Source organism: Amycolatopsis sp. NPDC104863 (assembly GCF_055582965.1).
Window position 1 is genome coordinate 867,539 of the sequence record NZ_JBVJOW010000003.1, and the last position, 57,671, is coordinate 925,209.

At 74.8% G+C, this 57,671-nt stretch carries 9 protein-coding genes (2 of these 9 running past the window's edge); 8 read left to right on the plus strand and 1 reads right to left on the minus strand.

Features of this window, described 5'->3' with window-relative positions; all coding sequences use genetic code 11:
* The 5 genes in view from ACZ63J_RS20750 to ACZ63J_RS20770 are tightly spaced (at most 34 nt apart) and all read left to right on the plus strand, a layout consistent with a single transcriptional unit that may run on beyond the window.
* On the plus strand, positions 1 to 197 hold the 3' portion of the coding sequence (locus ACZ63J_RS20750; RefSeq protein ID WP_465311394.1) for a PTS lactose transporter subunit IIB. 112 nt of this gene lie to the left of the window's left edge; the window shows 197 of its 309 coding nt (coding positions 113–309); the start codon falls outside the window, past its left edge; its stop codon occupies positions 195 to 197.
* The gene (locus ACZ63J_RS20755; protein WP_465311395.1) at positions 187 to 642 is read left to right on the plus strand and encodes a PTS mannitol transporter subunit IIA; all 456 of its coding nucleotides are present in this window, start codon (positions 187 to 189) and stop codon (positions 640 to 642) included. The genes ACZ63J_RS20750 and ACZ63J_RS20755 overlap by 11 nt, the downstream gene beginning before the upstream one ends.
* A complete protein-coding gene (locus tag ACZ63J_RS20760) occupies positions 639 to 1,694 on the plus strand; it encodes a zinc-dependent dehydrogenase (protein WP_465311396.1) in 1,056 nt (351 codons plus the stop codon). Before ACZ63J_RS20755 ends, ACZ63J_RS20760 begins: the two co-directional genes overlap by 4 nt.
* 34 nt (positions 1,695 to 1,728) lie before the next feature.
* Entirely contained in the window at positions 1,729 to 3,396 is a 1,668-nt protein-coding gene (gene ptsP, locus ACZ63J_RS20765) for a phosphoenolpyruvate--protein phosphotransferase (RefSeq protein WP_465402415.1), read from the plus strand.
* Positions 3,397 to 3,421: 25 nt separating this feature from the next.
* Positions 3,422 to 3,706, plus strand: coding sequence for an HPr family phosphocarrier protein (locus tag ACZ63J_RS20770; RefSeq protein WP_465337491.1), 285 nt, complete (start codon positions 3,422 to 3,424; stop codon positions 3,704 to 3,706).
* A gap of 170 nt (positions 3,707 to 3,876) precedes the next feature.
* Here ACZ63J_RS20770 and ACZ63J_RS20775 read toward each other — a convergent pair whose 3' ends face one another.
* Positions 3,877 to 4,932 carry a DegT/DnrJ/EryC1/StrS family aminotransferase gene (locus ACZ63J_RS20775; RefSeq protein ID WP_465402414.1) on the minus strand — a complete coding sequence of 352 codons (1,056 nt, stop codon included), beginning with the start codon at positions 4,930 to 4,932 and terminating at the stop codon, positions 3,877 to 3,879.
* Positions 4,933 to 5,126: 194 nt separating this feature from the next.
* On the opposite strand from ACZ63J_RS20775, the gene ACZ63J_RS20780 reads away from it, so the two are divergent.
* The 3 genes from ACZ63J_RS20780 to ACZ63J_RS20790 all read left to right on the plus strand — a co-directional run.
* Positions 5,127 to 6,158 carry a GDP-mannose 4,6-dehydratase gene (locus ACZ63J_RS20780; RefSeq protein ID WP_465342363.1) on the plus strand — a complete coding sequence of 344 codons (1,032 nt, stop codon included), beginning with the start codon at positions 5,127 to 5,129 and terminating at the stop codon, positions 6,156 to 6,158.
* 136 nt (positions 6,159 to 6,294) lie between these two features.
* Positions 6,295 to 33,393, plus strand: coding sequence for a type I polyketide synthase (locus ACZ63J_RS20785; RefSeq protein ID WP_465402412.1), 27,099 nt, complete (start codon positions 6,295 to 6,297; stop codon positions 33,391 to 33,393).
* A gap of 27 nt (positions 33,394 to 33,420) precedes the next feature.
* Positions 33,421 to 57,671, plus strand: the 5' portion of a protein-coding gene (locus tag ACZ63J_RS20790; protein ID WP_465402410.1) for a type I polyketide synthase. It continues 787 nt past the right edge of the window; the window shows 24,251 of its 25,038 coding nt (coding positions 1–24,251); it begins with the start codon at positions 33,421 to 33,423; its stop codon lies off the right edge, out of view.

The following is a 57,671-nucleotide window of genomic DNA, read 5'->3' on the forward strand; positions in this document are numbered from 1 at the left end:
CGGTCAAGGTCGAGCACACGCCGGTCAACGAGATCCCCGGCGACGCGCAGGTCGTGCTGTGCCAGTCCACTTTGGTCAGCCGGGCGCGCAAGGCGAACACCACCGCCGTCATCCTGGGGTTCCAGAGCTTCCTCGGCGACCCGGTGTTCGACCGCGTCGAACAGGCGATCCGGGACGGCGGTTCCCTTGCCGACTGACGCCGTCATCCTCGGGCCGGAGTCCGTGCTCATCGGCCGCACCGCCCCCGACCAGGCCGACGCGATCGCCCAGGTCGGCCGGAAGCTCCTGGAGCTGGGGGCGGTGGAGCCGGAGTACGTCGACGCCATGCACGAGCGCGAAAAGTCCGTCTCGACCTACCTCGGCGAGGGGGTCGCGATCCCGCACGGCACCGACGAGTCCCGCAAGTTCGTCAAGCGGACCGCCCTGGCGATCCTCCAGTTCCCCGACGGGGTCGACTGGGACGGCAACGACGTCCGGCTCTGCGTCGGCATCGCGGCGAAGGGTTCGGAGCAGGTCGGGATCCTGTCCTCGCTGGCCCGGATCCTGATGGACGCCGACCAGGTCAAGGAACTGCGCGAAGCGCCGGACGCCGAAACGATCCTGCGACTGTTGAACGAAGTGGACGAGGAGTTTTCCCGATGAAGGTGGCACGTTTCTACGCGCCGGGCGACCTGCGGGTCGAAGACGCGGACGAACCGAACCCCGGCCCGGACGAGATCAAGATCCGGGTGCACAACACGTCGACGTGCGGTACGGACCTGAAGATCTTCCGGCACGGGCACCACCACATCGACCCGCCGCGCGTGATCGGCCACGAGATCGCCGGCGAGGTCGTGGAGACCGGCTCGAACACCTCGGGCTGGGCGCCCGGTGACCGTGTGCAGGTCATCGCGGCCATCCCGTGCGGCGAGTGCAAGCAGTGCCGCAAGGGGCTGCAGCAGGTCTGCCCGAACCAGCTGTCGATGGGTTACCACTTCGACGGCGGTTTCGCCGAGTACATGATCGTGCCGAAGCAGGTCCTCAAGGTCGACGGCGTCAACCGGATCCCCGAGGGCGTCAGCTACGCCGAGGCGTCGGTGGCCGAGCCGCTCGCGTGTGTCCTCAACGGACAGAACTTCGCGCAGGTCGGCGAGGGTGACGTCGTGGTGGTCGTCGGCGCGGGCCCGATCGGCTGCCTGCACGTGCGGCTGGCCAGGGCCAAGGGCGCGGCCGCGGTGTACCTGGTCGAGCTCAACCGCCACCGGCTGGACCTCGCGGCCGACCTCGTCAAGCCGGACGTCGCGATCTGCGGCAGCGAGGTCGACGTGGTCGAGAAGGTCCTCGAGCTCACCGGGGGCGACGGCGCCGACGTGGTCATCACGGCCGCGGCGGCGGGCAAGGCCCAGGAGGACGCGCTGAAGATGACCGCGCGCCGCGGCCGGATCAGCTTCTTCGGCGGCCTGCCGAAGGACAACCCGGTCATCGCGTGCGACTCGAACCTGGTGCACTACCGCGAGCTGACCATCTACGGCGCCAACGGGTCCAGCCCGGACCACAACCGCCAGGCGCTCGAGCTGATCTCCTCGGGCAAGGTCCCGGTCGACGACCTGATCACCCACCACCTGCCGCTGTCGGACGTGCTGAAGGCGATCGACGTCGTCAGCAGCGGCGAGGCGATCAAGGTGACGATCGAGCCGGGCGCCGTCCCCGCGTGAGCGGGCGGTGCGGACCCTGAGGAGGCGACCCACGGTGGTTGACCAACTGCGCGGCAACCCGGCCAGCCCGGGTGCGGCCGCCGGCCCGGTGGTGCGGCTGACGCCGCCCCCGGTGCTGCCCGAGCACTGGGACGCGCCGTCGGCTCCCGAAGCGGAGCTGGCGGCGGCGGGCGAAGCGCTCGACACCGCGGTGGCGGACCTGGAGAAGCGCGCGGCTTCGGTGTCGGGCGAGTCGAAGTCCATCATGGACACCCAGATCATGATGGCGCAGGACCCGTCCCTGCGGACCGGCATCGCGGACGCGGTGACCAACGGCCGGCCGGCCGCCTGGGCGATCCGGGACGCGTTCGGCAAGCACGTCGCCGCGCTCGAGGCCATCGGTGGTTACCTCGGCGAGCGCGCAGCGGACCTGATCGACATCCGCGACCGCGCGATCGCCGCCGCGCTGGGCCTGGCCCAGCCGGGCATCCCGGCCGTCGAGGGCGCGTTCGTGCTGGTGGGCCAGGACATCGCGCCCGCCGACACGGTGCTGCTCGACCCGGCGAAGGTGCTCGGCATCGTCACCGAGAAGGGCGGGCCGACCAGCCACACGGCGATCGTCGCCCGGGCGCTGGGCATCCCCGCGGTGGTCGGCTGCGCCGGCGCCGCGGGGCTGGCGGACGGGACGCGGATCGCGGTCGACGGCACCCGCGGCACCGTCGCGGTCGACCCGGACGACGACCACGTCCGCCGGATCGAGGCGGAAGCGTTGTCCCTGAAGGAAAAGCTCGCGGCGCACAGCGGTCCCGGCGCCACCGCGGACGGCCACCCGGTCAAGCTCCTGCTCAACGTCGGCAGTGCCGGCGGCGCGGGGTCGGACGCGGCGGCCGACTCGGAAGGCGTCGGGCTGTTCCGCACCGAGTTCCTGTTCCTGGACCGCACGGAAGCCCCGACGGTCGAGGAGCAGCGGGCGGCCTACGGCGAGGTGCTGCGCGGGTTCGGCGGCCGTCCGGTCGTCCTGCGCACGCTCGACGCCGGGGCCGACAAGTACATCCCGTTCGCCAACACCGAAGATGAGCCGAACCCGGCTCTGGGAGTGCGCGGGTACCGCGTCGGCGTCCGCAACCCGGGTCTGCTCACCGCGCAGCTGAAGGCGATCAGCCTGGCGGCGGCCGACCACGACGCGGACGTGCGGGTGATGGCGCCGATGATCGCCACCCCGGCGGAGGCGGCGGCGTTCCGTGAGCTGGCGCGGGAGCACGGGATCGGCAAGATCGGCGTGATGATCGAGGTGCCGGCCGCGGCCATCCGGGCGCGGGACATCCTGGCGGAGGTCGACTTCGTCAGCATCGGCACCAACGACCTGTCGCAGTACACCTACGCCGCCGACCGCATGCTCGGCGAGCTGGGGGAGCTGCTGGACCCGTGGCAGCCGGCGCTGCTGGCGCTGGTGGCCACCGTCGCGGCGGCGGCGAAGGCGGCCGGCAAGCCCGCCGGCATCTGCGGGGAAGCGGCGAGCGACCCCGGGCTGGCGCCGGTGTTCGCGGGGCTGGGGATCACCAGCCTCTCGATGTCGGTGTCCGCGGTCCCGGCGGTGCGGGCCGCGTTGAAGGACTACACGCTCGAGCAGTGCGAAATCCTGGCCGGCGAGGTGCTGGGGGCCCCGGACGTGCCGTCGGCGCGCAAGGTGGTCGAAGAGTTCTCGGCCCGATCGGTCGACTGAGCGTTCACGAGATGGGAAGTTCCTGATGTCCAGTAGGAAAGTGGTGATCGGCTCGCCCGTCGGGCTGCACGCGCGACCGGTGAAGCTGCTCGTCGAGCTGGCCGGGCGCCAGCCGGTCCCGGTCAAGATCGGCCGGGACGAGAGCAAGCTGGTCGACGCGTCGAGCATCCTCGGGGTGATGGCGCTGGGTGTCCGCGGCGGCGAAGAGGTGCTGCTGACGGCGGACGGCGAGGGCGCTGAGGAAGCGCTTTCGGCGGTGGCGGACCTGCTGGCCCGCGACCTCGACTCGGCGGAGCAGCCGGCGAGCTGAGCAGCCTGCCGCGGCCTGTCGTGAGTGGTAATTGGGGTTCTAACCCTAATTACCACTCACGACATCTTCTCCAGACTTCCGGCGGGCTGTCCTGGTCACTGCGCGGACGGCCCGCCGGATCCCCACCCACGAGAACCGCCCACCGGAATCCCGGTGGGCGGTTCTTCGCGTCAGCGCACCCCGTAGAACTCCCGGACGCGGTCGGCGATGTAGTCCTGGTCCGCTTCGGACAGTCCCGTGTGCGTCGGCAGGCACAGGCCCTCGGCGGCGAACCGGGCGGCCTTCAGGTCCGTCCAGGACTCGCGGAAGTACATCGGCTGACGGCTCATCGGCGGGAAGAACGGCCGGGTGTCCACCCCTGCCGACGTCAGGTGGGCGCGCAGCTCCTCACGGTCGTCGGCCAGCAGGTCGTACATCCACAGCACGTCCCGGCCCGGCATCCGCGTGACACCGGGGAAGTCGAGGCGCTCGTCGTAGCGCTTCTCGATCTGGGCGCGCAGCTCGAGGATCTCGTCGAAGCGCTCCACCTGGGCCAGCGCCACCCCGGCCTGCAGGTTGGTCATCCGGAAGTTGTACGCGAGCTGCTTGTGGACGAAGTCGTGGGCCTTGCCGGCCGCCATGCCGCGCAGGTGCGCCATCTGGGCGGCCAGCCGCGGGTCGTTCGTCAGGCAGATGCCGCCCTCGCCGGAGGACACGATCTTGTTGGCGTACAACGAGAAACACGCGACGTCGCCGACCGGGCGGACGCCGTGCGCCTCGGCGGTGTCCTCGACGACGCGCAGGTTGTACTGGAACGCCAGGTCCATCACCGCGTCCATGTCGCAGCGGCGGCCGTGCACGTGGACCGGCATGATCGCCTTGGTGCGCGGGGTGATCGCGGCCTCGGCGAGCGCCGGGTCGAGCGTGAGGTCGCTCAGGCAGTCGACGAACACCGGGGTCGCGCCGGTGTAGGTGACCGCCCACGCCGAGGCCACGTAGGTGAACTCGGGCACCAGCACCTCGTCGCCCGGGCCGATGCCGAGCGCGCGCAGGGCGAGCGTCAGCGCCGCCGTGCCCGACGAGCAGGCGACGCCGTGCGCCTGGTCGTTCCACGCGGCGAACGCCTCCTCGAACCGGCGGACGAACGGCCCCTGCGCGGAGATCCAGCCGGTCTCGACCGCTTCGGTGACGTAGTCGATCTCCCGGCCCGTGAGGTACGGCTGGGAGACGGGGTAACGGATGGCCATCGGGTCCTCGCAAGCCTTCGGGGATACCGGAAAGCTGCAGGATGGGCCGGAACGGCAAGGGAAATCACCAGTGATCGCCGCGGAACCCGGGCATTGTCGAGTGTTTTCCCGAGTCGGCGGGGCGTCCAATGATGGCGATCAACGGCAGTCTCGGGTAGCCGTGGGCGTGGCCGGCCGGTGGACGTGGGAGAACCATGACAAAACGAGCATTGATCACGGGCATCACGGGGCAGGACGGCTCCTACCTCGCCGAGCACCTGCTCGGCCTGGGGTACCAGGTCTGGGGCCTGGTGCGCGGCCAGGCCAACCCCCGCAAGTCGCGCGTGAGCCGGCTGGCCGCGGAGCTGAACTTCGTGCACGGCGATCTGCTCGACCAGGCGAGCCTCGTCGCGGCGGTGGACCTCGTCCAGCCGGACGAGGTGTACAACCTGGGCGCGATCTCGTTCGTCCCGATGTCCTGGCAGCAGGCGGAGCTCACCACCGACGTCAACGGCATGGGCGTGCTGCGGGTGCTCGAGGCGATCCGGATGGTCTGCGGGCTCGACAAGTCGCGGGCCGCGCCGGGCGGGCAGATCCGCTTCTACCAGGCCTCGTCGTCGGAGATGTTCGGCAAGGCGGCCGAGACGCCGCAGAACGAGCTGACGATCCTGCACCCGCGCAGCCCGTACGGCGTCGCGAAGTGCTACGGCCACTACATCACCCGCAACTACCGCGAGTCGTACGGGATGTACGGCGTCTCCGGCATCCTGTTCAACCACGAGTCCCCCCGCCGTGGCATGGAGTTCGTCACCCGCAAGATCTCCAACGCCGTCGCGCGGATCAAGCTGGGTGTGCAGGACGAGCTGCGGCTGGGCAACCTCGACGCGGTCCGCGACTGGGGTTTCGCCGGCGACTACGTGCGCGCCATGCACCTGATGCTGCAGCAGGACGAAGCCGTCGACTACGTGATCGGCACCGGCCGGATGCACACGGTCCGCCAGGCGGCCGAGCTCGCCTTCGCCGCGGCCGGGCTCGACTGGCGCGACCACGTCGTCGTCGACCCGGGCCTGGTGCGCCCGGCCGAGGTCGAGGTGCTCTGCGCCGACGCGACCCGCGCCTACGCCGGGCTGGGCTGGCGGCCGACCGTGTCGTTCGAAGAGCTGATGCGGATGATGGTCGAGTCCGACCTCACCCAGACCAGCCGTGAGCTGGACCTGGGCGAGGCGCTGACGGCCGCCGTCTGGTAGGCACGCGCTTTTTCCCGAGAGGGACACCAAAGACATTCGCGCCCCGGGCGGCAGGCCGCCGGGCGCCGGGTTGGGCGGAGCAGCAGCCGTCCCGGGGCGCACCGCTCGCCGTCGTGTCGGGATGGGTTGCTGATTCATGGACAACGAACAGAAGCTCCGGAGCTACCTCAAGCGGGCGAGCGCGGACCTCGTGCGCACCCAGCAGAAGCTGGAGGAGCTGGAGAGCCGCGCGGCCGAGCCGGTCGCGATCGTCGGGGTCGGCTGCCGCTACCCCGGCGGGGTCGCCGGGCCCGAGGACTTCTGGGAGCTGCTGAGCTCCGGGCGCGACGGCGTCACCGGGCTCCCGGCCGACCGAGGCTGGGACCTCGGCGCGCTCGCCGCGGACGGCGGCGAGGCGGCGATGTCCGGCGGCTTCCTGCTCGACGCGGCCGAGTTCGACGCGGGCTTCTTCGGCATCTCGCCGCGGGAAGCGGCCGAAATGGACCCGCAGCAGCGGATCCTGCTCGAGACCGCGTGGGAGGCGGTCGAACGCGCCGGGATCGTGCCCGCGACGCTGAAGGGCACCCGGACCGGCGTGTTCGTCGGGGCGATGGCCCAGGAGTACCTGACCGGCGCGGCGGGCCCGTCCGAAGGCTTCCTGCTGACCGGCAACACGAACAGCGTGCTGTCCGGCCGGCTGGCCTACGTCCTCGGTCTGGTCGGCCCGGCGGTCACCGTGGACACCGCGTGCTCGTCGTCGCTGGTCGCGATCCACCTGGCCGCGCAGTCGCTGCGCACGGGGGAGTCCGAGCTGGCTCTGGCCGGCGGGGTCACGGTGATGTCCGCGCCGACGACGTTCGTGGAGTTCAGCCGCCAGGGCGGGCTGTCCCCGGACGGCCGCTGCCGCTCGTTCGCCGACTCCGCCGCCGGCACCGGCTGGGCCGAGGGCGCGGGTGTGCTGGTGCTGGAAAGGCTTTCCGACGCCCGCCGCCACGGGCACCCGGTGCTCGCCGTGGTCCGCGGCAGCGCGGTCAACTCCGACGGCGCCACGAACGGCCTCACCGCGCCCAACGGGCCGTCCCAGCAGCGCGTGATCCGCGAGGCGCTGAAGGCGTCCCGGCTCGCGCCCGCTCAGGTCGACGTCGTCGAGGCGCACGGGACCGGCACCACGCTGGGCGACCCGGTCGAGGCGCAGGCGCTGCTGGCGACCTACGGGCAGGACCGGCCGGCGGCGCTGCTGCTCGGTTCGGTGAAGTCGAACTTCGGGCACACCCAGGCCGCCGCGGGGGTCGCCGGGGTGATCAAGGTCGTGCTGGCCATGCGCGCGGGCCTCGTGCCGCCGACGCTGCACGTCGACACACCGTCGTCCCATGTGGACTGGACCGCCGGGCGCGTCGAGCTGGCCACCGCCGCGACACCGTGGCCGGAGACCGGCGAACCGCGCCGCGCCGGCGTTTCGTCGTTCGGGCTGAGCGGCACGAACGCGCACGTGATCGTCGAGCAGGCCCCGGCCGCCGAGGAGCCGGCTCCCGAGCGTGTCACGCGGCCGGTGCCGATCGTGGTCTCGGGCCGGTCCGAGGACGCGGTGCGCGCGCAGGCCGCGCGGCTGGCCGAGCTGCTCGACCGGGGCGCCTCGCTCGCCGACGTCGGGTTTTCGCTCGCCACCGCGCGCACGGCGTTCGACGTCCGGTCCACTGTGGTCGGTTCGGAGGCCGCCGCGGTCGCGGAGTCCTTGCGGGAGCTGACCGCGTTCGGCGCGCCGCGGGTGAAGGGCCGGACCGCGTTCCTGTTCACCGGCCAGGGTTCCCAGCGGCCCGGGATGGGCCGCGCGCTGCACGCCGCGTACCCGGTGTTCGCGACGGCGTTCGACGACGTCCTCGCCCGGCTCGAGCCCGGGCTGCGGGACGTCGTGTGGGGTGACGACGCCGCGCGGCTCGCCGACACCGCCCAGGCCCAGCCGGCGATCTTCGCCGTCGAGGTCGCGCTCTTCCGCCTCCTGGAGTCGTGGGGTGTGCGGCCCGCCGTGCTCGCCGGGCACTCGGCCGGCGAGATCGCCGCCGCCCACTGCGCCAGTGTGCTCTCCCTCGACGACGCCTGCGCGCTGGTCTCGGCGCGCGCCCGCCTGATGGGCGCGTTGCCCGCCGGGGGCGCGATGGTCGCGGTGCGTGCGTCCGAAGAGGACGTTCGCGCGTCTCTTGTCGACGGTGTGGACATCGCCGCGGTGAACGGACCTTCGGCTGTCGTCGTGTCCGGTGTGGAGGATGCGGTCCTGGCGGTCGCCGCGCGGTTCGAGCGCACGACGCGGCTGCGCGCCTCCCACGCGTTCCACTCGCACCTGATGGACCCGATGCTGCCCGCGTTCCGCGAGGTGGTCTCGGCGCTGACCTTCACCGAGCCGTCGGTCCCGCTGGAGACGACGGGCGACGTCACCGACCCGGAGTTCTGGGTGCGGCACGTGCGGGACACCGTCCGGTTCGGCGACGTCCTCGCGCGGCTGGCCGGGTCGGGGGTGAACCGGTTCGTCGAGGTGGGGCCGGAAGCCGCGCTGACGCCGCTGGTCGAGGTGCCCGGCGCGCTCGCCGTGCCGGTGCTGCGCAAGGACCGCGACGAGACCACCGCCGTCGCCGAGGCGCTCGGCCGGCTGCACGGTGACGGCGTCGCCGTGGACTGGACCGCGTTCTTCGCCGGCACCGCCACCCGGGTCGACCTGCCCACCTACGCCTTCCAGCGGCAGCGGTTCTGGCCGCGCGACACCGGCCGCGGCCGCGGCGACCTGCGCTCGGCCGGGCTGCGCAGCGTCGACCACCCGCTGCTGGGCACGGCGGTCGAGGTCGCCGACGCCCGCGGCCTGCTGCTGACCGGCCGCCTGGACGTGGGCACGCACGCGTGGCTCGCCGACCACCGCGTCGGCGGCGCGGTGGTCGTGCCCGGCACCGCGCTGCTGGAGCTGGCCGTGCGCGCCGGCGCCGAGACCGGCTGTCCGGACGTCGAAGACCTGACGCTGACCCGGCCGCTGGTGCTCGGCGCGGAGCGGATCGTCGTGCAGGTCTGGGTCGGCGCCCCCGACGAGCAGGGCTGCCGGCCGGTGGCCGTGCACTCCCGCCCCGACGGCGAGGTCAGCTGGACCTCGCACGCCGTCGGCCGGCTGGCCGAACGCCTCGACGTCACAGCTTCGGCTCTCGAGACCTGGCCGCCCGCGGACGCCACGGCCGTCGACCTCACCGGCTTCTACGACGAACGCGAATACGGCCCGGCGTTCCAGGGCCTGCGGGCGGCCTGGCGGGCCGGCGACGACGTCTTCGCCGAGGTCGCGCTCCCCGACGACGTCGAGGCCGAGACCTTCGACCTGCACCCCGCGCTGTTCGACGCGGCCCTGCACGCGGCGGCGCTCTTCGGCGGCCCGGGCGGGGTGCCGTTCTCGTGGCAGGACGTCGCCGTGCGCGCGGTCGGCGCGACCGCGCTGCGCGTCACGCTGCGCAAGACCGGCGACGAGACCCTGGCGCTGGCGCTGACCACACCGGACGGCGACCTCGTCGCGACGGCCGGGTCGCTGACCGTGCGCCCGATCGTGACCGAGGCCCCGGTCACCGGCGGCGGGATCCACCGCGTCGACTGGACCGAGCCCGTCACCGGCGTCACGGACGCCGACGCCGACGTCGTCACCCTGTCCACTCCGGACGGCCCACCACCCGAAGCGGCTCGCGCGCTCGCGGAAGAGGCCCTGGAGCTGCTGCGCGAACGGCTGACCGAGGACGCGCGCCGGCTGGCCCTGGTCGTCCCGGCTGGGCTGCCCGGGGCCGCCGTGCGCGGGCTCGTGCTGGCCGCGCAGCAGGAGCACCCCGGCCGGTTCGTGCTGGTCGAGTCGGCCGAGCCGGTCGCCGAGGACGTCCTCGAGACGGCTCTGACGACCGGTGAGCCGCGGCTCCTGGTCCGTGACGGGCGGATCCTCGCGCCCCGGCTAGTGCGCACGACGACCGGCGAGCCGGGGGAGTGGAACCCGGACGGGACCGTCCTCGTCACCGGCGGCACCGGCGAGCTGGGCCGCGCCCTCGCCGGGCACCTCGTGCGCGACCACGGTGTCCGGCACCTGCTGCTGGTGAGTCGGCGCGGAGCCGCGCCCGAGGGCCTGGTCACCGAGCTGGCCGGGCTGGGCGCGGCTGTCACCGTCGCCGCCTGCGACGTGAGTGACCGCGACGCGCTGGCCGCGCTGCTGGCCGGGATCCCGGCCGCGCACCCGCTCACCGCCGTCGTGCACACCGCCGGTGTCCTCGACGACGGGCTCCTCGACCGCCTCGACGCCGGCCGCCTCGCGACGGTGTTCGCGCCGAAGGCCGACGCCGCGTGGCACCTGCACGAGCTGACCCGCGACCTCGAGCTCGACGCGTTCGTGCTGTTCTCCTCCCTCGCCGGCACGCTCGGCGCGGCCGGCCAGGCCAATTACGCCGCAGCCAACGCGTTCCTGGACGTCCTCGCCCAGGAACGCCGGGCCGCGGGACTGCCCGCGGTGTCGCTGGCGTGGGGCCCGTGGGGCGGGGACGGCATGGCGGGCGCCGCCGGTGGCCGCTTCGCCCGGCTGGGCATTCCGGCGCTCACCGAGGCCGAGGGGCTCGCCCTGTTCGACGCCGCGCTGGCGGCCGGGGAGCCGGCCGTCGTGCCGGTCCGGTTCGACCTGCCGGTGCTCGCCGCCCAGCCGGACCCGCCCGCCCTGCTGCGCTCGCTGGCCGGCGGCCGCCGCGCGGTGCGAGCCGCAGGAGGCGCCGGCCGGCTGGCGCAGCAGCTGTCCACATTGGACGACGCCGGCCGGGTCGCGCGGGTGACCGACCTGGTCCGCCGCGAGGTCGCCGCCGTGCTCGGCCACGCTGGTGCCGCCGCGGTCGAGCCGTCGCGCTCGTTCGCCGAACTGGGCTTCGACTCGCTGACCGCCGTCGAGCTGCGCAACCGCCTCGACGCGGCGACCGGCCTGAGGCTGTCCGCGACCACGGCGTTCGACTACCCGACCCCGGCCGCCCTCGCCGACCACCTGCGCGACCGGCTGCTCGGCGCCGACGCGGGCGCTCCGGTCCGCACCCGGACGGCCGTCGCCGACGACGACCCGATCGTCATCGTCGGCATGAGCTGCCGCTTCCCCGGCGGCATCACCTCGCCGGAGGACCTCTGGACGGCGGTGGCCGAGGGCCGCGACACAACGTCGCCGTTCCCGGTCAACCGCGGCTGGGACCTCGGCGCGCTCTACCACCCGGACCCCGACCACCCCGGCACGTCCTACACCCGCGAAGGCGGTTTCCTGCACGACGCGGGCGAGTTCGACGCCGCGTTCTTCGGCATGAGCCCGCGCGAGGCCGAAGCCACCGACCCGCAGCAGCGCCTGCTGCTGGAGGCGTCCTGGACGGCGATCGAGCGCGCCGGCATCGACCCGCGCACCCTGCGCGGCAGCACGACCGGCGTGTTCGCCGGCGTGATGTACCACGACTACGGCCTGGTGCTGGCCGGCGGCGACTTCGAAGGCTTCCAGGGCAGCGGGACGGCGGCCAGCGTCGTGTCCGGCCGCGTCGCCTACACCCTCGGCCTCGAAGGGCCCGCGGTCACCATCGACACCGCGTGCTCGTCGTCGCTGGTGGCGCTGCACTGGGCGGCCCAGGCGCTGCGCTCAGGAGAGTGCTCGCTCGCGCTCGCCGGCGGGGTGACGGTGATGTCCACACCGAACTCGTTCGTCGAGTTCTCCCGCCAGCGCGGCCTTTCCCCCGACGGCCGGTGCCGGTCCTATGCGGACGACGCCGACGGCGTCGGCTGGTCCGAGGGTGTCGGTGTGCTGGTGCTGGAGCGGCAGTCGGACGCGCGCCGGCACGGGCACCGCGTCCTGGCCGTCGTGCGCGGCTCGGCGGTGAACTCCGACGGCGCGTCCAACGGCCTGACCGCGCCGAACGGGCCTTCGCAGCAGCGGGTGATCCGCGCCGCGCTGGCCACCTCCGGACTGTCCACTTCGGACGTCGGCGTCGTCGAAGGCCACGGCACCGGCACCACGCTGGGCGACCCGATCGAAGCCCAGGCGCTGCTGGCGACCTACGGGCAGGACCGCTCGACGCCGTTGCTGCTCGGCTCGGTGAAGGCGAACATCGGGCACACGCAGGCCGCGGCCGGCGTCGCGGGCATCATCAAGATGGTCCTCGCGATGGAGCACGGCACGGTGCCGGGATCGCCGCACGCGGGCGAGCCGTCGTCCCATGTGGACTGGACGGAAGGCGCGGTGTCGCTGGCTTCGGCCACGACGCCGTGGCCTTCGTCGGACCGGCCGCGACGCGCGGGTGTCTCGTCGTTCGGCATCAGCGGCACCAACGCGCACGTCGTGCTCGAAGCGGCCCCGGCCGTCGAGCAGGCGGCCGTCGACACGCTCGAAGACGCGCCGCTGGTGCTTTCGGCGCGGACCGCCGAGGGGCTGCGGGCGCAGGCCGCGAACCTGGCCCGGCTCGACTTCCCGCGCGGTGACCTGGCGTGGTCGCTGGCGACAACACGGACGGCGTTCGAACACCGGGCCGTGGTGCTCGGCGCGGACCGTGTGTCGGCACTGGCCGCGTTGGCGGCCGGTGCCCCGGCGCCCGGCGTGGTGAGCGGCGTCGTCACCGGCGGCGGCCTCGCGTTCGTCTTCCCCGGCCAGGGCGCGCAGCGGCTCGGGATGGGCCGCGAGCTGGCCGCGCGGTTCCCGGTGTTCGCCGACGTGTTCACCGACGTGCTGGACCGGTGCGACCCGGGTCTCCGCGACGTGGTCTGGGGCTCGGACGCGGCCGCGCTGGAGCGGACCGGGAACGCGCAGCCGGCGCTGTTCGCGTTCGGCGTGGCGGCGTTCCGGCTGCTGGAGTCGTGGGGCGTGCGCCCCGACGTCGTCGCGGGTCACTCGGTCGGCGAGATCGCGGCCGCGCACGTGTCGGGAGTGCTGTCGCTGGACGACGCGTGCACGCTGGTGTCCGCCCGCGCGCGGCTGATGGAGGCGCTGCCGGGCGGCGGGGCGATGGTCGCGGTGCGCGCGTCCGAAGAGGACGTTCGCGCGTCCCTTGTGGACGGTGTGGACATCGCCGCGGTGAACGGCCCTTCGGCCGTGGTGCTGTCGGGGGTCGAAGAGGCCGTGCTGGCGGTCGCGTCCCGCTTCGGCAAGTCGACGCGGCTTTCGGTGTCGCACGCGTTCCACTCGCACCTGATGGACCCGATGCTGCCCGCGTTCCGCGAGGTGGTCTCGGCGCTGACCTTTTCCGCGCCCTCGCTGGCTTTCGTCTCCCACGGCGACGTGTGTTCACCGGAGTACTGGGTCGAGCACGTGCGCGCGACAGTCCGGTTCGCGGAGACGGTCGAGGACGCGGCGTCGACGTACCTGGAGCTGGGTCCGGACGGCACGCTGTCGGCGCTGCTGGACCGGCCCGGAACGGTGCCGCTGCTGCGCAAGGACCGTCCCGAGGCGGAGTCGGCGGTGTCCGCGCTGGCGACCCTGCACACGCGCGGCTACCCGGTGAACTGGCGCGAGTACCTGGGCGGCGGGCGCGTGGTCTCGTTGCCGACGTACCCGTTCCAGCGTGAGCACTATTGGGCTTCGGCTGCCCCGCGGGTTGCGGAGCAGCCGGAGGGCCCGCTGTGGGAGGCGATCGGCCGCGGCGACGCGTCGGAGCTGGCGGGGTTGCTGGACCTGGGGGAGGAGCAGCGGTCATCGCTGGAAACGCTCCTCCCGGCGTTGACGGGCTGGCGCGACCGCCGGGCGGCCGAGGAGATCGCGAAGTCCTGGCGGTACCGGACGGAGTGGCACCCGTTCCGGACGGCGGAGACCCCGGTGTTGAACGGCCGTTGGCTGCTGGTGACGGCATCGGCGGAGGAGGGAGCCGAGCTCGAGGCCGCACTGGCCGCCCACGGCGCAACGGTGACCCGCATCGTGACGGCGGATCTCACGGCCGGCGACCCTGCAGCCATCGAGACAGCCGGCGCCGTGCTGCCCGCCACGCCCGGCGACCCTGTGGCCACCGGGCAGCCCGAGGCTTCGGTCGGCGGGCAGCCTGCGGCCGACCCCGCGGCCACCGGGCACGCAAGCGAGCGGCTTGCGGCCGAAGCCCGCGCGGTTCCGGCGGTCGGTAACCCTGCCGCCACCGGGCAGGCAGGCGAGCGGCTTGCGGCCGAAGCCCGCGCGGTTCCGGCGGCCGGCAACCCTGCCGCAACCGGGCAGCCCGCGGCCGGCGATCCCGCAACCGGGCAGCCCGCAGCCGAAGCAGTGTCGGCGGCCGGCGGCCCCGCAGCCACCGAGACCGCCGGCGCCGTGCCGTCCGGCGACCACTCCGCCGTCGACCGCGCCACCCTCGCCGCCGCGCTCGCCGCTGCCGGGCCCGCCGAAGGCGTCATCCACCTCCCCGCCGCCGATGACCGCGGCCTCCGCGATCTCCTCACCCTCGTCCAAGCGCTCGGCGATGCCGACCTCGATCTCCGCCTCTGGTGCCTCACCACCGGCGCCGTCGCCACCCTCGGTGATCACGCCCCCGATCCCGTCACCGCGCGCCTCTGGGGCTTCGGCCGCACCGTCGCGCTTGAACAACCCGCGCTCTGGGGTGGCCTCGTCGACCTGCCCGCCACCCTCGACCTCCCCACCACCCGCCGCCTGGCCGCCGTCCTGGCCGGCACCGGTGAAGACCAGATCGCCCTGCGGGCCCAAGGCGCCTTCGGCCGCCGCGTCGTGCGGTACCGGCCGGTCGAGGCTCCGGGCCGGTTCCGGGCGCGCGGCACCGTCCTGGTCACCGGGGGCACCGGCGCCCTCGGCGCGTCCGTCGCGCGGTGGCTCGCGAACGCCGGGGCCGACCACCTCGTGCTCGTCAGCCGCCGCGGCTCAGACGCGCCCGGTGCGGACGAGCTCGAACAAGAACTCACCGCCGCCGGGGCGCGCGTCACGATCGCGAAAGCCGACGTCGCGGATCGCGCCGCCGTCGAAGCCCTGCTCGAGCAGCACCCCGATCTCACCGGCGTCGTCCACACCGCCGGGGTCGCGCAGGCCATGGACCCCGTGCACACCACGGACTTCGCCGAGCTGACCCGCGTCACGGCCGCCAAGACCGACGGCGCCGCGCACCTCGATGCCCTGCTCGCCGGGCACGACCTCGACTTCTTCCTGCTCTTCGGCTCCGTCGCCGGCGTCTGGGGCAGCGGGGGCCAGGCCGCCTACGCCGCCGGCAACGCCTACCTCGACGCCCTCGCCGAAGCACGCCGGAGCACCGGCCGCCGCGCCACCTCCATCGCTTGGGGCGCCTGGGCCGAAGAGGGCATGGCCACCGACGAGCACGTCGCCGGTCAGCTGAGCCGGCGCGGCCTCGGCTTCCTCTCGACCGAAAACGCCCTCGCCGAGCTCGAACGCGCCCTCGTACGCGACGACACCACCGTCGTGGTCGCCGATGTCACCTGGGACACCTTCCTGCCCGTCTTCACCGCCACCCGCCCCACCCGGCTCTTCGACGCGTTCGCCGAGGCCCGGCCCGAACCGGTGAGCGCCGTCGTCAGCGCGTTCGCCGCCCGCTTCGCCGGGATGTCCGAGGACGAACGCGACCGCGCCCTGCTCGACCTGGTCCGCGCCGAAGCCGCCGCCGTGCTCGGGCACGTCACCGCGGACGCCGTCGCCGAAGAACGGGCTTTCCGCGACCTCGGCTTCGACTCGCTCACCGCCGTCGAGTTCCGCCGTCACCTCGCGGAAGCGACCGGCCTCGCCCTGCCCGCGACGCTCGTCTTCGACCACCCGACCCCGCTCGCGCTGGTCGCGTTCCTGCGGGCCGAGATCGACGGTTCGGGCACCGCCGACACCGTCGTCGCGACGACCGGCGCCACCGACGAGCCGATCGCCATCGTCGGCATGGGCTGCCGCTTCCCCGGCGGGGTCACCACGCCCGAAGAACTCTGGACCCTGGTCACCGGCGGGGTGGACGCGATCTCGTCGTTCCCCGGCGACCGCGGCTGGGACGCCGCCGGCCTGTTCGACCCCGACCCCGAACGCGGCGGCAAGACCTATTCGACGCTGGGTGGTTTCCTCGAGAACGCCGCCGAGTTCGACGCCGGTTTCTTCGGCATTTCGCCGCGCGAGGCGCTGTCGATGGACCCGCAGCAGCGGCTGCTGCTGGAAGTCTCGTGGGAGGCGTTCGAACGCGCGGGCGTCGACCCGGCGGCCGTCCGGGGCAGCCGGACCGGCGTCTTCGTCGGCTCCAGCTTCCAGGACTACGGCGTCGCCACCGGCGACGGCACCGAGGGCCACCTCGTCACCGGCACCATCCCGAGTGTCCTTTCCGGACGGTTGTCGTACCTGTTCGGTTTCGAAGGCCCGTCGGTCACCGTCGACACGGCGTGCTCGTCGTCGCTGGTCGCGCTGCACCTGGCGTGCCAGTCGCTGCGCTCCGGCGAATCCGAGCTGGCCATCGCCGGCGGCGTCACGGTGATGGCGTCACCGGATCCGTTCGTCGCGTTCAGCCGCCAGCGGGCCCTCGCCTTCGACGGCCGCTGCAAGGCGTTCTCCGACGAAGGCGACGGCATGTCGCTCGCCGAAGGCGCGGGGATGCTCGTGCTGGAACGGCTTTCCGAGGCCCAGCGGCTCGGTCACCCGATCCTCGCCGTAGTTCGCGGCACCGCCGTCAACTCCGACGGCGCGTCCAACGGCCTCACCGCGCCCAACGGCCCGTCGCAGCAACGCGTCATCCGCCAGGCGCTGGCCAACGCCGGGCTCGAACCGTCCGAAGTGGACGCCCTCGACGCGCACGGCACCGGCACCGCCCTCGGCGACCCCATCGAAGTCCAGGCGCTGCAGGCCACCTACGGCCGGGACCGCGAGCGGCCGCTGCTGATCGGCTCGGTGAAGTCCAACATCGGGCACACCCAGTCGGCCGCGGGCGTCGCCAGCCTGATCAAGATGGTGCACGCCATGCGCCACGGTGTGCTGCCGCGCACCCTGCACGTCGGTCGGCCGTCCACGAAGATCGACTGGACGGCCGGGGCGGTCGAGCTGCTCGCCGAGGAGACGGCCTGGCCGGAGACCGGGCACCCGCGCCGCGCCGGCGTTTCGTCGTTCGGCATCAGCGGCACCAACGCCCACGCGATCATCGAAGCGGCGCCCGCTCTCGATGCGGCGCCGGAGCCGTCGCACTCCGGAACGGTCGTGTGGCCGCTGTCGGCGAAGAGCGCGCCCGCGTTGAAGGCGCAGGCCTTGCGGCTGCTGGACTTCCTCGACGACGAGCGTCCGGTCGACGTCGGCTGGACCCTCGCCCACGCCCGCGGGACGTTCGAGCAGCGGGCCGTGGTCGTCGGCGAAGACGCCGCCGACCTGCGGCGCGGCCTGACCGCGTTCGTCGGCGACACTGCCGATCCTGCGCTTGTGCAGGGCGTGGCCAAGCGGTCGGGCGCGCCGGTTTTCGTTTTCCCCGGCCAGGATTCGCAGTGGCCGGGCATGGCCCGTGAGCTTCTGACCTCGTCCCCGGCGTTCGCCGCCCGGCTGGCCGAGTGCGCCGCCGCGCTCGAGCCCTTCGTCGGCTGGTCGCTGGGGGACGTGTTGCACGACGACACGCTGACGAGCGTGGACGTTGTGCAGCCGGTGCTGTGGGCCGTGCTGGTGTCGTTGGCGGAGCTGTGGCGTGCGCACGGCGTTGAGCCGGTCGCCGTGATCGGGCATTCGCAGGGGGAAATCGCCGCTGCGTGTGTCGCGGGTGCACTGTCCCTTGAGGACGGTGCGCGGGTGGTTGCGCTGCGGTCGAAGCTGATCGCGGAGCGGCTGTCGGGGCACGGGGCGATGCTTTCGGTCGTCGCGGGCGGCGACGAAGTGCGGGCGCTGATCGGCGACCTGGCCGACCGGATCGCCGTCGCCGCGGTGAACGGGCCGCGTTCGGTGACGGTGTCCGGCGAGCCCGCCGCGCTGGCGGAGTTCGAGGTCCGGCTGGCCAAGGCCGGGCTGATGCGCTGGCGGCTGGACGGGGTCGACTTCGCGGCGCACTCGCCGCAGGTCGACGGGATCGCGGCCGAGTTGGCCGAGCTGCTGGCCCCGGTTGCCCCGCGCGACACCGGCGTCCGATTCTACTCGACGGTCACCGGCGGCCTCGTCGAGCCGGGGGAGCTGACCGGCGACTACTGGTGCCGCAACCTGCGCGGCACGGTCGAGTTCGCGGCGGCGCTGGCGGCCGCGGTCGCCGACGGGCACGCGGTGTTCGTCGAGTCGAGCCCGCACCCGGTGTTCGGCATGGCGATCGGGGAGCTGGCCGAGACGGCCGGCGTCCCCGTCACGGCGCTCGGCACGCTGCGCCGCGACGACGGCGGCGCCGGCCGGTTCCTGAAGTCCCTCGCCGAGGCGCACACGCGGGGGGTGGCGGTCGACTGGGCGGACACGCTCACCGGCGGCCGCCGCGTGGACCTGCCGACCTACGCGTTCCAGCACGAGCACTACTGGGCGATCGACGAAGCTCCAGCTCCCACCGCGCCGGCCGACGACGAGCTGTGGCAGGCCATCACCCGCGACGACCGGGCGGGGCTGACGAACCTGCTCGACCTGGACGATCGCCAGCAGTCCGCTTTGGACGACCTGCTGCCGGCGTTGTCGGCATGGCACGCCCGCCGCGACGAAGAGTCCACGGTGGACGCCTGGCGCTACCGGATCACATGGCGCCCGGTCCGCCCGGCCGGGACGACACTGTCCGGCACCTGGCTGGTGCTCGGCACCGGCGAGGAGGGTGAAGAGGAGATCGCCGAGGTCCTGCGCGGCCACGGCGCCGAGGTGCGCACGGTGCTGCTCGGCGCGGACCAGATCGACCGTGAGGATCTGGCCGCGGCGCTTGGTGCGGGTGGCTTGGGCGGTGCCGGGGATGTTGCGGCGCTCGGAGGGCTCGGCTCGCGCGGCTCGGCCGGTTCCGGAGATCCCGCGCCCGGGGATCTCGAAGGTATCACCGGCATCGTCTCCCTCCTCTCCACCGACCACACTCCGACCGACCACCCCGGCCTCGACCGCGGCCTCCTCCGCACCCTCTCGCTCGTCCAGGCCGTCGCCGGGAGCGAGCCCGCTCCGCGCGTCTGGGCACTGACCCGCGGGGCCGTCTCCACCGGGCCCGCCGACCCCGTCCGCGATCCCGCGCAAGCCCAGGTCCACGGCCTCGGCTGGTCCGCCGCCCTCGAACACCCCGCGCAGTGGGCCGGGCTCGTCGACCTGCCCGAAACCCTCGACCCCGCCGCCGCGCGGCGGCTCGTCGCGGTGCTAGCCGGGGCCGGGGACGAAGACCAGCTCGCCATCCGCGCAGGTGGCGTCTTCGCGCGGCGGCTCGTGCCCGCCCCGGTCAAAGACACGCCCCGGCGGGCCTACCGCGCCCACGGCACCGCCGTCATCACCGGGGGGACCGGCACCCTCGGCCCGCACCTGGCCCGCTGGCTGGCCGCCGAGGGCATCGAGCACCTCGTGCTCACCGGACGCCGCGGTCCCGACGCGCCCCACGCCCAAGCGCTCCGAGACGAGCTCGGCACCTCGGCCGAGATCGTCTCGCTCGACGTCACCGACCGGGACGCCGTCGCCGGCCTGATCACCAGGCTGAAGAGCGAGGGCCGGCGGATCACCACCGTTGTGCACACCGCCGCCCACATCGCGCTCGCCCCGCTCACCGGCACCACCCCGGCCGCCTTCGCCGAGGTCCTCGACGCCAAGGTGACCGGCGCCGCCAACCTCGACAGCGTCCTCGACGAGCTGCTCGACGAAGGCGAGCTCGAGCACTTCGTGCTGTACTCCTCGACCGCCGGCCTGTGGGGCAGCGGGGACCACGGCGCCTACTCCGCGGCCAACGCCCACCTCGTCGCGCTCGCCGAGCAGCGGCGCGCCCGCGGGGTGCCCGCCACCACCGTCGCCTGGGGCATCTGGGCCGACGACCGGGAGCTGGGCCGGGTGGACCCCGGCCGGATCCTGCGCAGCGGCCTGCGGTTCATGGAACCCCGGCTCGCGCTCGCCGGGCTCAAGCGCGCGCTTGCCGACGACGAAACCTCCTTGCTCATCGCCGACCTCGACTGGGACCGCTACCACCCGGTGTTCACGTCGGTGCGGCCGAGCCCGCTGTTCTCCGAGCTGCCCGCGGTCCGGCGGCTCGCCGCGACGGCCGACGACACCGCCGACGCCTCCGCGTTCGCGAGCCGGGTCCGGGCGCTGCCCGCGGCCGCCGGCCGCCGGCTCGTCGTCGACCTCGTGCGGGCCGAGGCGGCCGCCGTGCTGGGGCACACGAGCGGGGACGCCGTCGAGGCCGACCGCGCGTTCCGCGAGCTGGGCTTCGACTCGCTCACCGCCGTCGACCTGCGCAACCGCCTCGAGGTCGTGACCGGCCTCAGCCTGCCCAGCACCGTGGTGTTCGACTACCCGAACGCGGCCACCCTCGCCGGCTTCGTCCTGTCCACAGTGGATGGTCCGGTGGCGGGGGAGACCGTCGTCGCGGCCACCGCCGTCGACGAGCCGATCGCCATCGTCGGCATGAGCTGCCGGTTCCCCGGCGGCGTCACCTCGCCGGAAGCGTTGTGGGAACTGGTCATCGGCGGTGGCGACGCGATCTCGTCGTTCCCGCCGGACCGCGGCTGGGACGCCGCCGGGCTGTTCGACGCCGACCCGGACCGCAGCGGCAAGACCTACTCGACGCTCGGTGGGTTCCTCGACGGCGTCGCGGACTTCGACGCCGGGTTCTTCGGCATCTCGCCGCGTGAGGCGCTGTCGATGGACCCGCAGCAGCGCCTGCTGCTGGAAGTCGCCTGGGAGACCTTCGAACGCGCCGGGGTCGACCCGGCCACGGCGCGGGGGAGCCGGACCGGCGTGTTCGTCGGCGCCAGCTACCAGGACTACGGCTCGACCGTGCTCAACGCGGCCGAAGGCTCCGAAGGCCACATGATCACCGGCGCGGTGTCGAGTGTCCTTTCCGGCCGGATCGCCTACCTGTTCGGGCTGGAAGGCCCGGCCGTCACACTCGACACGGCGTGCTCGTCGTCGCTGGTCGCGCTGCACCTGGCCTGCCAGTCGCTGCGCTCCGGGGAAAGCTCGCTCGCCCTCGCGGGCGGGGTCACGGTGATGGCCACGCCGGCGCCGTGGATCGGGTTCAGCCGCCAGCGCGCGATGGCGCCCGACGGCCGCTGCAAGGCCTACTCCGACAACGCCGACGGCATGAGCCTCGCCGAGGGGGTCGGGCTGGTGCTCGTCGAGCGCCTGTCCGACGCCCAGCGCAACGGCCACGAGATCCTCGCGGTCGTCCGCGGCTCGGCGATGAACTCCGACGGCGCGTCCAACGGCATGACCGCCCCGAACGGCCCGTCCCAGCAGCGCGTGATCCGCCAAGCGCTGGCGAGCGCCGGTTTGTCTACTTCGGACATCGACGCGGTGGAGGGCCACGGCACCGGCACGCCGCTCGGCGACCCGATCGAGGTCCAGGCGCTGCAGGCCACCTACGGCCGCGACCGCGAGCGGCCGCTGCTGCTCGGCTCGGTCAAGTCCAACCTCGGCCACACGCAGATGGCCTCGGGCATCGCCGGGGTGGTCAAGCTCGTCATGGCGATGCGCCACGGCGTGCTCCCGAGGACCCTGCACGCGGGCACACCGTCGTCGCACATCGACTGGTCCGGCGGGGCGATCCGGTTGCTCGACGAAGCCGCCGACTGGCCGGAGACCGGCGCACCCCGGCGGGCCGCCGTGTCCTCGTTCGGGCTGAGCGGCACGAACGTCCACACGGTACTGGAGCAGGCTCCCGAGCCCGTTGTCGCCGAGGAGCCGAAACCGGTGGTGTCCGGGACCGTGCCCGTGGTCGTCTCGGCCCGGACCCCGGAAGCCCTGCGCGCCCAGGCCGCCCGCCTCCGGGCGTGGCCGGCCGAGCCCGCCGACCTCGCCTTCACCCTGGCCACCGCACGCGCCGACCTGAGCCACCGCGCGGTGATTCTCGCCGCGACGGCCGAGGAGGTCCGAAGTGGACTCACGGCGATCGCGGAGGACGAACCCGCCGCGCACGTCCTGCGTGGCACCTCGACCGCCCGGCCCACGACGGCGTTCCTGTTCACCGGCCAGGGCAGCCAGCGGCCCGGCGCCGGGCGCGAGCTGTACGAGCGGTTCCCGGTGTTCGCCGAAGCCCTCGACGACGTCCTCGCGCACCTCGAGCTGGACCGGCAGCTGCTCTTCGCCGAGCCGGGCACTCAGGAAGCCGCGCTGCTGAACGAAACCCGTCACGCGCAACCCGCGCTGTTCGCGATCGAGGTCGCGCTGGTCCGGCTCCTGGATTCGTGGGACGTGCGGCCCGACCACGTCGCCGGGCACTCCGTCGGTGAGATCGCCGCCGCGCACGTCGCCGGGGTGCTGTCCCTGGCCGACGCGGCCACGCTGGTGCAGGCCCGCGGCCGGCTCATGCAGGCCCTCCCGGCCGGCGGCGCGATGGTCGCGGTCCGCGCGACCGAGGCAGACGTCCGCGCTCAGCTCCCTGACGACGTCGACATCGCCGCGGTCAACGGGCCCGAGTCCATTGTGGTCTCCGGGCCCGAGGACGCCGTGCTCGCCTTCGCGGAGCGGTTCGAGAAGACCCGCCGGCTGACCGTCTCCCACGCGTTCCACTCCGCGCTGATGGAGCCGATGCTGGCCGAGTTCCGCGCCGCCATCGCCGGGCTCACCTTCTCCGCGCCGGAACTGCCGTTCGTCTCCACCGTCGCCGGTGCGGACCTCGCCGACGGACCGGACTACTGGGTCCGGCACGCCCGGGAAGCCGTGCGGTTCGCCGACGCGGTCACGACCCTGGACGAAGCCGGCGTCACCGCGTACGTCGAGCTCGGACCGGACGCGGTGCTGTCGGCGATGACCGACGCAAAACCGCTGCTGCGCAAGGGCCGGCCGGAGGAGGAGACCGTCGCCGCGGTGCTCGGCGACCTGCACACGCGCGGGTACCGGCCCGACTGGGCCGCGTTCTTCGCCGGGACCGGCGCCCGCCGGGTCGACTTGCCGACGTACGCGTTCCAGCGGTCCCGCTACTGGCCGGAGCCCGCGCCCGCGGCGCCGGAGGCCGACACCGGTTTCTGGACCGCGCTGGAAGCGGCGGACGTCGAAGAGCTGTCGTCCACCTTGGACGTCGACCGCGACGCGCTCGGCACGGTCCTGCCCGCGCTCACCGCCTGGCGCCACCGCGTGCGCGAAGAGTCCGAAGTGGACGACTGGCGCTACCGCGTGGTCTGGCGCCCGGTCCGCACCGAGCCCGCCGCGCCGAGCCGCGTGCTCGTCGTGGCCCACGACGACCCGTGGGCGCACTCGGTTGCCGAAGCCATCGGTGGTACCCGTGTCGAGCCGGGCGCCGAGCTGACCGAAGCCGACCACGTGCTCTCGCTGCTGACCGACCCCGCCGAATCCCTGCGCCTCGCGCAAGCGGTCGGCGACCGGGCCCCGCTGTGGTGGGCCACCCGCGGCGCCGTCAGCACCGGCGCGGCCGACCCCGCGCCCGACCCGCGCGCGGCGGCGCTCTGGGGCCTCGGCCGGGTACTGGGCCTGGAACAACCGCACCGCTGGGGCGGGCTCGTCGACCTCCCCGAAGTCCTCGACACCCGTGCGGTCGGCCGCCTCTTCGCCGTCCTGCGGGGGATCGGCGACGAAGACCAGGTCGCCATCCGCCCCTCGGGCGTCTTCGCCCGCCGCCTCACCACCGCACCCGCGGGCCGTATAACGGACTACACCCCGCGGGGCACGGTGCTGGTCACCGGCGGCACGGGCGGCCTCGGCGCGGAGGTCGCGCGGCAGCTCGCCGACGCGGGCGCCGAGCACCTCGTGCTGCTCAGCCGTCGCGGCCTGGACGCACCGGGGGCAGCCGAACTGGCCGCCGAGCTGAATGCGACCGTCAAGGCCTGTGACGTCTCCGACCGCGACGCGCTGGCCCGGGTCGTCGAGGCGATCCCGGACCTGACCGCCGTGGTGCACACCGCCGGTGTGGTCGACGACGGCACCACCGGCTCGCTGACCGCCGAGCAGTTCGAGACCGTGTTCGCGGCCAAGTGCCGCGGCGCGGAGCACCTCGACGAGCTGACCGCGGACCTCGACCTCGACGCGTTTGTGCTGTTCTCCTCGACCGCCGGCACGTTCGGCGCGGCCGGGCAGGGCAACTACGCGGCCGCCAACGCCCACCTCGACGCGCTCGCCGCGCGCCGCCGGGCCGCCGGCCGGGTCGCGACGTCGATCGCGTGGGGCCCGTGGGCGGGCGCCGGCATGCTCGGCGGCCAGGCGGGGGTGCAGGACCGCGTCGGCCGCGGCGGGCTCGCGCTGCTGCCGCCGGACCGGGCCGTCGCGGCGATGCGGCGCGCGATCGGCGCCGGCGACACCGAGATCCTCGTCGCGGACATCGACTTCACGCGGTTCGTGCCCGCCTTCACCCTCGGCCGGCCGTTCCCGCTGCTGGCCGAACTGCCGCGCGCCAAGGCCGTGCTCAGCGAGGCGCGGGAAGCGGGGGAGCGCGGCGACCTGCGCGGCACCCTGGCCGGGCTGCCGGCCGCGGACCGCGAGAAGCACCTGCTGGGCCTGCTGCGCACGCAGGTCGCGATGGTGCTCGGCCACGCCGACGTCGGCGCGGTCGCCCCGGACGCCGCGTTCGCCGACCTCGGGTTCGACTCGCTCACCGCGGTCGAGCTGCGCAACGGCATCGGCGCGGCGACCGGGCTCACGCTGCCGTCGTCGCTGGTGTTCGACCACCCGACCCCGCGGGTGCTGACCACGTTCCTGCTCGGCGAGCTGCTCGGCGCCGACACGCCGGTCCCGGTTCCGAGCACCACCCGCGCCACCGCGGACGACCCGATCGTGATCGTCGGCATCGGCTGCCGCTTCCCCGGCGGCATCACCTCGCCGCGCACCTTCTGGCAGCTCCTGGAAGACGGCGGTGACGCGATCGGGCCGTTCCCGGCCGACCGCGGCTGGGACCTGGGGAAGCTCGGTGACGGCCACGGCGGGTTCCTGCCCGACGCCGCCGGGTTCGACGCCGGCTTCTTCGGCATCTCCCCGCGAGAAGCCCTGGCGATGGACCCGCAGCAGCGCCTGCTGCTGGAGACGTCGTGGGAGTCGCTGGAGCACGCCGGCATCAACCCGGCGAGCCTGCGCGGCACCGACACCGGCGTGTTCGTCGGCACCAACGGCCAGGACTACACCGGACTGCTGCTCAACTCCGACGCAGACGTCGCCGGGCACATGGCCACCGGCACCACGGCGAGTGTCCTTTCCGGACGGTTGTCCTACACCCTCGGCCTGGAGGGCCCCGCCGTCACGGTCGACACGGCGTGCTCGTCGTCGCTGGTCGCCCTGCACTGGGCGGCCCGCGCGCTGGCCGACGGCGAGTGCTCCCTGGCGCTGGTCGGCGGGGTCACCGTGATGACCAGCCCGTTCTCCTTCACCGAGTTCGACGCCCAGGGCGGCCTCGCCGCCGACGGCCGCTGCAAGGCGTTCTCCGAAAACGCCGACGGCACGGCCTGGTCGGAAGGCGCGGGGGTGTTCGTCGTCGAGCGGCAGTCCGACGCGCTCCGGCACGGCCACGAGATCCTCGCGGTGGTGCGCGGGTCCGCGATCAACCAGGACGGCGCGTCCAACGGCCTGACCGCCCCGAACGGCCCGTCGCAGCAACGCGTGATCCGCGCGGCACTGGCCGACGCCGGTCTGTCCACTTCGGACGTCGACGTCGTCGAGGCGCACGGCACCGGCACCACCCTGGGCGACCCGATCGAGGCCCAGGCGCTGCTGGCCACTTATGGGCAGGACCGCGAGACGCCGGCGCTGCTGGGGTCGGTGAAGTCCAACCTCGGGCACACCCAGGCCGCCGCGGGCGCCGCGGGCGTGATCAAGATGGTGCTTTCCCTCGGCCGCGCCGTGGTGCCGAAGACGCTGCACGTCGGCGCGCCGTCGTCCCATGTGGACTGGACGGCCGGGTCCCTGGACCTGGTCACCGAGGCGACCGCGTGGCCGGAGACGGCCCGCCCGCGTCGTGCGGCCGTGTCGTCCTTCGGGGTCAGCGGCACGAACGCGCACGTCATCCTGGAAGCCCCGCCCGCCTGGGATGCGGTCACGGGGACCGCGCCCGCGGTGGTGCCGTGGCCGGTGTCGGCGCGGTCCGAGACGGCGCTGGACGAGCTGCTGTCCACTGTGGATGGCGAGATGCTCGACACTGGGTACACCCTGGCCACCGGCCGGGCCGCGCTCGACCACCGTGCCGTGCTGGTCGGTGGCGAGGTCGTGAGCCGGGGAGTGGCTCGCGAGCGGGTCACCGCGTTCCTGTTCTCAGGCCAGGGCGCCCAGCGCCTGGGCATGGGCCGCGAGCTGTACGCGCGGTACCCCGTGTTCGCCGACGCCTGGGACGAGGTCTGCGCACACCTCGGGATGGCGCTGGGCGACGTCGCATGGGGCGAGGATGCGGCCGAGCTGGACCGGACCGGCTGGGCCCAGCCCGCGTTGTTCGCGTTCGAGGTCGCCGCTTTCCGGCTCCTGGAGTCGTGGGGTGTGCGCCCGGACTTCGTCGCCGGGAACTCGATCGGTGAGGTCGCCGCCGCCCACGTCGCCGGGGTGTTCTCGCTTGAGGACGCCGCCACGCTGGTCGCTGCCCGCGCCCGGCTGATGCAGGAGCTGCCCGAGGGCGGCGCGATGGTCGCGCTGCGAGTGTCCGAAGAGGACGTTCGCGCGCGGCTGACCGACGGCGTCGCGATCGCCGCGGTCAACGGCCCGGAGTCCGTCGTGCTCTCCGGCGAGGAAGACGCCGTGCTCGCGGTGGCCGAGATCTTCGGCGGGGGACGGCGGCTCAACGTCAGCCACGCCTTCCACTCGCCGCTGATGGACCCGATGCTGGACGGCTTCCGGGCCGCCGTCAGCGGACTGCGGTTCGCACCGCCGGTCCTCCCGCTGGTCACCGGCGGCGACGTCACCGACCCGGAGTACTGGGTGCGCCACGTCCGCGAGACCGTCCGCTTCGGCGATGCCCTCGACCGGCTGGCCGAGGTGTCGCTGTTCGTCGAGGTCGGGCCGGACGCCGTTTTGGCGCCGCTGGTCGAACCGGCCGACGACCGGGTGGTCGTCCCGCTGCTGCGTCGTGGCAGGTCCGAAGAGGACAGTGTGGCGACGGCGCTGGGCACGCTGTTCACCGCGGGCGTGAACCCGGACTGGGCCGCGTGGTTCGCCGGCACCGGCGCCCGCCGCGCCGAGCTGCCGACCTACCCCTTCGAGCACGAGCGCTACTGGCCCGAGGTGGTCACCGGCGGCCCGGCCGACGACGGCTTCTGGGCCTCAGTCGACCGCGCCGACACCGCCGGGCTGGCCGAGCAGCTCGCCGTCGACCCCGCCGCGGTCGACGCGGTCCTGCCCGCCCTCGCCGCCTGGCGGCGCAAGCAGGCCGAAGCGGCCGCGGCCGACAGCCTGCGCTACCGGATCACCTGGCAGCCGGTCACCGTCGCCGAGCTGAAGCCCGCGAACATCGTGGTCGTCCCCGGCGACGACGCCGAATGGGCCGAGCGGGTCACCGAAGTCCTCGGGGCCGGCCGCGACCTGGCCGGCGCCGACCTCGTCGTTTCGCTGCGGGAAACCGTTGCGGGAACAAGGGAACTGCTCGCCGAGGTCGACGTCCCGGTCTGGTGCGTGACGCGCGGCGCCGTCGCCGTCACCCCGGCCGAGCGCGTCGGGGGCCCGGCCGCGCTGTGGGGCTTCGGCCGGGTCGCGGCCCTGCACGACCCGATGCGCTGGGGTGGGCTCGTCGACGTCCCGGCCACTTTGGACACCCGCGCCGCGGCCCGGCTGCGCGCGGTGCTCGGCGGGGACGAAGACCAGGTCGCCGTCCGCGCGGCCGGGGTCTACGGCCGCCGCCTGACCCGCGCCACCGCGGGCGGGGAACGCTGGGAGCCGCGCGGCACCGTGCTCGTCACCGGTGACGGCCCGGCCGCGCTCCTCGCGGACCACCTGCCCGGCGTCGACGTCGTCCGCGATCCGGCCGCGCTCGCGGGACCGCCGGACGCGGTCGTCCACAGTGGAAGCCTCGAAGAGGCCCGGCGGTATGCCGAGTGGCCGCTCGAAGCGTTTGTCCTGCTCACGTCGGTCGCCGGGGTCTGGGGTGTGCGTGGCCGCGGGGACGAAGCCGCCGAGGCCGCCGAGCTGGAAGCCTTCGCCCGGCAGCGGCGGGACCGCGGGGAACCGGCGACCGTGGTCGCCTTCTCGGCCTGGGCGGGCGCCGGCGAGGACGAAGCCCACCTGCGGGACAGCGGGCTGCCGGTGCTCGACCCGGCCGCCGCGACCACCGCGCTGCTCGCCGTGGTGCGGTCGGCCGACCTCACCACGGTTGTCGCCGACGTCCGGTGGGACCGCTTCGGCCCGGCGTTCACCGCGCCCCGCCCGAGCCCACTGCTGTCACCGCTGTTCACCCCGGCTCCGGCGACCGGGCCCGGCCTGCGCGACGTGCCGCCCGGCGAGCGCTCCGACGTCGTCCTGGAGCTGGTCCGGACGGCGGCCGCGACCGTGCTGCGCCACACCGGCACCGACCGGATCGAAGCCGACCGCGCGTTCTCCGCGCTGGGCTTCGACTCCCTCACCGCGATGGACCTGCGCACGGCCCTGAGCGCCGAGACGGGGCTGCGGCTGCCGGCGACGCTGGTCTTCGACCACCCGACGCCGCGCGAGCTGACCACGTTCCTCCTCGCCGAGCTCTTCGGCGACGAAGAAGAAGTCACCACCGAAGCCGCCCCGGCGGCGCTCGGGGACGACCCGGTCGTCATCGTCGGCATGAGCTGCCGCTACCCCGGCGGCATCGGCTCACCCGAGGATCTCTGGCGGGCGGTCGTCGACGAGCGCGACGTCGTCGGCGGCTTCCCCGCCGACCGCGGCTGGGACCTCGCCACGCTGACCGGGGACGGCCCCGGCAGCAGCGCCGCCAAGGAAGGCGGCTTCCTGCACGACGCGGCCGAGTTCGACCCCGGCTTCTTCGGCATCGCACCGCGCGAAGCGATCGTGATGGACCCGCAGCAGCGGCTCGTCCTCGAAGTGGCCTGGGAGGCGTTCGAACGCGCCGGCATCAACGCCACCGGGCTGCGCGGCGGTGACACCGGCGTGTACATCGGCGGCGGCTCGGGCGACTACACCCCGCCCACCGACACCCCCGGCCACCAGGCCACCGCGCAGGCCGCCAGCCTGCTCTCCGGCCGCGTCTCCTACACCTTCGGGCTGGAAGGCCCGTCGGTGAGCATCGACACCGCGTGCTCGTCTTCACTGGTCGCGCTGCACCTGGCCGCCCAGGCGCTGCGGGCGGGGGAGTGCTCCCTCGCCGTCGCCGGCGGGGTGATGGTGATGTCGAGCCCCACCGGGTTCGTCGAGTTCGGCGAGATGGGCGCGCTGTCGGCGGACGGGCGCTGCAAGGCCTTCGCCGACGCCGCCGACGGCACCGGCTGGTCCGAAGGTGTCGGCATGATCGTGCTGGAACGCCAGTCCGACGCACGCCGCCACGGGCACCGGATCCTCGCCGTGGTGCGGGGTTCGGCGGTCAACTCCGACGGCGCGTCCAACGGGCTCACCGCGCCCAGCGGCCCGGCCCAGCAACGCGTGATCAAGCGCGCCCTGGCCGTGTCCGGGCTGGCGCCGTCCGAAGTGGACGCCGTCGAAGCGCACGGCACGGGCACGAAGCTCGGCGACCCGATCGAGGCGCAGGCCCTGCTGGCCACCTACGGCCGCGAGCGCGAGCGGCCGCTGCTGCTCGGCTCGGTCAAGTCCAACCTGGGCCACACCCAGGCGGCGGCCGGCGCGGCCGCGGTGATCAAGATGGTGCTGGCCATGCGGCACGGGCTGCTGCCGAAGACCCTGCACGTGGACAAGCCGTCCGAGCACGTCGACTGGTCGGCCGGCCGCGTCGCGCTGCTCACCGAAAGCACCCCGTGGCCGGAGACCGGGCACCCGCGCCGGGCCGGGATCTCCGCGTTCGGCGCCAGCGGCACCAACGCCCACCTGGTGCTGGAGCAGGCGCCGCCGGCCGAGCCGCGCCCGGCCGGCGCCCCCGCGACCGTGCCGGTCCGGCTGTCCGCGCGCGGCGACGACGGCCTGCGCGCCCAGGCCCGCGCCCTGCGCGACCACCTCGTCGCGCACCCCGAGCTCGCGCTGTCCGACGTCGCCTTCTCGGCGGCGGCGACCCGCGCCTGGTTCGAGTCACGCGCGGTCGTCGTGGCCGGGGACCGGGAAGAGCTGCTGACCGGGCTCGGCGCGCTCACCGCCGGGACGCCGTCGCCGCTGGTGCACACCGGCAAGCCGGCGACCGGGAAGCTCGCGTTCCTGTTCTCCGGCCAGGGTTCGCAGTACCCGGGCATGGGCCGCGACTTGTACGAGCGGTTCCCGGTGTTCGCCGCCGCGTTCGACGAGGCCTGCGCACACCTGGACCTCGAGCTGCCCGGCTCGCTGCGTGACGTCGTCTTCGGCGACGACGCCGACCTGCTGGCGCAGACCCGGTGGTCGCAGCCGGCGGTGTTCGCCGTGGAGGTCGCGCTCTACCGGCTCGTCGAGTCGTGGGGCGTGCGGCCCGACCACCTCGCCGGGCATTCGATCGGCGAGTTCGCCGCCGCGCACGCGGCCGGCGTGCTGTCGCTGGCCGACGCCTGCACGCTGGTCGCCGCCCGCGGCCGGCTCATGCAGGAGCTGCCCGGCGGGGCGATGGCCGCGCTGCAGGTCACCGAAGCCGAAGCGGACGAGCTGATCGCCGGCCGGCCGCTGTCGATCGCCGCGGTCAACGGGCCCGAGGCGGTGGTCGTCTCCGGCGACACCGACGCGGTGGCCGAGGTCGCGGACCTGGTCGCGGCCCGGGGCCGAAAGTCTAGACTTTTAAGGGTCAGCCACGCGTTTCACTCGTCGCATATGAACGGGATGAGGGACGAGTTCGGGCGGATCGCCGCGGGGGTGCAGTTCGCCCCGCCGGCGCTCCCGGTCGTGTCCACCGTCACCGCGTCGCCGGTCACCGACGAGCTGGGCACCCCGGAGTACTGGGCCGACCACGTCCGCCGGCCGGTGCTGTTCGCCGGCGCCGTCGCCGCGCTCGACGGCCTCGGTGTCACCAAGTACCTCGAACTGGGCCCGGACAGCACCCTCGCGGCGCTGACCCGGACGCTCACCGGCGAGTCCGCCACCGTCACCGCCGCCCTGCGCGCCGGCCGTGAAGACGCGCCGACGCTGGTCTCGGCCCTCGCGCGGCTCGACGTCACGGGCACGCCGGTCGGCTGGGCGGGCCTGTTCGACGGGGCGCGCCCGGTCGACCTGCCCACCTACCGGTTCCACCACGAACGCTTCTGGCCGGACACGCCGGCGGTCACCGTCACGCCGGACTTCCTGACCGGCCTGGACGCCGACGTGCTCGCCAAGGAGATCGACGTCGACCCCGCCGCGCTCGACGCCGTGCTGCCCGCGTTGCTGGACCTGCAGCACCGGCGCGCGCAGCAGTCCACTGTGGACGAACTGCGGTACCGGGTCGCCTGGAAGCCGCTCGGCGGTGCTCCGGGTGCGGTGCCGGACGGGACGTGGCTGGTCGTCGTGCCCGCCGGCTTCGCCCAAGACCCGTGGGTCGCCGGAGTCGTCCAGGCACTCGGCGCCGAACTGGTGGAGTTCACCGGCCCCGAGAGCGTGGAACGCGCCGATGTCACCGGCGTCGTTTCCCTGCTGGGCCTGGACGAGTCCACCCCGACCGCGGGCGCCGCGGCCACCACCGCGTTGCTGCAGGCCCTCGCGGGCACCGGCAGCGCGGCCCGGCTGTGGTGCCTGACCCGCGGCGCGGTCACCGCCGTGCCGTCGGACCGGGTCACCTCGATCGCGCAGGCCGCGCTGTGGGGCCTGGGCCGCGTCGCCGCGCTGGAGCAGCCGCAGCGCTGGGGCGGTCTCGCCGACCTGCCCGCCGACCTCGACGACCACGCTTTCGCCCGGCTGGGCGCGGTGCTCGCCGGGACGGAGGACCAGGTCGCGGTGCGGGCGGCGGGCACCTTCGCCCGGCGCCTCGTGCGCGCCCCGGCCGGACCGCCGGCGCGGGCGTGGCGGCCGCGCGGCACCGTGGTCGTCACCGGTGGCACCGGCGCGCTCGGCAAGCACGTCGCCCGGTGGGTGCTCAGCGAGGGTGCCTCGCGGGTCGTGCTCACCGGCCGCCGCGGCCCGGACACTCCTGACGCCGTCGCGCTGCTGGCCGACCTCGGCCCGCGGGCTTCGGTCGTCGCGTGCGACCTGACCGACCCGGCCGCTGTCCGCGAGCTGCTCACGCCCGACGTCACCGCGGTCATCCACGCGGCGGGCGTGCTCGACGACGGCGTGCTCGAAGGGTATGGCCCGGACCGGTTCGACACCGTGTTCGCGGCGAAGGCCGAATCCGCGCTGGTGCTCGACCAGGTGTCCCGCGACCTGGAGCTCGACGTCTTCGCGTTGTTCTCCTCGGCGTCCAGCTCGGTCGGCAACGCCGGCCAAGCCAACTACGCCGCGGCGAACGCCGTGCTCGACGCCGTCGCCGAACAGCGGCGCGCGGACGGCCTGCCGGGCACCTCGATCGCCTGGGGCGCTTGGCGGGCGGGCATGGCCGAGACCGCCGACGCGACGGCCCGCGCCCAGCGCACCGGCACCCGCCCGGTGCCGCCGGAGCTGGCGCTCACCGCGTTCGCGCAGGTCGTGCTCGCGACCGACGCGGCCCCGGTGGTCGCCGACATCGACCACGCGACGTTCCTGCGCGCCTTCACCGCGGCCCGGCCGGCCCCGCTGCTGACCGACCTGCCGGAGTACCACCGCCTCACCGCGGAAGCGCCGGTCACCGCGGGCGCGGTGCTGCGGGAGCGGCTGACCAAGCTGCCGGTGTCGGACCGCGAGAAGGCCGCGCTCGACGTCGTCCGTACCCAGGTCGCCGCCGTGCTCGGGTTCTCCGGGCCGCACGCGGTCGACCCGGAGCGGCCGTTCTCCGGGCTCGGGTTCGACTCCCTCAGCGCGATCGAGCTGCGCAACCAGCTCGCCGCGGCGACCGGGCTCGACCTGCCCGCGACCCTCGTGTTCGACCAGCCGTCCCCGGCCGTGCTCGCCGCCGACCTGGTGCGGCAGCTCGCCGGTGAGCAGGACCCCGGCGACGTCGACACCGAGCTGCGGGCCCTGCTCGCGGCCGTTTCCCCGGCGCGCCTGCGGGAAAGCGGCGTGCTGGACACCTTGCGCCGCCTGGCCGGGCCCGACCCGGCCGGGGACGAGGCCGCCGACTTCGACGGCATGTCGGTCGACGACCTGGTCCGCGCGGCACTCGACGGCGAGGCCACCTGACCCCCGATGAACCTACGGAGCTGACACATGTCCACCCCGAGCGACCGGGTCGTCGAAGCACTCCGTGCCGCGATGAAGGAGTCCGAGCGGCTCAAGCGGCAGAACCAGGAGCTGCGGGCCGCCGCCACGGAACCGATCGCCATCGTGGCCATGGGCTGCCGGTTCCCCGGCGGCGTCCGCGGCCCCGAAGCATTGTGGCGGCTCGTCGAGGACGGCGGGGACGCGATCGGGCCGTTCCCGGCCGACCGCGGCTGGGACGTCGAGGCGGTCACCGGCGCTCGAGTCGACGAGCGGGGCATGGGCGTCAGCCAAGCCGGTGGGTTCCTCGACGGCGTCACGGACTTCGACGCGGGGTTCTTCGGGATCTCGCCGCGCGAGGCGGTGTCGCTGGACCCGCAGCAGCGGCTGCTGCTGGAGGTGTCCTGGGAGGCGATCGAACGGGCCGGGATCGACCCGCGGCGGCTGCGCGGCAGCCGCACCGGCGTCTTCGCCGGGACGAACGGGCAGGACTACGCCTACCTGATGGTCCGGTCGCTGGCCGACGCCGACGGCTCGGTCGGCACCGGCATCGCGGCGAGCGCGCTGTCGGGTCGGATCGCCTACACCCTCGGCCTCGAAGGCCCGGTCGTCACGGTCGACACGGCGTGCTCGTCGTCGCTGGTCGCGGTGCACCTGGCCGCGCAGGCCCTGCGCGCGGGGGAGTGCACCCTCGCGCTGGCCGCGGGCGTGAACGTGATGTCGACCCCCGGGTCGCTGCTGGAGTTCAGCCGCCAGGGCGGGCTGTCGGCCGACGGCCGCTGCAAGGCGTTCTCCGACGACGCCGACGGCACCGGCTGGTCCGAGGGCATCGGCGTGCTGGTGCTGGAGAAGCTGTCGGACGCGCACCGCAACGGGCACGAGGTGCTCGCCGTGGTCCGCGGCACCGCGGTGAACTCCGACGGCGCGTCCAACGGCTTCACCGCGCCGAACGGTCCTTCGCAGCAACGTGTGATCCGTGCCGCGCTGGCCTCGTCCGGACTGTCCACTTCGGACGTCGATGTCGTCGAGGCGCACGGGACCGGCACCAGGCTCGGCGACCCGATCGAAGCGCAAGCCCTGCTGGTCACCTACGGCCAGGACCGCGAGACGCCGCTGCTGCTGGGGTCGGTCAAGTCCAACATCGGGCACACGCAGGCCGCCGCCGGCGTCGCCGGGATCGTCAAGGTGGTCGAGGCGATCCGGCACGGGGTGGTGCCGCGGACCCTGCACGCCGAGACGCCGTCGTCCCATGTGGACTGGAACGCCGGCGCGGTCCGGCTCGCCACGGAGAACCAGCCGTGGCCCGCGGTGGACCGGGCGCGCCGCGCCGGGGTCTCGTCGTTCGGGGTCAGCGGCACGAACGCCCACGTGCTGGTCGAACAGGCGCCGGCCGCGCCGGTCGTCCCGGCCGAACGCACGCCGGTTCCCGCACCCTGGCTGGTTTCCGGACGGACCCCCGCCGCGCTGCGCGCCCAGGTCGCCCAGCTCGCCGGTGTGACGGCCGACCCGCTGGACGTCGCGTTCTCGCTGGCCACCACCCGTTCGGCGTTCGAAGAGCGGCTGAGCGTCTCGGGGCCGGACCCGCGCGCGGCGCTGACCGCCTGGCTGGAGACCGGGGACGCGCCCGGCGTCGTCACGGGATCGGTCGACCAGCCGCCCGCTCTCGCGTACGTCTTCACCGGCCAGGGCGCGCAATGGCTGGGCATGGGCCGGGCGCTGGCCGCGCGGTTCCCCGTCTTCGCCGACGCCCTCGCCGCGTCGCTCGACCGGCTCGACCCCGCTGTCCGCGAAGTGCTGCAGGGCACCGACGCCGCCGCGCTGGACCGGACCGGGCACGCGCAGCCCGCGTTGTTCGCGGTCGAGGTCGCGCTGTTCCGGCTCCTGGAGTCCTGGGGGATCCGGCCCGACTTCGTCGCCGGGCACTCGGTCGGCGAGCTCGCCGCCGCGCACGTGTCCGGGGTGCTGTCGCTGGACGACGCCTGTGTGCTCGTCGGCGCGCGGGCCCGGCTGATGCAGGCGCTGCCCGCCGGCGGCGCGATGGTCGCCGTCCGCGCGAGCGAGGCGGACGTCCGGCCGTACCTGGGTGACGACGTCGCCATCGCCGCGGTGAACGGGCCGCGGTCGGTGGTGCTGTCCGGGACCGAGGACGCCGTGCTGGCCGCCGCCGCGCACTTCGAGCGCCCGCGCCGGCTGTCGGTGTCGCACGCGTTCCACTCGCCGTTGATGGACCCGATGCTCGACGACTTCCGCGCGGTGGTCGCCGGGCTGACGTTCGCCGAGCCCGTGCTGCCGTTCATCGCCTCCGGGGACGTCACCACGGCCGAGTACTGGGTGCGCCACGTCCGCGAGCCGGTCCGGTTCGCCGACTCAGTGGCGAAGCTCGCCGAGGCCGGGGTCTCGGTGATCGCCGAGCTGGGCCCGGACGCCGCGCTCACCCCGCTGATCGAGGACGTCACGGCCGTTCCGGTGGCCCGCCGGGACTCCGACGAGCCCGCGGTGCTCACCGAAGCGCTGGCCCGGTTGCACACCGCCGGGGTGCGCGTCGACTGGACGAAGTTCTACGCCGGAACCGGCGCCCGCACGATCTCCCTGCCGACGTACCCGTTCCAGAGCCGGCGTTTCTGGCCGTCCACTGTGGACGTCGCTGCCGATGCCACCGGGCTCGGGCTCGACCCGGTCACGCACCCGCTGCTCGGCGCGTCCGTGGCCCCGGCCGGGTCCGACGGGCTGCTGCTGACCGGGCGCGTCTCCGCGCGGACCCACCCGTGGCTCACCGACGGGGTGTTCCCGGGCACCGGGTTCGTCGAACTCGCTCTGCGCGCCGGCCTCGACCTCGGCTGTGACCTGGTCGAAGAGCTCACCCTCGGCGCTCCGCTGGAGCTGGCCGCCGACGAGGCCGTCGACCTGCAGCTTTCGGTGGGGGAGCCGGACGAGACCGGTCGGCGCCGGCTCGACATCCACACCCGGGCCGCAGGCAGCTGGGTTCGCCGGGCGGAGGGTGTTCTCGCCACCGGCGCGCACCACGAAGACTTCACCGACTCGGACCTCGAAGTCGCGTTCGGTGAGGACGAAGCCGAGACGGCGCGCTTCGGGCTGCACCCGCGGCTCCTCGCGGACGTCTTGCAGGCGGCCGGGATCACCGGATACCCCACCCGGTGGAGCCGGGTCTCGCTGCATGCGGCCGGCGCTGCTCGCGTTCGCGTCCAGGTCGGTGCCGGCGGGGCGTTGGCGCTCACGGACACCGCCGGACAGCCGGTCGCGTCGATCGGTTCGGTGCGCTCGGAAGCCGTGGCCGCACAGTCCGATGTGGACTCGCTGTTCGAGCCGCGCTGGGTGCCGGTCGTGCTGCCGCCGGAGGCCGCCACCGACGTCACCCTCGTCCGGCTCGGCGACGACGGCGGCACCCTCGACGGCCTCACCTCGCTGACCACCCGCGCGCTCGAACTGGCCCAGAACTGGCTGACGGACGGTTCCGCGACGTCGCGGCTGGTCTTCGTGACCGAAGCCGGCGACCTCGCCGCCGCGGCCGTGTGGGGCCTGATCCGCACGGCCCAGGCGGAAAACCCGGGCCGCTTCGTCCTGGTCGACACCGACACCGAGACCACCGACGACGTCGTCCGGCGTGCCCTCGCCCTCGACGAAACCCAGCTGCGGCTGCGCGCCGGCACCGCCCACGCGCTCCGCCTCGCCCGTGCCAACCCCGAGCTTTCCCGGGAAAGCGCGGGGTTCGACGCCGAGGGGACCGTCCTCATCACGGGGGGCACCGGCGGCCTCGGCGCCGAGCTCGCGCGGCACCTCGTGCGCGAACACGGCGTGCGGCACCTGCTGCTGCTCAGCCGCCGCGGCCCGGACGCGCCCGGCGCACGGGAGCTGCGCGACGAGCTCGGCGCAGACGTCGAGATCCGCGCCTGCGACGTCGCCGACCGCGAGGACCTCGCCGCCGCGCTCGCCGCGATCCCGGCCGAGCACCCGCTGACCGCGGTCGTCCACGCGGCCGGCGTGCTCGACGACGGTGTGGTCACCGCCCTCACGCCCGACCGGCTCGCGCCGGTCCTGGCCGCCAAGGCCGCGGCCGCGTGGCACCTGCACGAGCTGACCCACGACCTCGCCGCGTTTGTGCTGTTCTCCTCCGTCGCCGGGATCATGGGCGGCGCCGGCCAGGGCAGCTACGCCGCCGCCAACAGCTTCCTCGACGCGCTGGCCGCCCACCGCCGCGCCGCCGGCCTGCCCGGCCTCTCCCTGGCCTGGGGCTCCTGGACGGTCGGCATGGCCGGCTCGCTCGCCGACGCCGACCGCGCGCGGATGGCCCGCTCCGGCATGCCGCCCCTCGAGCTCGAGCACGGCCTGGCGCTGTTCGACACCGCCGTGACCCGGCCGCAGCCGGTGGTCGTGCCGGTCGCCGTCGACCTCGCCGCGCTGCGCCTGCTCGACGAGCTGCCGCCGATCCTGCGCGGGCTCGCCGGCGGCATCCGCCGCTCGGCCGCGACGACGTCCGCGGCCGCCGCCGACCTCGCCGGCCGGCTGCGCGTCCTGAGCGACGACGAACGGCTCGCGCAGGTCACCGACCTCGTCCGCGGCCGCGCCGCGACCATCCTCGGCCACTCGGACCCGGCCGCCGTCGGCGCCACGAAGTCGTTCTCCGAACTGGGTTTCGACTCGCTCACCGCGGTCGAGCTGCGCAACCGGCTGGCGGCCGTGACCGGGCTGCGGCTGCCGTCGACGCTGGTGTTCGACCACCCGACACCGGCCGCGGTGGCCCGGCTCGTGCTCGCCGAGCTGTTCGGCGCCCCCGGTGCACCCGCCGCGGTGACGTCCGGCCGGCGGGACGACGACCCGATCGTGGTCGTCGGGGTCGCCTGCCGGTTCCCCGGCGGCGTGGAAAGCCCCGAAGACCTCTGGGACCTCGTCGCCGACGGCCGCAGCGGGGTGTCGAGCTTCCCGACCGACCGCGGCTGGGACGCGGCCGCGCTCGCCGCGTCCGACACCCGCGCCGGCGGGTTCCTCTACGACGCCGCCGAGTTCGACGCCGGCTTCTTCGGGATCTCGCCGCGTGAGGCCGTCGCGATGGACCCGCAGCAACGGCTGCTGCTGGAAGTGTCCTGGGAAGCGTTCGAACGCGCCGGCCTCGACGCGACGGGTCTGCACGGCTCGCGCACCGGCGTGTTCGTCGGCACGAACGGCCAGACCTACTCCGACCTGTTCCTCACCGGCGACGTCGAGCTGCGCGGCCAGACCGGCACCGGCATCGCCGGCAGTGTCGTGTCCGGCCGGCTGTCGTACGTGCTCGGGCTCGAAGGCCCGGCCATGACGATCGACACGGCGTGCTCGTCGTCGCTGGTCGCGATGCACCTCGCCGCGCAGTCGCTGCGCGCGGGGGAGTGCGACCTCGCGCTCGCCGGCGGCGTGACCGTGATGGCCACGCCGGGCGGGTTCGTCGGGTTCAGCGGCCAGAACGGCCTCGCCCCGGACGGCCACTGCAAGGCGTTCTCCGACAACGCCGACGGCACCGGCTGGTCCGAAGGGGTCGGTGTGCTGGTGCTGGCGCGGCAGTCGGAGGCGCTGCGGGCCGGGCACGAGATCCTCGCCGTCCTGCGCGGCTCGGCCGTCAACCAGGACGGCGCGTCGAACGGGCTCACCGCGCCGAACGGCCCGTCGCAGCAACGGGTCATCCGCGCGGCGCTGGCCGACGCCGGTCTGTCCACTTCGGACGTCGACGTCGTCGAAGCGCACGGCACCGGCACGACGCTCGGCGACCCGATCGAGGCGCAGGCGCTGCTGGCGACCTACGGGCAGGACCGCGAGACGCCGTTGCTGCTGGGCTCCGTCAAGTCGAACATCGGGCACACCCAGGCCGCCGCCGGGGTCGCCGGGGTCATCAAGGTGATCGAGGCGATGCGCCATGGGATCGTGCCGAAGTCGCTGCACGTCGGTCAGCCGTCGTCCCATGTGGACTGGGAAGCCGGTGCCGTCGAGGTGGTCGCGGAGGCCGTCGAGTGGCCCGAAGCGGACCGAGTCCGCCGCGCGGGCGTGTCCTCGTTCGGGATCAGCGGCACCAACGCCCACGTCATCCTCGAAGCCCCCGAGCCGCGCCCGGCCGAGGCCGCGCCCCGGCCCGAGCTCCCGGTCGTGCCGTGGGTCGTCTCCGGCAAGACCGAGGACGCCCTCACCGCCCAGATCGAGCGGATCACCGCCGCCGGGCTCGACCCGCTCGACACCGGGCACTCCCTGCTCACCACCCGCGCGGGCTTCCCGCACCGCGCGGTGCTCCTGGCCACGCCGGACGGCGTCCGCGAAGCCGCGCGCGGCACCGGGGACGCGCCGTCGGTCGGGTTCCTGTTCACCGGCCAGGGTTCCCAGCGGCTCGGCATGGGCCGTGAGCTGTACGCCGTGTCGAAGCCGTTCGCCGACGCCCTCGACGAGGTCCTCGCGCACCTCGATCCCGGCCTGCGCGACGTCCTCTGGGGTGACGACCCGAGCCTGCTCGCCGAGACCGGCTGGGCGCAACCCGCGCTGTTCGCGCTCGAGGTCGCGCTCGCCCGGCTGGCCGAGGCGCACGGCGTCCGGCCGGCGCGGGTCGCGGGGCACTCGGTCGGCGAGATCGCCGCGGCCCACCTCGCCGGGGTGCTGTCCCTGGAAGACGCGGGCACGCTGGTGACCGCGCGCGGCCGGCTGATGCAGGCGCTGCCGCGCGGCGGCGCGATGGTCGCGGTCGAAGCGTCCGAAGAGGACGTTCGCGCCCGGCTGGCCGACGGCGTCGACGTCGCCGCGGTCAACGGCCCGCGCGCGGTGGTGCTCTCCGGCACCGAGGCCGCCGTGCTGGCTGTGGCTTCGCACTTCGAGAAGACCAAGCGGCTCACCGTCAGCCACGCGTTCCACTCGCACCTGATGGACCCGATGCTCGACGAGTTCCGCGCGGTCGTCGAGGGGTTGACCTTCACGCCCCCGCGGATCCCGGTCGTCACCACCGGCGACGTCACCGACCCGGAGCACTGGGTCCGGCACGTCCGCGACACCGTCCGCTTCGCCGACGTCCTCGCCGCGCTCGACGTCACGGCGTTCGTCGAGGTCGGTCCCGATGGTGTCCTTTCGGCGATGGTCGACGCGCCCGGCGCGCTCGTCACGCCGCTGCTGCGCAAGGACCGCCCGGAACCGGAGGCGTTCCTCACCGGGCTGGCTCGGCTGCACGTGGCCGGCGCGGGTGTCGACTGGACGCCGTGGTTCCCCGGCGCCCGGCGGATCACCCTGCCGACGTACGCCTTCCAGCGCCGGCACTACTGGCCGCGGGTCACGCCCGGCCGCGGCGCCGTCGAGCGCCTCGGGCTCACCCCGGCCGGGCACCCGCTGCTGGACTTCGCCGTCGACCTCGCCGACTCCGGCGGGGTGGTGCTGTCCGGGCTGCTGTCGACCGACACGCGGCCGTGGCTGGCCGACCACGTCGTCGGCGGGCACGTGCTGTTCCCCGGCACCGGGTTTCTCGACCTCGCCGTCCGCGCGGCGGACCAGGTCGGCTGTGCCGCCGTGCAGAGCCTGTCCATCGCCGCGCCGCTGTGGCTGCGCCCGGAGGAGCCGGTGCTGCTGCAGATCGCCGTCGGCGGCCCGGACGACGCCGGGCGCCGCGAGCTGACGATCTCCTCGCGCGGCACCGGCCCGCACGCCGGGTGGGTGCCGCACGCGGCCGGCTTCGTCGCCGTCGGCGAGCACCCGGCCGCGCCCGGGAGCGACTGGCCGCCCGCCGGCGCCACCGAGCTCGATGTGTCCACTGTGTACGACGAGCTGGCCACGACCGGCCTGGCCTACGGGCCCGCCTTCCGCGGCCTGACCCGCGCCTGGCTGGACGGCGACACGCTGCTCGCCGAGGCGGAGCTGCCCGGCGACCCCGACGGCGACTACGGCCTGCACCCGGCCCTGTCCGATGCGGCCCTGCACGCCCTCCACCGCCTCGACACGGTCGCGGGCGGTCTTCCGTTCGCCTGGTCCGGGGTGTCGCTGCACGCTTCGGGCGCGACGCGGATCCGCGCCCGGATCACCCCGGTGGACCGCGAGTCGGTGGCCATCGCCGTCACCGACGAGACCGGTGCGCCGGTCCTGACGGTCCAGTCGCTCCAGCTGCGCGAAGCGGCCCAGCGCGACGCCGACGACGACTCCCTGTTCCAGCTCACGTGGGTCCCGGCGGCCCTGGCCAAGGACGCCCCGGCCGGAACGTGGGCCCTCCTCGGCGACGACCCGCAGCTGGCGAAGGTGGCCCGGCCGTGCGTCGACCTCGACGAGGCCCTCGCCCGCGAACCGGACGTCCTGCTGGTCCCGATCGGCGCAGGGGACGACGACCTGCCCACCGCCGTCCGCGCCGTCACCGCACACACGCTGACTGTGCTGCAGAACGCCGACGAGCGCGCCCGGCGGGTCGTCTTCGTGACCCGCGAAGCCGTCGCGGTCGAGCCCGGTGACCGGATCGCCGATCCCGCCGCCGCGGCGGCCTGGGGGCTCGTCCGCTCCGCGCAGTCCGAGCAGCCGGACCGGTTCGTCCTCGTCGACCTCGAAGCCGGCGCCGCGCTGCCCGGCACCGGGTTCGTCGTCTCCGGGGAACCCCAGTTCGCCGTGCGCGGCGAAAGCGTCCGCGTCGCCCGGCTCGGCCGGCTGGCCGGCAACGGCGACCTCCTGCCTCCCGCGGGACCGGCGTGGCGGCTCACCGCCGGCCCCGCGGGGATCGACGACCTGGGCGCCGAGGCGTGCCCGGACGTGCTCGACGACCCGCCCTCGGGCCAGGTCCGGGTTCGCCTCGAAGCGGCCGGGCTCAACTTCCGCGACGTCCTGTCCGTGCTCGGCATGTACCCGGGCAAGCTCGGCGACCTCGGCGCGGAAGGCGCCGGCGTGATCGAGGCGGTCGGCCCCGGCGTCGATCCGGCCCGCGTCGGCGAACGCGTCTTCGGCATGCTGCCCGGCTCGTTCGGCACCCACAGCGTCGCCGACCCGCGCTACCTCGCGCCGGTGCCCGCCGGGTGGTCCGCGCGCACCGCCGCGTCCGTCCCGCTGGTGTTCTTGACCGCCTACTACGCGCTGGTCGACCTCGCGGACCTCAAGCCCGGCCAGAAGATCCTGATCCACGCGGGCGCGGGCGGTGTCGGCATGGCCGCCATCCAGCTCGCCCGCCACCTCGGCGCCGAGGTCTTCGCCACGGCGAGCGCGGGCAAGCAGCACGTCCTGCGGGAGCTCGGGGTCGACGGCGACCACATCGCCTCCTCCCGCTCGCTCGAGTTCGAAGCCGACTTCCGCCGCGTCACCGGCGGCTCGGGCGTCGACGTCGTGCTCAACGCGCTGGCCGGCGAGTTCGCCGACGCCTCCCTGAACCTGCTCGCCGACGGCGGCCGGTTCCTCGAGATGGGCAAGACCGACATCCGCGACGCCGCCGCGCTGCCGCGGGTCCGCTACCGCGCGTTCGACCTCGGCGAGGCCGGCCCGGACCGCACGGCCGAGCTGCTCGGCGAGCTGCTGCGGCTCTTCGGCGACGGCGTCCTCACCCCGCTGCCGATCCGCAGCTGGGACCTGCGCCAGGCCCCGGCCGCGTTCCGGCACATGAGCCGCGCCAAGCACGTCGGCAAGATCGTGCTGACCCTGCCGCCGCGCTGGGAACCCGACGGCACCGTGCTCATCACCGGCGGCACCGGCGGGCTGGGCCGCGAACTGGCCCGGCACTTCGTGCGCACCCACGGCGTCCGGCACCTCCTGCTCACCAGCCGCCGCGGCCTCGGCGCCCCCGGCGCGGCCGAGCTGCGGGCCGAGCTGGGCGACGGCGTCACGATCGAAGCCTGCGACGTCGCCGACCGCGGCCAGCTCGCCGCCGTGCTCGCCCGGATCCCGGCCGCGCACCCGCTGCGCGCCGTCGTGCACACCGCGGGTGTCCTCGACGACGGCGTGGTCGCCTCGCTCGACCCCGCGCGCCTGGACACCGTGCTGCGGCCCAAGGTCGACGCCGTCGTCCACCTCGACGAGCTGACCCGCGACCTCGACCTGTCCGCGTTCCTCGTCTTCTCCTCGGTCGCCGGCACGGTCGGCTCGGCGGGGCAGGGCAGCTACGCCGCCGCCAACGCCTTCCTCGACGCCTTCGCCCAGCGCCGCCACCGCGAGGGCCGCGCCGCGCTGTCCCTGGCCTGGGGCGGCTGGGAAACCGGCATGGTCGGCACCCTCACCGACGCCGACCGCGAGCGGATGGCCCGCGGCGGGGTGCCGCCGCTGACCGTCGAGCAGGGCATCCGGCTGTTCGACCGGGCGACGCGGTCGCCGAGCCCCGTCGTCGTGCCGATGCGCGTGGACATGGCGGCCATGCGCGCCCAGGGCGAGCTGCCGTGGCTGCTGCGCCCGGTCGCCAAGCCGGGCCGCCGCCGCGCGGGCGGCGACGCCGAGCACGTGCGCGGCTCGCTGCGCGAACAGCTCGCCGGGATGCGCCCGGCCGAGCAGCTGCGCCTGCTCGTCGGCCAGGTCGCCACCGAGGCCGGCGCCGTCCTCGGCCACGCGCCCGACGACGTCGAGCCGACGCGGGAGTTCCGCGAGCTGGGCTTCGACTCGCTGACCGCGGTCGAGTTCCGCAACCGGCTCGCCGCGGTGACCGGGCTGCGGCTGCCCTCGACGCTGGTGTTCGACTACCCGACCCCGGGCGCGGTCGCGGAGTTCCTGCGCGGGGAGCTGGTCGGCTCGGCCGGCGCCGGCGCCGCCGTCGTGGTGGCCGGCCCGGTGTCCGACGACCCGGTCGTGGTCGTCGGCATGGCCTGTCGGTTCCCCGGCGGGGTCACCGGTCCGGACGGGCTGTGGGACCTGGTCGCTTCGGGCGGCGACGCCGTCTCCGGCTTCCCGGCCGACCGCGGCTGGGACGCGGCCGCCCTGGCCGCCAGCGACACCCAGGCGGGCGGGTTCCTCTACGACGCGGCCGAGTTCGACGCCGCGTTCTTCGGGATCTCGCCGCGTGAGGCCGTCGCGATGGACCCGCAGCAGCGGCTGCTGCTCGAAGTGTCCTGGGAGGCCTTCGAACGCGCCGGGCTCGACGCGACGCGGCTGCGGGGTTCGCGCACCGGCGTCTTCGTCGGCACGAACGGCCAGACCTACTCCGACCTGCTCATGACCACCGACGCCGACCTGCGCGGGCAGACCGGCACCGGCCTGGCCGCGAGTGTCGCCTCGGGCCGCCTGTCGTACGTGCTGGGCCTGGAGGGCCCGGCCATGACGATCGACACCGCCTGCTCGTCGTCGCTGGTGGCGCTGCACCTGGCCGCGCAGTCGCTGCGCGCGGGGGAGTGCGACCTCGCCCTGGCCGGCGGGGTGACCGTGATGGCCACCCCGGGCGGGTTCATCGGCTTCAGCGGCCAGAGCGGTCTCGCCCCCGACGGCCGGTGCAAGGCGTTCTCCGACGACGCCGACGGCACCGGCTGGTCCGAGGGCGCGGGACTCCTGGTGGTCGAGCGGCAGTCCGACGCGCTGCGCCACGGGCACCGGATCCTCGCCGTGGTCCGGGGTTCCGCCGTCAACCAGGACGGCGCGTCCAACGGGCTCACCGCGCCGAACGGCCCGTCCCAGCAACGGGTTATCCGCGCGGCGCTCGCGAACGCCGGACTGTCCACTTCGGACGTCGACGTCGTCGAGGCACACGGCACCGGGACGACCCTGGGCGACCCGATCGAAGCCCAGGCGCTGCTGGCGACCTACGGCCAGGACCGCGCGCGGCCGCTGCTGCTCGGCTCGATCAAGTCCAACATCGGCCACACCCAGGCCGCCGCCGGGGTCGCCGGGATGATCAAGGTGATCGAGGCGATGCGCCACGGCGTCGTGCCGAAGTCGCTGCACGCCGGCGAGCCGTCGTCCCATGTGGACTGGGAAGCCGGTGCGGTCGAGGTCGTTTCCGAAGCCGTCGAGTGGCCCGCGGTGGACCGTGTCCGCCGGGCCGGGGTCTCGTCGTTCGGGATCAGCGGCACCAACGCCCACGTCATCCTCGAAGCACCCGCGGTCCGCCCGGAAGCACCCCGCGAGGAGGCCGCCGCGACGCCGGTGCCGCTCGTCGTCTCCGGCCGGACCGCCGACGCGCTGCGCGACCAGGCGGCCCGGCTCGCCGCCCGGCTCGAATCGCCGGGCCGGCTGCTCGACGTCGCCTTCGCGGCGGCCACCACCCGCGCGAGCTTCGCGCACCGGGCCGCGGTTGTCGCCACCGAGCCGGAAACGGCGATCCGTGAGCTGCGGGCGCTGGCCGGGTCCACCGAGACCGGCCGCCCGCCGCGGCAGGCGTTCTTGTTCACCGGTCAGGGCGCGCAACGGCTCGGGATGGGCCGTGAGCTGGCCGAGGCCTACCCGGTCTTCGCCGCCGCGCTCGACGAGGTGTTCGCCTTCTTCGAGCCCGGCCTGCGGGACGTCGTCTGGGGCTCGGACGCCGACGCGCTGGCCCGGACCGGGCACGCGCAGCCCGCGCTGTTCGCCATCGAGGTCGCGCTGGTGCGGCTGCTGGAGTCGTGGGACGTGCGCCCGGACTTCGTCGCCGGCCACTCCGTCGGCGAGATCGCCGCCGCGCACGTCGCCGGGGTGCTGTCCCTCGAGGACGCTTGTGTGCTGGTGTCCGCGCGAGGCCGCCTGATGCAAGCGCTTGCGCCCGGGGGCGCGATGGTCGCCGTCGAAGCGTCCGAAGAGGACGTTCGCCCGCTGCTGACCGGCGAGGTCGACCTCGCCGCGGTCAACGGGCCGCGCTCGGTGGTGCTCTCGGGCACCGAAGACGCGGTGCTGGCAGTGGCCGCGCGGTTCGGGAAGACCAAGCGGCTCAGCGTCAGTCACGCGTTCCACTCGCACCTGATGGACCCGATGCTCGACGACTTCCGCCGCGTGGTCACCGGGTTGTCCTTCGCCGAGCCGGAGATCCCGGTCGTCACCGCGGGCGACGTCACCGATCCCGGCTACTGGGTCGGGCACGTGCGCGCGACCGTCCGGTTCGCCGACGCGGTCGCCGGGCTCGCCGAGCGCGGCGTGACGGCGTTCGTCGAGGTCGGGCCGGACGCGGTGCTCACCGGGCTGGTCGACGTCCCGGGCGCGGCCGTCGTCCCGGTGCTGCGCCGCGATCGCGACGAGCGTGCCGCCGTCGCCGCGGCGGTGGCCGCCCTGCACACCGCCGGCACCCGGATCGACTGGGCCGCCTGGTTCGCCGGCACCGGCGCCCGCGGCACGGACCTGCCCACCTACGCCTTCCAGCGCCGCCGCTACTGGCCCGAGCCCGCCGTGCGAACCGCCGCGGACGACTCGTTCTGGTCGGTCGTCGAGCACGGCGACCTGGCCGAGCTGGCCGCCGACCTCCAGGTCGACGCCCCGGCGCTGGCGTCGGTCGTCCCGGCCCTGTCGGCCCTGCGCGCCCGCCGGCAGCGACAGTCCGTTGTGGACGGCTGGCGCTACCGCGTCGAATGGCGGCCCCTCCCCGCCACGACCGCTTCGACCGGCGACCGGCTGGTCCTCGTCCCGCCCACGGACGACCCGTGGGTGCGCGAGGTCGCGGCCGCGCTGGGCACCTCGCTGACGGTGTCCACCGTGGATCGCGCCGAGCTGGCCGACCTCCTGCGTGACCACCTCGCCCCGGTGGTCGTCTCGCTGCTCGCGCTCGACGGGACCACCGCGCTCGTCCAGGCTCTGGACGACCTCGGCGCCGACACGGCGTTGTGGTGCGTCACCCGGGGTGCGGTGTCCACCGGCCCGGCCGACCCGCTCACCGCGCCCGCCCAGGCCGCGATCTGGGGCCTCGGCCGCGTCGCCGCGCTGGAGTACCCGCGCCGCTGGGGTGGCCTCGCCGACCTCCCGGCCGACCTCGACGCCCGTCTCCTCGCCCGCTTCGCCGGAGCCCTCGACGGTGACGACGACCAGATCGCCGTCCGCGCCTCGGGTGTCTACGGCCGCCGCCTCACCCCGGCCGCCGCCGCGACCACGCCGTGGCAGCCGCGCGGCACCGTCCTGGTCACCGGCGGCACCGGCGCGCTCGGCCGGCACGTCACGAAGTGGCTGCTCGGCCAGGGGGCCGACAGCGTGGTGCTGGCCAGCCGCTCCGGCGGTGAACCCGGCCCGGACGAGCGGGTCGTCGTCGCGCGCTGCGACGTCGCCGACCGCGTCCAGCTCACCGAGCTCCTCGAAACCCACCGGCCGGACGCCGTTGTGCACGCCGCCGGGGTCCTCGACGACTGCGTCCTCGGCAGCCTCACCCCGGACCGCTTCGACGCCGTGTTCCGCGCGAAGGTCGACTCGGCCCTGCTGCTCGACGAGCTGACCGGCGATCTCGACGCGTTCATCCTGTTCTCCTCGGTGGCCGGCGCCGTCGGCAACCCCGGCCAGGCCAACTACGCCGCCGCCAACGCGGTGCTCGACGCGCTCGCCGAAGCCCGGCGCGCCCGCGGGCGGGCCGCGACGTCGATCGCCTGGGGCGCCTGGGCGGGCGACGGCATGGCCGCCGGCCTCGGCGGCGGCCTGGACCCCGACCTCGCCGTCACCGTGCTGGCCGACGCGGGCGGTGCGGCCGCGCAGCTTGTGGTCGCCGACATCCAGAACGCCGACGTCCTGCGGCCGCTGCTCAGCGTCCGCCGCAGCCCGCTGCTGGCCGACCTGCCGGTCGTCCGCCGGGTGCTCGCCGAGCTGGCCGCCGAACCCGCGGCCGGCGGCGCACTGGCGACGAGGCTGCTCGCGACCCCGGCCGCCGAACGCGCGAGTGTCCTGCTGGAGGTGGTCCGCGAGCACGTCGCGACGGTGCTCGGGCACGCGGGCACCGCCGAGATCGGGGCCACACGGGCGTTCTCCGACCTCGGGTTCGACTCGCTGACCGCGATCGAGCTGCGCAACCGGCTCGACGCCGCGACCGGGCTGCGGCTGCCCGCGACGCTGGTGTTCGACCACCCGAACCCGCTCGCCCTGGCCGAGCTCCTCCTCACCGAGGTCCTCGGCGGTGACGCCCCGGTGACCGCCGTGGCGGGCCCGGCGAGCACCACCGACGACCCGATCGTCGTGGTCGGCATGAGCTGCCGCTTCCCGGGTGGCGTCCGCTCGCCCGAAGACCTGTGGGCGCTGCTGGCCGAGGGCCGCGACGCGATCACCGGCTTCCCCGGCGACCGCGGCTGGGACATGTCGGCCCTGGCCGGCGAAGGCCGTGGCAGCAGCTACGTCGACCGCGGCGGGTTCCTGCCCGACGCCGCCGACTTCGACCCCGAGTTCTTCGGCATCTCCCCGCGTGAGGCCCTCGCGATGGACCCGCAGCAGCGCGTGCTGCTCGAGACGTCGTGGGAGGCCGTCGAGCGCACCGGCATCGACCCGACCGGGCTGCGCGGCAGCCGCACCGGCGTGTTCGTCGGCACCAACGGCCAGGACTACGCCGGGGTGATCGTCCGCTCGGCCACCGACGTCGAGGCGCACGCGGGCACCGGCGTCGCGGCGAGCGTCGTGTCCGGCCGGCTGTCCTACGTGCTCGGTCTCGAGGGCCCGGCGATGACGATCGACACGGCGTGCTCGTCGTCGCTGGTCGCCCTGCACCTCGCGGCGCAGGCCCTGCGCGCGGGGGAGTGCGACCTCGCGCTCGCCGGCGGTGTCACGGTGATGGCCACGCCGGTCAGCTTCGTCGGCTTCAGCCGGCAGAACGGCCTCGCGCCGGACGGGCTGTGCAAGGCGTACTCCGACTCCGCCGACGGCACGAGCTGGTCCGAAGGCGCCGGTGTCCTGGTCGTCGAGCGGCTGTCGGACGCACGGCGGCACGGCCACGAGGTCCTCGCAGTGGTCGCCGGTTCGGCGATCAACTCCGACGGCGCGTCCAACGGCCTCACCGCCCCGAACGGGCCGTCCCAGCAGCGCGTGATCCGGCAGGCGCTGGCGAGCGCCGGGCTGCGTCCGTCCGAAGTGGACGTCGTCGAGGGCCACGGCACCGGCACGACCCTCGGGGACCCGATCGAAGCGCAGGCGCTGCTGGCCGCCTACGGGCACGACCGGCCGGCCCCGCTGCGGCTCGGCTCGATCAAGTCCAACCTCGGCCACACCCAGGCCGCGGCGGGCGTCGCGGGTGTCATCAAGATGATCCTGGCCCTGCACCGGGAACGGATCCCGGCGTCGCTGCACGTGACCGAGCCGTCGACGCACGTCGACTGGACCCCGGGCGCGATCGAGCTGGTCACCGAGGCCGTCGACTGGCGGGAGAACGGGCGCCCGCGCCGGGCCGGCGTCTCGTCGTTCGGGCTGTCCGGCACCAACGCGCACGTGATCATCGAGCAGGCTCCGGCGCTCCCCTCGGCACCGCGGGAGCGGGCGGTCACGCCGGGTGTGGTGCCGTGGCTCGTGTCAGGCCGGTCCGAAGCCGCCCTTGAAGCCCAGCTAGCCGCCCTGCCCGAGGGGCTCGACCCGCTCGACACCGGCTTCTCGCTCGCCACCACCCGCTCGGCGTTCGAACACCGCGCCGTGCTGGTCGACGGCACCCCGGTCGCCCGCGGGACCGCCCGCGAGCGGACGGTCGCGTTCCTGTTCACCGGCCAGGGTTCGCAGCGGCTCGGTATGGGCCGGGGGCTCTACGAGCGGTTCGGCGTGTTCGCCGACGCCTTCGACGCGGTCTGCGCGCACCTCGACCCCGCTCTGCCGCGTCCGCTGCGCGAGGTCGTCTTCGGGGACGACGCCGCGCTGCTCGACGAGACCGGCTGGGCCCAGCCCGCGCTCTTCGCGCTGGAAGTCGCGCTGTTCCGCCTGGTGCGCTCGTGGGGGGTGCGGCCGGCGTTCCTCGCCGGGCACTCGGTCGGCGAGATCGCCGCCGCCCACGCCGCCGGGGTGCTGTCCCTGGCCGACGCGTGCACGCTCGTCGCGGCGCGCGCCCGGCTCATGCAGGCGCTGCCGTCCGGCGGGGCGATGGTCGCCGTGCGCGCCACCGAAGACGAGGTCCGGCCGCTGCTGACCGGCGACGTCTCGCTCGCCGCGGTGAACGGGCCGTCGTCGGTCGTGCTGTCCGGCGCCGAGGACGCCGTGCTGGCCGCGGCCGCCGGCTTCGAGCAGACCAAGCGGCTCACGGTGTCCCACGCCTTCCACTCTGCGGCGATGGACCCGATGCTCGACGACTTCCGCGCGGTTGTCGCCGGATTGACCTTCGCCGAGCCGGAAATCCCGGTGGTCGGTGACTTCACCTCGCCGGAGTACTGGGTGCGGCAGGTGCGCGACACCGTCCGCTTCGCCGACACGACCGCGAACCTGCTCGAAGCGGGGGTCACGGCGTTCGCCGAGCTCGGCCCGGACGCCGTGCTCACCGCGCTCGTCGACGGTGAGGTCCTCGCGCCCGTGTTGCGTGCCGGGCGCGACGAGGAGACCACCGCCGTCACCGCACTCGCCGCGCTGCACGTCGCCGGCGTGCCGGTGGACTGGGCCGCCCTGTTCGAGGGCACCGGCGCCCGGCGCGTCGCGCTGCCGACGTACGCGTTCCAGCGGCAGCGGTACTGGCCGCGGCTCGTCCCGGGCGCGCACCAGCTCGGCATCACCGCGGCCGGGCACCCGCTGCTCGGCGCGGTCACCGAGGTCGCCGGCTCCGGCGAGGTCGTCTTCTCCGGCCGGCTCTCGCCGTCGTGGGTCGAGGACCACGTGATCGGCGGCCAGGTGCTCTTCCCCGGCGCCGGGTTCCTCGAACTGGTGGTGCGGGCCGGCGACCAGGTCGGCTGCGGCCGGGTGGAGGACTTCACGGTGGCGGCGCCGCTGGTGCTGTCCGGCGCGACGCTCGTGCAGGTCGTCGCCGGCGCCCCGGACACCGACGGCCGCCGCGAGGTGAGCGTGTCTTCGCGTGCTGACGCCGAGTGGGTCCGGCACGGGACCGGCGTCCTGGCCCCGGGCACGCTCCCGACCGGCTTCGACGCGGGGGAGTGGCCGCCCGCCGGAGCGTCCGAAGTGGACTTGACTGGGTTCTACGACACCTTCGCCGAGGCGGGGTTCGCTTACGGGCCCCAGTTCCGCGGCCTCCGCCGGGTCTGGCTGCGCGACGGCGAGGTCTTCGCCGAAGCGGAGCTGCCCGGCGACGACGCCGCGGACTACGGCCTGCATCCGGCCCTCCTGGACTCCGTGCTGCACGCCATTTCCTTCGCCGATTCGGTGCTGGGTGGGCTCCCGTTCTCCTGGGCGGGTGCGGAGCTGCACGCGACGGGCGCCGGCCGGGTCCGGGCGCGGATCGCGCGGCTCGGCGACGACTCGGTGTCCCTGGACCTGGCCGACGAGACCGGCGCACCGGTCCTGTCGGTGGACTCGCTCACGCTGCGAGCGGCGACACCGGTCGAATCCGGCCCGGTGGCGCTGTTCCGCCTCGACTGGCTGCCGGTGCCCGGCGCGACCCCGGACGGCGCCTGGGCGGTGCTTGGCTCCCGGCTCGCCGAGCTCGGCACGCCGTATCCGGACCTCGAAGCGGCACTGGCCGCCGAGCCGGACGTGCTGCTGGTCCCGGTGCACGGCGACGGCGACGTGCTCGCCGACGTCCGCCGGGTCACCGCCGAGGTCCTCACCATCCTGCAGACCCCGAACGAAACCACGCGCGTCGTCTTCGTCACCGAGGGCGCCGTCGCCGGGGAAGACCTCGCCGCCGCCGCGGTCTGGGGGCTCGTCCGCTCCGCGCAGACCGAAAACCCCGGCCGGTTCGTGCTCGCCGACGTCGACGACGCCTCCCTGGCCGGGCTTCCGGCCGCCGTCGCGACCGGGGAGCCGCAGCTGCTGCTCCGGGACGGCACCGCCCGGGTCGCCCGGCTCGGCCGGGCCCCGCGGGCGGCCGGCCGTCCACAGTGGAATCCGGACGGCACCGTCCTCGTCACCGGCGGCACGGGCGGCCTCGGCCGCGTCTTCGCCCGGCACCTCGCCGCCGAGTACGGCGTCAAGCACGTCCTGCTCGCCAGCCGCCGGGGCGGGAACGCCGACGGGATCGTCGAGCTCGTCGCCGAGCTCGCCGCGCACGGCACCGAAGTCACCGTCGCCGCCTGCGACCTCGCCGACCGCGACGCCGCCGCGGAACTGCTGGAGGGCATCCCGGCCGACCGGCCGCTGACCGCCGTCCTGCACGCCGCCGGGGTGCTCGACGACGGGGTGGTCGGCTCCCTCGACGCCGAGCGCCTCGAGACCGTGCTGCGCCCGAAGGCCGACGCCGCCTGGAACCTGCACGAGCTGACCGACGGCCTCGCCGCGTTCGTGCTGTTCTCCTCGGTCGCCGGCACCATCGGCTCGCCGGGGCAGGCGAACTACGCCGCCGCCAACGCCTTCCTCGACGCGCTCGCCGCCCACCGGCACGCCCGCGGCCTCGCCGCGACGTCGCTGGCCTGGGGCGCCTGGGAGACCGGCATGGTCGGCACGCTCACCGACGCCGACCGCGAGCGGATGGTCCGCGCGGGCATGCCGCCGCTGCCGGTCGAGCAGGGCTGCGCGCTGTTCGACCGGGCCGTCACGCTCGCCGAACCCGCGCTCGTCCCGGTGCTGGTCGACCTGCCGCGCGTCCGCGCCCTGCCCGAGCCGCCGTGGCTGCTGCGCCCGGTCGGCCGGCCGGGCCGGCGCGGCGCGAGCCGGGCTACCCCGGCCGCCAACGCCCTGCGCGAACGGCTTTCCGGCCTGCGGGAGAGTGAACAGCACAAGGCGCTGCTGGAGGTCATCCGCACCCAGGTCGCCACCGTCCTCGGTTTCGACGCCGCGAAGGTGGACGTCGAACGCGAGTTCCGCGGCCTCGGCTTCGACTCGCTCACCGCGGTCGAGTTCCGCAACCAGCTCGCGACCGCGACCGGCCTGCGCCTGCCCGCGACCCTGGTGTTCGACCATCCGACCCCGGTGGTGCTGGCCGGTTTCCTGCGCGGCGAGCTCGCCGGCGAGGACGTCCCGGTCGCCCGCACCACGGTCCGGGCGCCGGTCTCCGACGACCCGATCGCCATCGTGTCGATGGCCTGCCGCTACCCGGGCGGGGTGACCTCGCCCGAAGAGCTGTGGCAGCTCGTGCTCGACGGCGGGGACGGCGTCGGCCCGTTCCCGGCCGACCGCGGCTGGGACCTCGCCGGGCTCTTCGGCGCCGACCGCGGCCGTTCCTACACCCGCGAAGGCGGTTTCCTCGGCGAAGCCGGGATGTTCGACCCCGGCCTGTTCGGCATCTCGCCGCGGGAGGCCCTCGCGATGGACCCGCAGCAGCGGCTGCTGCTGGAGACCTCCTGGGAGGTGATCGAACGCGCCGGTGTCGACCCGCTTTCGTTGCGCGGCAGCAGGACCGGCGTGTTCGCCGGGGTGATGTACCACGACTACGGCCAGGGTGTGCAGTTCCCGGAGGAGGCCCTCGGCTTCCTCGGCATCGGCACCGCGGGCAGCGTCATGTCCGGTCGCGTGGCTTACGCGCTCGGCCTCGAAGGACCGGCCGTCACGATCGACACGGCGTGCTCGTCGTCGCTGGTCGCGATGCACTGGGCCGCCCAGGCCCTGCGGGCCGGGGACTGCGAGCTGGCAATCGCCGGCGGTGTCACGGTGATGGCGACCCCGGGTGCCTTTGTCGATTTCTCGGCTCAGGGCGGCCTCGCCGCCGACGGCCGGTGCAAGTCGTTCTCCGACTCCGCCGACGGCGTCGGCTGGGCCGAAGGTGTCGGGGTCGTGCTGCTGGAGCGCCTTTCCGACGCGCGCCGCAACGGCCACGAGGTCCTCGCCGTGGTGCGCGGGTCGGCGGTCAACCAGGACGGCGCGTCCAACGGCCTCACCGCCCCGAACGGTCCGTCGCAGCAGCGGGTGATCCGCCAGGCCCTGACGGTCTCGGGGCTCACGACGTCCGAGGTGGACGTCGTCGAGGGCCACGGCACCGGCACCCCGCTCGGCGACCCGATCGAGGCGCAGAGCCTGCTGGCCACCTACGGCCGCGACCGGGAGACGCCGCTGCTGCTGGGTTCGGTGAAGGCCAACATCGGCCACACCCAGGCCGCCGCCGGTGTGGCGGGGGTGATCAAGATGGTGCAGGCCATGCGCCACGGCGTGGTCCCGAAGTCGCGGTACTCGGCCGAGCCGTCGTCCCATGTGGACTGGACCGAAGGCGCGGTCGACCTGGTCCCGGACACCACCGCGTGGCCCGAGACCGGGCGGGTCCGCCGGTCGGCGGTGTCGTCGTTCGGGATCAGCGGCACCAACGCCCACGTCATCCTCGAGCAGCCGGCGGACCGGCCCGCGCCCGGGCCCGCCGCGGCCGAGGCCGGCCCGGTGCCGGTCGTCGTCTCCGGCCGGACACCCGAAGCCCTGCGCGCCCAGGCCGCCCGCCTGGCCGAGCACGTCGAGGCGAGCGGCGACCCGCTCGCCGACCTGGCGCACGCGGCCGCGGCGACCCGGGCGGCGTTCACGCACCGCGCCGCGGTCGTCGGCAGTGAACCCGCCGAAGTCGTCGACGGGCTTCGCGCCATCGCGGCCGGGAACCCGACCGTGCAGGGCGAAGCCCGGGTCGCCCCGCCGGTCGCCTTCCTCTTCGCCGGCCAGGGCGCGCAACGAGTCCACATGGGACGCGGCCTCGCCGCCGCGCACCCGGTGTTCGCGGCCGCGTTCGACGAGGTCCTGGCGCTGCTCGACCCCGAGGTGCGCGCGGCGCTGGCCGACGACGAGCGGATCGACCGCACGGAGTTCGCGCAGCCGGCGCTGTTCGCGTTCGAGGTCGCGCTGTTCCGGCTGCTGGAGTCGTGGGGGGTGCACCCGGACTTCGTGACCGGCCACTCGGTCGGCGAGATCGCCGCCGCGCACGTGGCCGGCGTGCTGTCCCTGCCGGACGCGTGCGCGCTGGTGTCCGCGCGTGCCCGGCTGATGGGCGCGCTGCCCACCGGTGGTGTCATGGTCGCGGTGCGGGCGTCCGAAGAGGACGTTCTCCCGTTCGTCGGCGAAGGGGTCGACGTCGCCGCGGTGAACGGCCCCGGCTCGGTGGTCCTTTCCGGACACGAAGAAGCCGTTGTCTCCGTCGCCGCGAAGTTCGCCAAGCACCGGCGCCTGCGGGTCTCGCACGCCTTCCACTCCGTGCTGATGGAACCGATGCTCGCCGAGTTCGGCGACGTCGTCGCGAAGCTGGCGTTCGCCGAGCCGCGGGTGCCGGTCGTGTCGGCGGGCGACGTCACGTCCCCGGCGTACTGGGTCAGCCAGATCCGCGACACCGTGCGTTTCGGCGACGCGATCGGGCGGCTCACCGAGGCCGGGGTGACGGTCTTCGCCGAGCTGGGCCCGGACGCCACGCTCACCGCGGTCGTCGACGAGCCGGCCGCGCACGTGATCCCGGTGCAGCGCAAGGACCGCGACGAAGCCGCCGCGGTCGCCGAAGCCCTCGCGCGGCTGCACGTCGCCGGGGTCGCCGTCGACTGGGCCGCCCGGTTCCCGAAGGCCCGGCCCGTCGCGCTGCCGACGTATGCGTTCCAGCACGAGTGGTTCTGGCCGCTGCCGGCCGCCGGGGGTGACGCCACCGGCCTCGGCCTGGCCCCGGCGGGGCACCCGCTGCTCGGCGCGACGCTCGCCCTGGCCGACTCGCCGGGTGTGGTGTTCTCCGGACGGCTGTCCGCGGCCACCCAGCCGTGGCTGCGCGACCACGTCGTCGGCGGCACGATCCTGTTCCCCGGCGCGGCTTTCCTCGAGCTGGCGGTCCGCGCGGCCGACGAGGTCGGCTGCGCGGCGGTCGAGGACCTGACCCTGGCCGTGCCGCTCGTGCTCGACCCGGACGGCGCCGTCGTGCTGCAGCTGGCCGTGGGCGAGCCCGGCGAAGGCGGCCGCCGGGAGCTGACGATCTCCTCCCGGGCCGACGACGACTGGACCCGGCACGCGACCGGCACGCTCGTCCCGCGGGCGGTGGCGGCCGAGCCGCTGCCGGACGTGTGGCCGCCCGCCGGCGCCGTCGAAGCGGATCTCACCGGCTTCTACGCCCAAGCGGCCGAAGCCGGGTTCGCCTACGGGCCCGCGTTCCAGGGGCTGCGGCGCGTCTGGCGCTCAGGCGCCGAGGTCTACGCCGAACTGGCCCTGCCCGACGGCGCGGAAGCCGACCGGTTCGGCCTGCACCCCGCGCTGCTCGACGCGGCCCTGCAGGCCATCGGGTTCGGTGAGGGCGCCCCGGCCGGGCTGCCGTTCGCCTGGACCGGCGTCACCCTGCACGCGTCCGGCGCGAGCCGGGTCCGCGTCCGGATCACCCCGGCGGGCGGCGACTCGGTGTCCCTGGCGCTGGCCGACGACGCCGGGAAGCCGGTCCTGACCGCCTCCGGTGTCACGCTCCGCGCGGCCGAAGCCCCCGCCGAGGCCGACGCGCTGTTCCGGCTGCGCTGGACGCCGGTCCCGGTGCCCGAGCCGGGCGCCGAAACGTGGGCGGCCGTCGGGGACGAGTTCGCCGCCGCCCTCGGTGTCGACGCCCACCCGGACTTCGCGGCCGCACTGGCGTCCGGCGCGGACGTCGTCGCGATCCAGGTCACCGGCGGTCCCGACGCGGCGGCTTCGGCCCACGCGCTCACCGCGGAAGTGCTGACCTATCTGCAAAGTCCCGCACCGCGGCTGGTGTTCGTCACGCGCGGCGCGATCGGCGGGGACGACGTCGCCGCGGCCGCCGTCTGGGGCCTGGTGCGCTCGGCGCAGTCCGAGGAGCCCGGCCGGTTCGTCCTGCTGGACGTCGACGAGCCCGACGGCGACACCCTCCGCGCGGCCCTGGCGACCGGCGAACCCCAGCTCCTCCTGCGCGACGGCACCCTGAGCGTCGCCCGCCTCACCCGAGCCGAGCTTTCACGTGAAAGCTCGGGCTGGGACCCCGAAGGCACCGTGCTCATCACGGGCGGGACCGGAGGACTGGGCCGGGTCTTCGCCCGCCACCTCGTGGCCCAGGGCGCGCGCAAGCTGGTGCTGCTCAGCCGGCGTGGTCCGGCCGCCGACGGGATTGACGAGCTGGTCGCGGAGCTGGCCGGGGCCGACGTCCGGGTGGTGGCCTGCGACGTCAGCGACCGGAGTGCCCTCGCCGCCGTGCTCGCCGATGTCCCCGACCTGACCGCCGTCGTGCACACCGCCGGTGTGGTCGACGACGGGGTGCTCGCGTCGCAGTCGCCCCAGCGGCTCGAGACGGTGTTCGCGCCGAAGCTCGACGCGGCCTGGCACCTGCACGAGCTTGTCGGCGACCACGCGGCGCTCGTGCTGTTCTCTTCGGTGGCGGGCACCATCGGCACCCCGGGCCAGGCGAACTACGCGGCGGCGAACGCCTTCCTCGACGCCCTCGCCGAGCACCGCCGCGGCCGGGGGCTGGCCGGGGTGTCGCTCGCCTGGGGCGCGTGGGACAC

Bases quoted from the DNA above. Each gene is read 5' to 3' on its own strand.
- ACZ63J_RS20760 (WP_465311396.1), top strand. From the start codon at position 639: ATGAAGGTGGCACGTTTCTACGCGCCGGGCGACCTGCGGGTCGAAGAC.
- ACZ63J_RS20770 (WP_465337491.1), top strand. From the start codon at position 3,422: ATGTCCAGTAGGAAAGTGGTGATCGGCTCGCCCGTCGGGCTGCACGCG.
- ACZ63J_RS20775 (WP_465402414.1), bottom strand. From the start codon at position 4,932: ATGGCCATCCGTTACCCCGTCTCCCAGCCGTACCTCACGGGCCGGGAG.
- ACZ63J_RS20780 (WP_465342363.1), top strand. From the start codon at position 5,127: ATGACAAAACGAGCATTGATCACGGGCATCACGGGGCAGGACGGCTCC.
- ACZ63J_RS20785 (WP_465402412.1), top strand. From the start codon at position 6,295: ATGGACAACGAACAGAAGCTCCGGAGCTACCTCAAGCGGGCGAGCGCG.